A 56,497-nucleotide genomic window follows, 5' to 3' on the forward strand; every position below is an offset into this window, starting at 1 on the left:
GGCTGGGCATTCAAGAAGTTCTACAACTCCGAGTCAGCCCGACTCGCGGCCCTGCCAGCATGGGTCCACGAGTACAACCACCACCGGCCCCACTCAGCAATCGGCAAGGCCGCCCCCATCACCAGACTGAACAACCTGGCTGGGCATCACAGCTAGGAGTCCTCATGCGGGCCTGCTGCGGGCCTGCTGAGGGCCTGGGGAGGTCCTGGTGCGGTCTGGCTGAGGGCCTGGGGAGGTCCTGGTGCGGTCTGGCTGAGGGCCGACGTGCCCCGGGTGGGATTCGAACCCACACTGGCGGTGGTTTGAGCACCGTGTCTCTGCCGTTGGACTACCGGGGCGCGGCCAGGGGAGAGGTTACCGGGGCCACGACACGTGACGTCGCTCGCCCCGGCCGTCGTCCGGGCCGCTCGTGGCCTAACCTTGCGCCGTGAGCAACGCAGCCACGGGCAGCCAGCCCTCCCCCCGGACCGTCGTCATCGCCGAGGACGAGGTCCTCATCCGCATGGACCTCGCCGAGATGCTGGGGGAGGAGGGCTACGAGGTCGTCGGTCAGGCCGGCGACGGCCAGCGCGCCATCGAGCTCGCCACCGAGCTGCGGCCCGACCTGGTGATCGTGGACGTGAAGATGCCCGTGCTCGACGGCATCGCCGCGGCCGAGGAGATCGCCGGCAAGCGGATCGCGCCCGTCATCGTCCTCACCGCCTTCAGCCAGCGCGACCTGGTCGAGCGGGCCCGCGACGCCGGCGCGATGGCCTACCTGGTCAAGCCCTTCTCCCAGACCGACCTCGTGCCCGCCATCGAGATGGCGGTGACGCGGTTCGCCGAGGTCCAGATGCTCGAGAGCGAGGTCGCCGACCTCACCGAGCGCCTGGAGACCCGCAAGGTCGTGGACCGGGCCAAGGGCGCGCTGCAGGCGCAGATGGGTCTCTCCGAGGCCGAGGCGTTCCGGTGGATACAGAAGACCGCCATGGACCTGCGCCTGTCGATGCGTCAGGTCGCCGACGGCGTGCTCACCCACGGCCCGGGCATCGCCGAGAGCTCCTGATCCACCGTCGTCGGCACCGGCCGGACGCACGACGCCTCGAGGGCGGCCCGCACCGAGCGGGCCGCCCTCGGGCCGTTCCGGGCGGCTCGCGCGCCCGCTCGGGTCACGGACCGGTGCTGCTCGGTCTCACCTCGGAAACGGCGGGGTAAAACGGCCGTTTCAGGGTCCCGAGGTCGGGGTTCGGTGTGGTTGGGTTGGCGGGTTCCGGGCCGACCATGCCCTGGCGCACGCGTCCGCGTCTCTCGGACGCGCTCGAAGAAGGAGAACCACCTTGGTGTCCACCACACCGACCTGGGCTCGGCCCCGGGCCAGGGGAGTGACGGGCCTGATGGCCCTGCTGTCCCTCCTGGCCGGGCTGCTGCTCCTCGCGGCCCCCACGGCGTCCGCGAGCACGACGTCCACCCTGTGCATGCCCAGTGACGAGACCGGCTGCATCAGCGGCACGATCGGCAGCCGGGTCGACCCGGTCGCGGGCGTCACCGTCACGCTGCTCGACGAGAACGAGGCCGAGGTCGGCTCGGTCACCACCGGCGACGACGGCAAGTTCAGCTTCTCCGTCGACGCGGCCGGCACCTACTACGTGCTCGCCGACCCGGAGAGCCTGCCGGACGACCGTGAGGTCCTGCCGCCCGCCGACGACGTCGCGGGCCCGGACGACTCCACGACCGTGGACGCCACGCTCGGTGGCACGTCCGCGATCGTGATCAACGTCCGCTCCGTCGACTACCAGGCCGGCGAGGCCAGCCTGGGGACCCAGCTGATCCAGGCGTCCGCCCAGGGTCTGCGTCTGGGCCTGCTGCTGGCGCTTGCCTCCATCGGTCTCTCGCTGATCTACGGCACGACCGGTCTGTCGAACTTCGCGCACGCGGAGCAGGTGACGCTCGGCGGCATGGTCGGCTACGGCCTGTGCAACGTGCTCGGCATGAACCTCTGGCTGGGCATCGTCCTGACGACGCTGATCTGTGCCCTCACCGGCTACGCCCAGGACCGCGTGCTCTGGACCCCGCTGCGCCGCCGCGGGCTCGGCCTCACGCAGATGATGATCGTGACGATCGGCCTCTCCCTGGCCGCCCAGTACGTCTTCCAGTTCATCGTCGGCGGCTCGACCGAGAAGGTCGTGGTGGAGAACTTCTCCAACGTCGAGATCGGCCCCGTCTCGCTGACGTGGCTCTCGCTGGTCGCGATGGGCATCTCGCTCGTCGTCATCGGCCTGGTCGGCTTCGTGCTCCTGCGCACCCGCGTGGGTCAGGCGACGCGTGCGGTCTCCGACAACCCGGCGCTGGCCGCGGCCTCCGGCATCGACGTGGACAAGATCGTCCGCGGCGTATGGACCGCTGCCGCCGGCCTCGCCGGTCTCGGCGGCATCCTCTACGCGCTGACCGTCTCCAACGGCATCCGCTGGGACACGGGCATGCAGATCCTGCTCCTGCTCTTCGCCGCAGTGACGCTCGGCGGTCTCGGCACCGCCTTCGGCGCCTTCGTCGGCTCCATCATCATCGGCCTCGTCGTCGAGCTCGCCGGCCCCCTCGGGGCGCCCGGTGACCTCAAGTACGCGATCGCCCTCGTGATCCTGATCCTCCTGCTCCTCGTGCGGCCCCAGGGCCTGCTCGGGCGTGCGGGTCGGGTCGGCTGAGAAGGAAGCGCACCATGGATCAGTTCCTCTCCATCCTCCAGGCGACGGTCGAGGAGGGCATCGCCCCCACGACCGCGGGTGTCGCCATCGCCGTCATTGGCCTCAACATCCACTTCGGCTTCACCGGTCTGCTCAACATCGGCCAGGCAGGCTTCATGCTGCTGGGCGCGTACGGCATGGCCATCACGCTCACCCAGGGCCTGCCGATGCTGGTCGCCGTCCTCGTCGGTCTCGGCGCCGCCGTCCTGTTCGCGTTCCTCATGGGAGCGCCGACGCTGAAGCTGCGAGGCGACTACCTCGCCATCGTCACGATCTCCGCCGCCGAGATCCTGAGGTACTTCGGACGCCTCGCGGCGCTCGAGCCGTGGACCGGCGGTGCCCAGGGCATCTTCGGCAAGAACTTCCAGCCGGCCTTCATCGAGCTGTCGTTCTTCGGCGGCGGCCGCTTCGACCTGCTGCCCTTCAGCTACCGCGACGCCGGCGGCACGCCGGTCCGGGTCATCAGCCTGCTGCTGCTCGTCGTGGTGATCGCTGCGCTGGTGATGCTCCTGACCGGTGCTCGTACCAGCAAGGGCCCGCTGGCCGGTCTCGCCAGCAACCGCGCCGTCGCCCGGTGGGGCTCCATCGGCCTCGGCGTCCTCACCTTCCTGCTGGTGTTCTTCACCTTCCCGGTGAGCCTGCCGCGCACCGGCACCAACGGCTGGTGGGTCCGCGGCGTCGCGTGGGGTCTCGTGGCCCTGTGCCTGCTGTTCGTCTGGCTGCTCGTCCGCAGCCCCTGGGGCCGTGCGCTCAAGGGTGTCCGCGAGGACGAGGAGGCCATGCGCTCGCTCGGCAAGAACGTCTTCGTCATCAAGATGCAGGCGCTGGTGTTGGGCGGCATGCTCGGTGCGCTGGGCGGCATGGTCTACGTGCTGACCTCCACCGTGCAGGCCGACGCGATGGGCCGCTCGCTCACGTTCTTCGCCTACACCGCACTGCTGCTCGGCGGCGCCGCGACGATCTTCGGCCCCGTCCTCGGCACGGTGCTCTTCTACTCGGCTCGTATCCTCATCCGCAACGCCGCCAACGCCTACGTGCCGGACGGCTGGATGTCGACGCAGCAGACCGACCAGTTCAGCTACATCGTCGTCGGCGTGGGCCTGATGCTCCTGGTGATCTTCCGGCCACAAGGAATCCTCGGCGACAAGAGGGAGCTCCGGTTCAATGTCTGAGACCACCATCGGCAACCTCGCCGACCCCGCCGCGCGCAAGGCGCTCACCGACGGCGTCGAGCGCACGCCCGGGTCGGCCAAGCCCGACCCGATCCTCAAGGTCGACACCATCGTGCGGCAATTCGGTGGAGTCACGGCCGTCAACGTCGACCACCTCGAGGTCCAGAAGGGGCTCATCACGGCCCTCATCGGCCCCAACGGTGCCGGCAAGACGACCTTCTTCAACCTGATCACCGGCTTCGACCGGCCGACCTCGGCCGGCAAGGGCGCCCACTGGGCGTTCGACGGCCGCACGCTGGACAAGACGGGCGCCTCCGCGGTCGCCAAGTCCGGCATGGTGCGGACGTTCCAGCTGACCAAGTCCCTCAACCGCATGACGGTGATGGACAACATGATGCTGGGCGCCCAGGACCAGACCGGCGAGAAGCTGGGCCTGTCCTGGCTGAAGCCGACCTGGGCCAAGCAGGAGAAGGAGATCGCCGAGAAGGCCGAGGGCCTGCTCGAGCGGTTCAAGCTGCTCGCCAAGAAGGACGACTACGCGGGCTCGCTCTCGGGCGGCCAGCGCAAGCTCCTCGAGATGGCGCGCGCGCTGATGACCGACCCGAAGATGATTATGCTCGACGAGCCGATGGCCGGTGTGAACCCGGCGCTGACGCAGTCGCTGCTGGGGCACATCCAGTCGCTGCGCGACGAGGGCATGACCGTCCTCTTCGTCGAGCACGACATGCACGTGGTCCGCCACATCTCCGACTGGGTCGTGGTGATGGCCGAGGGCCAGGTCGTGGCCGAGGGCCCCGCCGACACCGTCATGTCGGACCCGGCCGTGGTCGACGCCTACCTGGGCGCCCACCACGACACCGACCTCGGTGACGACTCGCTCCTCGAGGACGACGACCCGATGGAGAAGCAGATCGAGGCCGAGGTCGAGGCCGAGGAGGGCAAGGCATGAGCGACGGCAAGCCGCTGATCGAGGTCAGCAACGTGACGGCCGGCTACCTGCCCGGCGTGAACATCCTCAACGGGTGCAGCCTCACCGCGCACTCCGGCGAGATCATCGGCATCATCGGCCCGAACGGTGCCGGCAAGTCGACGCTGCTCAAGGCGATGTTCGGCCTCGTGAAGATCCACGACGGCACCGTCACCCTGGGTGGCAAGGACATCACCAACATGCGCACCAACAAGCTGGTGGAGATGGGTGTCGGGTTCGTCCCGCAGACCAACAACGTCTTCCCCTCGCTGTCGGTGGAGGAGAACCTGCGCATGGGGCTCTTCCTGCGGCCCAAGAAGCTGCGCGAGCGGCTTGCGGCGCAGTACGACCTGTTCCCGAACCTCCACGAGCGCAAGGACCGGTCCGCCGGCGCGCTCTCTGGTGGTGAGCGTCAGTCGCTGGCGATGGCCCGCGCGCTGATGATGGAGCCCTCCGTCCTGCTCCTCGACGAGCCCTCCGCGGGCCTGTCGCCGGTGCGCCAGGACGAGACCTTCATCCGCACCCGCAAGATCAACAAGACCGGCGTCTCGGTCGTGATGGTCGAGCAGAACGCACGTCGCTGCCTGCAGATCTGCGACCGCGGCTACGTGCTGGACCAGGGCAAGGACGCCTACACCGGCGCCGGCCGCGAGCTCGCCGACGACCCGCGCGTCATCGAGCTCTACCTGGGCACCCTGGCAGCCGACGTGGACGCCGAGCGCGAGGACCTGCAGCACTGAGCGCCTGATCCACACCTGCACGACCCGCAGGGGCCGCACCGAGACTCGGTGCGGCCCCTGCGGCGTTCCGGAGCGGTGCTGACCCGGGACGTCATGCGTCTGAGGGGGACTGCGTTCGTTCCGCATGACGTCCGGGCCGGCGGGTGGGCGGCTCTGGCTGGCTGGGGCTGCTGGCGGCTGGCCGGTGGGGGCCTGAGCGGCGGTGCGTGGGCAACGCTTCTGGGGTGGCAGATGGTTGCCGGCGTACCGCTGGTGCCGCATGGGACGTCATGCGTCTGTGGGGACTGCGTCCGTTCCGCATGACGTCCGCACACGAGGTGCCGGGTCGTGCCTCCGGAAAGCACAGGACCCCCGGACCGAGCGGTCCGGGGGTCCTGCGGTGGTGCGTCAGCCGGTCGACCGGCCGTCAGGGGGTCGAGGTCACTCGGCCTTGGCGCCCTGGACGGTGGTGGTCAGGCTCGGCACGTTGTCGCCGTCGAAGGCGTAGATGCCCACGTAGGCGGACGACGGGTCGTTCTCGTCGTCGATCGAGCCGATGCCGGACGGGCCGGTGTAGTGGATCTCGTCACCCTCGTCGAGCAGCGCGATGCAGTCGGCGTAGCTGGTGCACTCGGTGCCGTCGGTCGCACCCGAGACGGCGGCGAAGTTCGCCTGGACCGTCGTCGAGGAGGCGTCGCCACCCTTGTAGGCCGCGAGGGCCGCGAGGATGGTGGCGTCGTAGGACTCAGCAGCGTAGGAGAAGTCGGACAGCGACTTGCCGGAGGCGGCCTCGTTCCAACCGCTCAGACGGTCCTTGAAGTCCTGGGAGGCGTCAGCGCCGGGGATCGTGCCCTGAGCACCCTCGAGGGTGCCGGCCGGGAAGTCCTCGGAGTAGTCGGCCGTGTTGCCGTCGGTGAAGTACGTCGCCGACATGTCCCAGCCCTGCGAGACGAGCTCGGGCACGATGGCCTTGGTCTCGTCGAACGCGAGGACGACGATCGCGTCCGGGTTGGAGGCGATGGCCGCGGAGACCTCGGAGGAGAAGGAGGTCTGGTTCGGCGGGAACTCGTCGCCGTCGCCCTTGCAGCCGTAGGTGCACTCGCCGCCGGCGGAGACCACGGTCTCCTCGACGACGTCGCGCAGGCCGGTGCCGTAGGCGTCCGAGAACACGATGAACGCGACGCGCTGGAAGCCGTCGGAGGCGATCAGGGTGCCGAGCGCGTTGCCCTGGATGCCGTCCGGCGGGGCGGTGCGGAAGTAGAAGTCCGAGTAGCCGGACAGCGACACCGCGGTGTTGGCCGGGGAGACCTGGGTGATCTTGGCGTCGGTCAGGGTGTCGACGAAGTTTAGCGACACGCTGGAGGACGCAGCACCGACGACCACGGAGGCACCGTTGCGCACGAAGCTACGCGCGGAGGCGGTGGAGACCGAGAAGTCGGAGGAGTCGCCGGAGTCCTGGATGTCGTGGCAGGCCGGGAGGCCCGCGACGCCACCAGCGGCGTTGATGTCGGACACCGCGAGGCCGACACCGGCGATCTCCGGCGGGCCGAGGAACGCGAGGCTGCCGGTCAGCGGCAGGATGCCGCCGGCGATGAAGGTGTCGTCGACAGAGACGCTGTTGGCGCACTCGTCGTTAGTGTAGCTCTCGGTCGAGGCCGACTCGGATGCGGACTCGCTGGCCGATGCCGAGGTCTCGGCGTCGGAGGCGGTGGTGTCGCTCTCGGAACCGCAGGCGGTCAGGGCCAGGCCCAGGGCTGCGGTGCCGGCCATGACCTTCAGCCAGCTCGAGGTGGTGGTTCGCTTCACGCGGTGAACCTTTCTTGTCCGTGATGTTCGCGGGGAGCCCGTGCGCCGCACGGCCTCACAGCGGGATCACCGTATGACCCTGAGAGGCTCCCAAACCTCCCCGAACCGTGTCGTTGCACAATCGTGACGTCACTGCATCCAGGCCACGACCTGCACCAGGACCGGAGCCACCAGGACGGCGGGCAGAAGGTCCGCGACAGCCAGGTCACGCAGCCTGAGCAGGCGCAGGGCCACCCCGACCAGCAGGACGCCGCCCACCGCCGTGACCGCGGCGAGATGGGCTTCGGGCAGCACGCCGCCAGCGGCGACACCCACGAGCGTGAGGGTCCCCTGGAGCACCACCACGGTCAGCACGCTGGCCGCCACGCCCCACCCGAACGACGCCGCGAACGCGATCGCGGCGAACCCGTCGAGAGCCGCCTTCAGGTACAGCTGGTCCGCGCCGTTGCCCAGCCCGTCGCTGAGCGAGCCGAGGATCGTCAGGGGTCCGGTGCAGAACAAGAGCGAGGAGACCACGAACCCCTCCACGAAGCGCTGGCGCGCCTCGCCCGCCCCGCCGCGGGTCAGCCGGCGCTGCACCCAGCCGCCCACCTGCTCCACCCGCTGCTCCAGCCGCAGCAGGGAGCCGGCGATCCCACCGATGGGCACCGAGCCCAGCACGATCAGCATGGGTGCGGAGGAGCCGACGGCGTCCGACAGTGCGGGGGAGAGGACCTCCATCGCGGAAGTGCCGGCGATCAGCAGCGTGACCAGGCCGAGACCGTCAGTGACCAGGTCGCGGGTCCGCTCCGGCAGCCGGTGGCCGAGTGCGACGCCGAGCCCGGCCCCGAGCAGGACGGTGAGGGCGTTGACCAGCGTGCCGGTGCCGGGGATCACGGATGAGCCTCCTGGTGGTGCGGGCTGAGGTGCGCACCCGGCGGCTCCGGTGCCCTGACGCAGCGGGACGCCACGCAGCGGGGACAGTACGCAACGGGGACAGTATTCTGAGGCAGGTCGCAGGCGCGGCCGCTGGGGGAGCACGCGGGTGCGCGTGCAGGAGGAGGCGGGCCGTGGCCTGGCACGAGGTGACGCTGCGTGACGCAGTCGTCGAGGACGCCCTCTTCCTTGCCGAGGTGTGGACGGGGGCCCTGTCGCGCTCGGACGTCGCCGACCAGGTGGCCCACCTCGAGGTCGTGGTGAAGTCCGCGGCCCAGACTCCCGGGGAGCGGGTCGTCGTCGCCGAGGTCGGCGGGGAGCCGGCCGGTGCCGTGCTCCTGCGCGTGGCTCCCGTGAGCCCGCTCAACCCCGAGCTCGTCGTCCAGGCCTTCGCGCCGCAGGTGCTCGTCCGCTTCCGTCGTCACGGCGTCGGACGCCGCCTGCTCGAGGCGGCCGCAGAGCTCGCCGACGTCCACGGGGTGGCCCACGTGGTGACGGCCGCCGCGTCGTCCTCGCGCGACGCGAACCGCTTCATGGCGCGGCTGGGCCTGGCGCCGGCGGCTGTCGTGCGCGGGGCCACCGTGCACCAGCTGCGGGCGAAGATCGACGCCCAGCTGCCCGAGCGGCGGCGCGCTCGCGTCGACCAGCGTGCGCAGGCCGTCGTGGCCCGCCGCAGCCGGTTGCGCCGGGCCGCGCAGCGCGTGGAGGCCGAGCCGGAGGGCTGAACCCGCTGGGTGGGACTCAGAGGCCGACGCGGCTGCGGGGGAGCACCGAGCAGGTGATCCGCGCCGTGCAAGTGCGGCGTCCGGCCTCGTCGGTGATCGCGACCTCCCACACGCTGCTGCTGCGCCCGACGTGGGCGGGCGTGGCCATACCGGTGACCGTGCCGGAGGTGACCGACCGGTGGTGGGTGGCGTTGATGTCCACGCCGACCGCGACGCCGTCGGGCCAGGCGGCCAGGCCCGCGGCGACCGAGCCCACCGTCTCGGCCAGCACCACCGACGCCCCGCCGTGCAGCAGCCCGAAGGGCTGGGTGTTGCCCTCCACGGGCATGGTCGCGACCACGCGTTCGCGGCTGACCTCGGTGAGGCTGATCCCCATCTTCCGGTTCAGCGCCCCGTCGGCGTCCGGGAGTTCGGCGAGAAACGCGCGAGCCTCGTCGTTGGCGTCGGGTTTCGTTGTTTCCGTCACGGCCACAACGTAGACCGGCCCCCGAGCCGTGGTAGGGCGGCGGTCGGGGCCGGTCGGACGGACGTGCTCAGACGCAGACTGCTGCGTGTGCTGCCTCGGAGAACTTCGACTGAGGCTCGAGATCGCAGCGGGCGCCGCCGCTGCCCTTGGGGCCGAAGGTGCGCCAACGGACGGAGGACCACTTGACGAAGCCCTCACCGCTGCCCTCGATGGCGTCGCACCAGGAGTACTCCCCGGTGCCGCGGGCCACGAGGCGTCCGTTGTACCAGGCGACGGAGGTGGCCTTGGGGATGACGGTCCGCTTCTTGACGGTGATCTTGACTGACTCGGTGCGGTTGTTGGCCACACGCATCTTCCAGTCGACCTGAGTCCCGATGCCGGCAGCTCCCTTGACCAGCTTGCGGAGCACGACGGCTGCCTCCACCTCGGCCTTGTAGCGGGCCTTGATGCCGGCGCTGACTCGCTTGTTGTTCTGGCTGCGATAGGTGGTTCCTCGCTTGACCACCTTGCGGCCGGGGTAGGACTTCTCGCGCAGACGTGTGAGTACAACAGATTCCTTCCCGGTCACGTTGCGAACGCGGTACACGTAGGTGTTGACGTTGCAGGCCTTGCCGCGAGCGGCCGGGTCCGCCCTTGGCTCCGCCTCTGCCGCGCTGGCGGTGGGGCCGGTGAGAACGGCGGTAGCGAGCAGTGCCGCCGTGATGATGCTTCCGAGAGAGCGCACGAGATTCCGTTTCTGATAGGACACCCGCGATTCGGGTGTGCAGGGCATCCGTACCCCGATCATGTCCGGGCAAACCTGTCATTTCTCGATCCTGTGGACAGCGTCGGATGGGGTGCTGTCGGTGACTCTGACTAGAGTCGCGGCGTGCCCGAGACGACGCCTGCCACCGACCGCCCGCGGCTCCTGCTGCTCGACGGCCACTCCCTGGCCTACCGCGCGTTCTTCGCCCTCCCCGCGGAGAACTTCTCCACCAGCACGGGCCAGCACACGAACGCCGTCTACGGGTTCACCTCGATGCTCATCAACGTGCTGCGCGACGAGCAGCCCACGCACGTGGGCGTCGCCTTCGACGTCTCCCGCACGACGTTCCGCACGGCCGAGTACAGCGAGTACAAGGCCACGCGGCAGAAGACGCGCCCGGAGTTCTCCTCCCAGCTGCCGCTGATCGAGGAGGTGCTGGAGGCGCTGCACATCCCGTTCCTGAAGAAGGACGGGTACGAGGCCGACGACATCATCGCCACGCTGACCACGCGCGCGCTGGAGGAGACGGACATGGAGGTCCTGATCCTCACCGGCGACCGCGACTCCCTCCAGCTGGTCACCGAGCGCTCCACGGTGCTCTACCCGATGCGCGGCGTCTCGGACCTGGCGCGGATGACGCCCGCGGCCGTCGAGGAGAAGTACAAGGTCCCGCCGCAGCGCTACCCCGAGCTCGCGGCGATCGTGGGGGAGACCTCCGACAACCTGCCCGGCGTGCCCGGGGTCGGCCAGGGCTTCGCGGCCAAGTGGATCAACACCTACGACGGTCTCGACAACGTCATCGCCAACGCCGACAAGATCGCCGGCAAGAAGGGCGAGGCGTTCCGCGAGCACCTCGGCGACGTCATCCGCAACCGCCGGCTCAACGCGCTCGTGCGCGACCTGCCGCTGGAGAAGGGCCCGGACGACCTGGGCCTGCGCGCCTGGGACCGCCAGGCCGTGCACACGCTCTTCGACGGCCTGGAGTTCCGCGTCCTGCGGGACCGACTGTTCGAGACCCTCTCCAGCGAGGAGGAGGTGGACGGCTCCGGCTTCGAGGTCGAGGGACGACGGCTCGGCGAGGGCGAGGTCGCCGGCTGGCTCGAGGAGCACGCGAGCGACGTGGTCGGGCTGGTCGTGGGCGGCTCCTGGAAGGCCGGCACCGGGGAGGTGCACTCCCTCGCGCTCGCCTCGGCCACCGGCGAGGCCGCCTGGCTCGACGCCGCTGCCGTCACCCCCGAGGACGACGCCGCGGTCGCCGCCTGGCTCGCCGACCCGGCACGCCCCAAGGTACTGCACGACGCGAAGGGGCCGATGCACGCGCTGACGGCCCGCGGCTGGCCGCTGGCCGGCCTGCAGAGCGACACCGCGCTCGCCGCCTACCTGGTGCGCCCCGACCAGCGCTCCTACGACCTGGCCGACCTCGTGCTGCGCTACCTCAAGCGCGAGCTGACCGCCGGCACGGCCGACTCCGGCCAGCTCTCGCTCGACGCGCTGGCCGAGGACGACGCCGACGACGCGGCCGCGACCACCGCGATGCTGCACGCGCGCGCGGTGCTCGACCTGGCCGAGGCCCTGGACGGCGAGGTGGCCTCGCACGGCGGCGAGGAGCTGCTGCGCGACATGGAGCTCCCGCTGGTGCACCTGCTCGGGCGTCTGGAGGAGACGGGCATCAGCGTCGACGTCGAGCACCTCGAGGGGCTGGAGGAGCACTTCGCCACCGAGGTCCGCGCCGCGGCGGACGAGGCCTACGCGGTGATCGGCAAGGAGATCAACCTCGGCTCGCCCAAGCAGCTGCAGGTGGTGCTCTTCGACGAGCTCGACATGCCCAAGACCAAGCGCACCAAGACGGGGTACACCACCGACGCGGACGCCCTGCAGAGCCTCTACGTCAAGACCGAGCACCCGTTCCTGCTGCACCTGCTGCGGCACCGCGACGTGATCCGGCTGCGCCAGACGATCGAGGGCCTGGTCAAGACCGTGCAGCCCGACGGGCGCATCCACACCACGTTCAACCAGACGATCGCCGCGACCGGCCGTCTCTCCAGCACCGAGCCGAACCTGCAGAACATCCCGATCCGCACCGAGGAGGGCCGCCGCATCCGCGAGGCCTTCGTCGTGGGCGAGGGCTACGAGTCGCTGATGACCGCCGACTACAGCCAGATCGAGATGCGGATCATGGCGCACCTGTCCGAGGACGGGCTGCTGACCGAGGCCTTCCGCTCCGGCCAGGACTTCCACTCCATCACTGCCGCGCGGGTGTTCGGCGTCGACGCCGCCGACGTGGGGGTCGAGCAGCGCGCCAAGATCAAGGCGATGAACTACGGGCTCGCCTACGGTCTCTCCGCGTTCGGCCTCTCCCAGCAGCTCGGTATCGAGCCGGTCGAGGCGCGTGGCCTCATGGACGAGTACTTCGAGACCTTCGGCGGGGTGCGCGACTACCTGGCCGGGGTCGTGGACGAGGCCCGGCGCACCGGGTTCACCGAGACCATCCGCGGCCGGCGTCGCTACCTGCCGGACCTCACCAGCGACAACCGCCAGCGCCGCGAGATGGCCGAGCGGATGGCGTTGAACGCCCCGATCCAGGGCTCGGCCGCCGACCTGATCAAGATCGCGATGCTCGACGTCCAGGCCGCGCTGGAGTCCAAGGGGCTGACCTCCCGCCTGCTCCTGCAGGTGCACGACGAGCTCGTGCTCGAGGTGGCGCCCGGCGAGGCCGAGGCGCTGGAGCAGCTCGTCCGCGACCGGATGGGCGGCGCCGCCGACCTCACCGTGCCGCTCGACGTCTCCGTGGGCACGGGCCGGTCCTGGCACGACGCGGCGCACTGAGCCGCGGGCCGCGGCGGGTCAGTCGGTCTCGGTCCCCTGGCCGTGGGGCTGGCCCTGGGTCTGGCCCTGGGTCTGGCTCTGGGTCGGATCCGCCGGCTCGTCCGCGCCGAGGCGGTGCAGGCTGAGACCCAGCAGCACGAGCAGCAGCAGGGCGTCGACCGCGATCACCACGGCGACGAGCCCCGGCAGGCTGGCAGTCGTGGCGCCCAGCCCGACCAGGGCCAGCACGCCGCCCCACACGAGCAGCTGGGAGCGACGCCCGCGCCGGGCCAGCACGGAGTACACGAGCAGCTGGAGCATCGAGAGCAGCGTCCCGAGCACGGCGAAGAGCCACAGCTCGTCCTGCACGTCGGCGTACTCGGCGCCACCGACGAACACCAGCGCCACCGGGGCCAGCAGCCAGGCCGCCAGCGTGCTGACCGCACCGATCCCGAGCACGGCGGCCAGGCTGCGCAGCAGTGCGCGTCGTCGCTCGTGGGCGGTCGACATCGACGGGAACGCCACGACCACGACGAACTGCGGCAGGAACAGCACGGCCTTCGTGAGGATCAGCCCGGCCGCGTACAGGCCCGCCTGGTGGCGGGGGAGCAGGTTGCGCGCCAGGACGATGTCGACGTTGGAGAGCAGGAAGAACGCCAGGAGCGCCAGGGAGGCCGCCAGCGCCTCTCGGGCCACGGGTCGGCGGCCCGGCCGCACGGGCGCAGCGCCGTCCGCGGAGGAGGCGGCGCCACGGGCCGCGGACCCTGCACGCGGGCGCAGCGCGACCCACCCGACGATCGCGGGGGCCAGCATGGCGAGGGCGACGCCCACCATCGCCGAGGTCTCGCTGGGCATGACCAGCAGGGCGAGCACGCCGAGCACCAGGCGGGGCACGCCGATGCCGAGGTAGAGCATCGAGAGGGCGAGCCAGCGCCGCTCGCCCTGGAGCACGCCGGCCTGGCCACCGGAGATCGTCAGCGGCACGGCGGCTGCGGCCACCAGCAGCGCCGGCCAGATGCTGTCCAGGTGCAGCAACCGGTGCACCACCGGCGCGAGCACCAGCATGAGCGCGCCCACGGCCCAGGCGGCCCGGTAGGTCACGCCGAGCACGTCCCGCTCGATCAGGTGGACGGCGGCGGGGTCGGTCGAGACCCGTCGCGCGGCCGTGGCCTGGAGCCCGAGCTGAGCGACGGCGACGACCATGAGCAGCGCCATCAGCGAGGCGACGGCGCCGTACTCCGTGGGGCCGAGGAGCCGTGCCGAGACCATCTGGAAGCCGTAGGTGGCGACGTTCATGACGCCCATGGCGACCGCGATGCCGGCGGAGGTGCCCAGGACGCCGCGCAGCCGGCCGCGCGGCGGCGCGTCCTGCGCAGGGGCGGGTGCGGGTGCGCTGGTCACCGGCGCATCGTAGGCACGCGGGTGTCGCGCGAGCGCGCAGGAGGGTGAACCGCCCGGGACGCCACGATGAAGGTCTTGCGGCGGCACGGGGGTAGGACCCGTACGAACTCGTAAGTAACTTGACGTGACGGCGATCACTTTCTGCTCTATCGTCTCGGCTTGCGCCTGGGTCCGGGGAGGGAACCGGCGCCCGCCGGACCGTCGGTCCGGTGGACGTCCACCCACCTGGAGGGAGCGCTCACCCATGCGCACGTCCATCTCCACGAGCCTGGTGCTGGCGCTCAGCGCCGCCCTGCTCGTCGTCCTCGGCTCGGTCGGCCTCGGCCTCGGCCCGAGCGTCCTGGTCGGTGCCGGTCTCGGCGCCGTCGTCTGGCTGGTGCCGGACCGGTCCCCGCTGGCCCGCGTCGGCGGTCTGGTCGCCGGCGTCCTGGTCGCCTGGCTCGGCTACGTGCTGCGTGCGGCCGTCCTGCCCGACACGCCCGGCGGCCACGCCGTCTCGGTCGCCCTCACCGTCGTCCTGGCCGGTGCGGTGGTCGTCGCCTCCCGCGAGCGGCTGCCCCTGTGGGCCCCGCTGCTGGGCGCGGCAGCCCTGGCCGGGGTCTACGAGACCGCCTACTCCGAGGCCCCGCCGGAGGTGCTCGCGACCTCCTTCGTCGCGGTGACCACCCTGGCCTGCACCCTCGCCGTCGGCCTGGTCCTCACCTCCCTCGTGGCTCCGGGTGGCCAGTCGGCCGCGCCGCAGCACCGGCACGCCCGGCACGAGGGCGACCCCGACGGCCAGGTCGCCGAGACCGTGCCGGCCGCCGAGACCGCCCCCGTCGCCCAGACCGCTCCGTCCGCGGAGGTCGCCCGATGAGGGCCGCGCGCGGTCGCGTGCGCCGCGCCGGCGCGCTCGGTGCCGTCGGCGGCGCCGCCACCGCCCTGCTGCTGGTCGCCGCCGTGGCCTCCCCGGCCCTGGCCGAGGGCGACGCGGACGCCGGCGACGTCGGCGTCGTCAACACCGAGACCGTGCAGGTCTACACGGACGCCTCGGGCACCCCGACGTCCACCCGCCTCTACGAGCAGCTCAGCCTCACCGGCACCGGCGACGTCACCGTGAGCAACCCGGTGGAGACCTCGGGCCTGCGCAACCTCGACGGCTTCAGCGGTCTCGACGTCGAGGACGGCGAGCAGGTCAGCGACCTGCACGTCGACGGCCACGCCGCCGTCCGCTCCGTCAGCGACTACGACGGCACCCTTCCCGTGACCCTCGACGTGGTCCACCTGCTCGACGGCGAGCAGGTCGACGCCGCGGACGTGGTGGGGGCGACCGGGCACCTCGAGGTCCGGTACACCGTCACCAACACCTCCTCGCAACCCACCGAGATCAGCTACGACGACGGGGACGGCGGCACCGTCACCGAGACCGTCGACGTGCCGCTCCCGATGGTGGCGAGCCTGACCACCGTGCTGCCCGCCGGCTTCACCTCCGTGAGCAGCGAGGCCGCCAACATGGCCGGCGACGGCAAGGGCGGGATGATCCTCAGCTTCACCCTCACCCTCATCCCCCCGATCGGCTCCGAGTCCGCCACGGTCGGCTGGAGCGCCGACGTCGTGGACGGCGTCGTGCCGGACGCCTCCCTCACCGCGCTGCCGGTGGACCCGCTGGCCAGCCCCACGTTCGCGACGGCGGCGACCTCCTACCAGGGCGGCGCCGACACCGGCGTCGAGCTGGCGGCCGGCGCGGCCGAGATCGACGCCAACCTGCTGCGCGTGCGCGACGGCGCGGCCGAGCTCCTCGCCGGCCTCGTCCAGCTCCGTGACGGCGCCGAGCAGCTCTCCGCCGGCCTCGTCGGCGAGGCCGCTCCCGGCTCCGCCGAGCTCGCGGACGGGGCGGGCCGGCTGCGCTCCGGCCTGGTCGAGCTCGCCGACGGCGCCGGCCGGCTCTCCGTCGGCACCGACGACCTGCTCGTCGGCGCCGACAAGCTGGACGCCGGGGCCCGGGCCCTGGACGACGGCGCCGGCCGGCTCTCGGCCGGCCTCGACCGGGCGGCCGCGGGCGCCGAGGACCTGGACGCCGGCGCCGGTCGCCTGGCCACCGGCGCGGGTGACCTCGCGGCCGGTGCCACCGCCGCCGCCGAGGGCAGCGCCGACCTCACGGCCGGGCTGGCCCAGATCGAGGCGGGCCTGGACACCCTGGGTGGCGCCAGCGGCCTGGGCGCCGCGCAGCAGGGCGTGACCGCCCTCCAGCTCGGCGTCGCCCAGCTCGCCGCCGGCCTCGGCGACGACAGCGACCCGACCACCCTCGTGGGCGGGCTGGCCGCCCTGTCGGCGGGCCTGGGCCAGGCCGAGACGGGCGCCGGCCAGATCCACGGCGGCCTGGTGGCGCTGCGCAGCGACACGACCGGCCTGGGCGCCGCCAAGGCGGGCGTCGACCAGGTCAAGGCGGGCCTGGACGCCGCCGTCGCGCCGGGCGGCTCCGTCGACCAGCTGCTCGCGGGCATCGCCCAGGCGCGGGCGACGGCCGGCTGCCTGGGCGACCCGGTCTGCACGGGCACGCTCGACGCCGTGGCGGCTGGCGTGGAGTCCGGGCGGACGTCCCAGCAGCAGGCCTCGGCCGGCCTCGGCCAGGTCTCCGGCGGCCTGGCCACCGCCCTCGGTGCCCTGGACACCCAGCTGGTGCCGGGCGCCTCGCAGCTGGCCACCAGCCTCGGCGGTGCCCGCGCCGGTGCCGACCAGCTGCACACGGGTGCGGCCTCGGCCGCCGCCGGTGTGGACCAGGTCGCCACGGGGCTCGACCAGCTCTCCGCGGGGCTGACGGCAGCCGTGCAGGGCGTCCTCCAGCTCGGCACCGGTGCCGAGGCCGCGCACGCGGGCAGCCAGACCCTCGGCGCGGGCCTCGACCGGCTCGACGCCGGCGCGGGTGCCCTCTCCGACGGCGCGCAGGAGCTCGCCGCGGGCACGGGTTCGCTGGCCGACGGCACCGGGGAGCTGGCGGCCGGCGCGGGCGAGCTGTCGGCCGGTACCGGCGAGCTCTCCGCGGGCACCGGCGAGCTGGCGAGCGGTGCCGGCGACCTCGAGGACGGGGCGGGCCGGCTGTCGGCCGGCGCCACCGAGGCCGCGGACGGCTCGACGCAGCTCGTCGACGGCGCGACGCGGCTCTCCTCGGGGCTCACCGACGCCGCGGACGGCTCCCAGCAGCTGGCCGACGGCCTCGTCGAGGCCGCCGACGGTGCCCCGGCGCTCGTGGACGGCGCGACGCAGCTCTCGGAGGAGGGCACCAGCGTCCTGGTGGCCAAGGGCGAGGAGACGGCCCAGTCCTACGGGGCGATGTACGCGACCCTGGCCGCCCAGTCCGAGCGTGCCTCGACCGGCTCCATGGCCGTCGGCGCGCCCGCGGGTGCGACCGGGCTCACCGCGTACTCCTTCGAGGTGCAGGGCGAGTCCGGGGAGACCGGTGAGAACGCCGGGCGCGGGCTGCTCGCGGGCGGGGTGATCCTCGCCGGTGGCGCGGTCGCGCTGGTCCGGCGGCGCTTCCTGGCCTGAGCGGCGGCCACCGCGGCACCGACCGGTGCCCGTGGCGGCCGACCTGCTCAGAGCAGCAGGTCGGCCGCCACGATCGCCGTGCCCGGCGTGAGCCGGCCCCGGGTCGCCGACCAGCCGCCCCAGACCCGGTCGTGCCGCTCGGGCCACTCCGGCTCCACCAGGCGACGGATCGCCAGCCCCCGGCCCGCCAGCAGCGAGACCCAGTCGCCCAGCGTCCGGTGGTGCTCCACGTAGGAGACCTCGCCGCTGGCCTCGTCCACCTCCACGTAGGGGCGCCGGTCCCAGTAGGACTGGGACGCCACCAGCCCCTCCTCGCCGGGGTCGTCGGCGAACATCCACCGCGTGGGGTGGGTGATGGAGAACGCGAACCGGCCGCCGTGGCGCAGGACCCGCACGACCTCGTCGACGCAGCCGTCGATGTCGGCGACGAACTGGAGCGCCCCGAACGAGGAGAAGACGACGTCGAAGCTCGCGTCGGCGAACGGCAGGTCGGTGGCCGTGCCGCGCACGGACGGCACGGCGACGCCGGTGGCCTCGTCCAGGCGGCGGGAGTGCTGGAGCTGGCGGTGGGAGAGGTCCAGCCCGATGCCCCGGCCGCCCCGGGCCCGCACCCAGCGCGAGCACTGCCCGGCGCCGGAGCCGATCTCGAGGACGTCCTTGCCGGCGACCTCGCCGAGCACCCCGGCCCGCTCCTCGGTGAGCCCCTCGGGCCCCCACACGAAGCCGGCGTCGCCGAGGAACTCGCCGTGGGTGGCCTGGTAGTCGTCGGCGTAGCGGTCCCAGTCGGGCCCGTTGGCGGCGCGTGACTCCGCCTCGTCCACCGCCCGCCGCTCCACGCGCACCGGGGGCATGGGCGGGTGGCTGCGGGAGTCCGGCGCCACCGGCGGGAGGTCGATCGGGGTCACGGTCGGGCGCTCGGCGCTCACCCGAGGCCGCCCGGGACGACGGGACCGGAGCCGGGCCGCCGCCGGCCGAAGGGCAGCATCCCGGCGATCTCGCCGATCGGGCCGACGGCCCGCTCGAGGGCGTCGGCGGAGCCGGAGAGCGCCGGGACGAGGCGGGCCAGCTCGGCCAGGCGGGGCTGGAGCGCCTCCAGGGTGTCCCCGAGCGCGATGAGCTGGTCCAGCGTGCCGCCCTCGGCGAGCATCGTCTCCAGGAAGCCGTCGTCGGCGAGCATCCGGTCGGCCAGGCCGCCGGGCCGCAGCACCTGCTCGAGCAGCCCGTCCTCCCGCGTCAGTCGGTCGACGGCGCCGTCCACGGCCAGCAGCCGCTCCAGGACGCCGCCCTCCTCGGTCAGCCGGTCGAGCGCACCGCCCTCACCTGCGAGCCGGTCGATCGCGCCGCCGTCGGTGAGTAGCCGCTCCACGGGTCCGCCGTCCGCCAGCAGGCGGTCGAGCACGCCGTCGCGGGCGAGCATCCGGCCCAGTGGACGGTCAGGGGCGATGAGCTCGGCCACGGTGGTCGCGAGCCGGATCGGTCCGTCGGGATCGTCGAGCAGGGCCATCAGCCGGTCGGCCTGGCCTCCGGGGCCGACGATCTTCTCCAGCTGGTCGCGGTACCCGCCCGGCCGCCGGACCGGCCCGTCCGGGGAGGCGAGCTCGCCCAGCGCGAGCGTGGTGCGGGTCGCGGCGAGGGTGAGGCGCCACGGCAGGAGCGCGACGCCGGCAGCGGTGCCGGCCGCGCGGCCGAGGAAGGTGGGGGCCATGGGCTCACGGTACGACGCCCCGTCCGGAGCGGGCCGGGTCGACGGGGGAGCGCCCTCGCCCTGGCACCGCCCTGGCGCCTCCCTCCCTGGCACCATGGCGCCGTGAGCGAGCACGAGCAGGCGGCGATCGAGGTGCCCGGCCTGGGCGCGCTGCGGCCGCTGCCCGGCGGGTACTCCGGGCGCGCGTTCCTGGCCGAGACCGGGGGAGAACGCAGCGTCGTGCGGCTGTTCGCCCCCGACGACCCGCAGGCGCCCCTGGTCGCGGGCGCGGTGCTGCGCCGTGCGGCCGGGCTGGTGGCGGGCGTGCCCGAGGTCCTCGAGGTCCGGGCCGGGGACGCGGCGTGCGACGTGCCGGGGCTCCTGGTGACGTCCTGGCTGCCCGGCGAGCACGGCGCCGACGTGTGGCCGACGCTGGACGACGTCGAGGCGGCCGACCTCGCCCGCCGGCTGGCCCGCCTCCTGGCTCGCCTGGCCTCGGCGCCGCTGCCGTCAGCAGGACGCTTCGTGGACGCCGACCTGCGGGTCGAGCCGTGGCCGGAGCCGTGGGACGACCTGGGCTACGCCGTCCGGGCCCTGGCCCCGGGCCTGCACGACTGGGACAGGGAGGAGCGGACGGGCCTGGACGCCCTCGTGGAGCAGGCCGAGGACGCGCTCGACGAGCCGCTGGCGGTGCCCACCGGCAGCGTGCTGGTGCACGCCGACCTCAACCCCAAGAACCTCCTGCTGGCGCGGACGCCCGAGGGGGTGCGCGTCACCGGAGTCCTGGACTGGGAGTTCGCCCACGCCGGTCAGCCCGAGTCCGACCTGGGCAACCTGCTGCGTCACGAGGCGCGGCCGGCGTTCGTGGAGCCGCTGCTCGACCTCTACGCCGACCTCCGGGGCGAGCCCGTTGGGCTGCTTCGCGACCGGGCCCGGGCGCTGGACCTGCTGCCCCTGGTGGAGCTCGCCGCCCGCGCCCAGCGGCACGCCCCGGCCGAGCGGGCGGACGCCGTCCTGCGGGCCTGCGCGCGGGCCCGCGACCTGCACGCGGCGCCCGCCCCGGTCCACTAGCCCGATCCACCAGCCCGATCCACCAGGCTGGACGCAGGCCGACCCGCACGGGACTCGGCGTCCCCGGGCGTGTCGTCCCCGGTTGGACGCGCTCGTCACAGGGTCGTAGTCTTGCCTGTGCGCCTGGAGTCTGCCTGCGTCCCGTACGGAGCGGACCTCGGCATTGCCATCCGATGCGTCGTGCCCGGCTGCGCCGGCCCTCCCGAGGGCCTGCTGCCGGTGGTGACGCGGGCGGCGCCCGACCGACGGTGACGTCGGTGCCGGGGTGCCGACGAACCACACGTCCGTGACGGCGAGGGCTCCGCGCGCGCTAGATCTACTTCTGCCCACTTCAAGGACTCACCTACTCCATGACCATCTCCTCCACCCTCCCCGAGCACGACGCGCCGCAGGTTGCGGTCAACGACATCGGCTCGGAGGCGGACTTCCTCGCCGCGATCGACGAGACCATCAAGTACTTCAACGACGGCGACATCGTCGACGGCACCATCGTCAAGGTGGACCGCGACGAGGTCCTGCTCGACATCGGCTACAAGACCGAGGGCGTCATCCCGTCCCGCGAGCTGTCGATCAAGCACGACGTCGACCCGGCCGAGGTCGTCTCCGTCGGCGACCAGGTCGAGGCGCTCGTCCTCCAGAAGGAGGACAAGGAGGGTCGCCTGATCCTGTCCAAGAAGCGCGCCCAGTACGAGCGCGCCTGGGGCACGATCGAGCAGGTCAAGGAGGAGGACGGCGTCGTCGAGGGCACCGTCATCGAGGTCGTCAAGGGCGGCCTCATCCTCGACATCGGCCTCCGCGGCTTCCTGCCGGCCTCGCTCGTCGAGATGCGTCGCGTCCGCGACCTGCAGCCGTACGTGGGTCAGACCCTCGAGGCGAAGATCATCGAGCTGGACAAGAACCGCAACAACGTGGTCCTGTCCCGCCGCGCCTGGCTCGAGCAGACCCAGTCCGAGGTCCGCCACGGCTTCCTCACCCAGCTCCAGAAGGGCCAGATCCGCAAGGGTGTCGTGTCCTCGATCGTCAACTTCGGTGCGTTCGTGGACCTCGGCGGCGTCGACGGTCTCGTCCACGTCTCGGAGCTGTCCTGGAAGCACATCGACCACCCGTCCGAGGTCGTCGCTGTGGGCGACGAGGTCACCGTCGAGGTCCTCGACGTGGACATGGACCGCGAGCGTGTCTCCCTGTCGCTGAAGGCGACGCAGGAGGACCCGTGGCAGCACTTCGCCCGTACCCACCAGATCGGTCAGATCGTGCCGGGCAAGGTCACCAAGCTGGTGCCCTTCGGTTCCTTCGTCCGCGTCGAGGAGGGCATCGAGGGCCTGGTGCACATCTCCGAGCTGGCCGAGCGCCACGTGGAGATCCCCGAGCAGGTCGTCCAGGTCAACGACGGCGTCATGGTCAAGATCATCGACATCGACCTCGAGCGTCGCCGCATCTCGCTGTCGCTGAAGCAGGCCAACGAGACCGCCGTCGCCACCGACGTCGAGGAGTTCGACCCGACGCTGTACGGCATGACCGCCACGTACGACGAGCAGGGCAACTACGTCTACCCCGACGGCTTCGACCCGGAGACCGGCGAGTGGCGCGACGGGTTCGACGAGCAGCGCGCCGCCTGGGAGGCCGAGTACGCCCAGGCCCACGCCCGCTGGGAGCAGCACGTCAAGCAGCAGCAGGAGGCCGCCAAGGCCGAGGTCGAGGCCGGCGAGGCCACCTCGTACTCCTCCTCCAACGAGGCCGAGGAGACCGAGGACTCCGGTTCGCTCGCCTCCGACGAGGCCCTGCAGGCCCTGCGCGAGAAGCTGACCGGCGGCCAGTGAGCCACCGGCGGCGCGCGTCCTGACGGACGCCCCGCACCACGCACGAAGCCCCGCCCGGGTCACCCGGGCGGGGCTTCGTGCTGTCCGGAGGCGATGGTCGCGGGCTCAGTGCCAGGAGGAGCCGCTGCGACTGAAGGTGTCCACCTCGTGGCTGGCCGGCGGGCGGTAGCCGTCGTCGCCGGTGGGGTCGTCGTCGAGCAGGACGCGGAGGCCGACGAGTGCGCCGGTCGTGAGGATCACCAGGAGCCAGAAGATCAGGAGTGCGGTCATGGCAGTAATCCTGCGCTCATTGGTTTCGTGCCACGAGTGGCAGAAGTGCCCCTCGTGATCGATTTCCTGCCAGCGATCTGTCATGCTCGCCGCGTGCTCACCAACGTCGCCGCCCTCGTCTACGACGGCGTGGCCCCCTTCGAGCTCGGTGTCGTCTGCGAGGCCTTCGGTCTCGACCGCGCCGACGACGGGGTCCCCGTGCTCGACTTCGCCGTCTGCGGCGTCGCCCCGGGCCCGGTGGAGACGGACATGGGGTTCGCCCTCGACGTCCGCCACGACCTGGGACGGGTGGCGGAGGCCGACCTCGTCTGCGTCCCGGCGCAGCCGCGAGGCGAGGCGCCCCCGGAGATCATCGAGGCGCTGCAGGCGGCCCACGACCGCGGGGCTCGGCTGCTGTCGGTCTGCTCGGGCGCGTTCACGCTCGGGGCGGCCGGTCTGCTCGACGGCCGCGAGTGCACGACCCACTGGCGCTACACCCAGCGCCTGGCCGACACGTTCCCGCTGGCCACCGTGGTGCCCGAGGTGCTCTACGTCGACGCAGGCCAGGTCGTGACCAGCGCCGGCACGGCAGCGGGGATCGACGCCTCGCTGCACGTGTGGCGCCAGGAGCACGGCGCGGCGGTGGCCAACGTGATCGCCCGGCGCATGGTCGTGCCTCCCCAGCGTGACGGCGGCCAGGCCCAGTTCATCGCCCGGGCGGTGCCCGAGTGCGCCGCCGACACCCTGGCCCCCGTGCTGGCATGGATCGACGAGCACCTGGCCGACGACCTCGGGGTCGACGTCCTGGCACGCAAGGCGCACATGGCGCCGCGGACGTTCGCCCGACGCTTCCGCGAGGAGACGGGCACGACGCCGCACGCCTGGATCACCGCCCAGCGGGTGCGCCTGGCCGAGGAGCTGCTGGAGCGCTCGGACCGCCCCGTGGACTGGATCGCGCGCGAGGTCGGCTTCGGCAACCCCGCCACGCTGCGGCACCACTTCACCCGCGTGCGCGGGCTGAGCCCCCAGGCCTACCGGCGGCAGTTCGCCTGCTGAGCGCGCTGGAGGTCCGCGCCCAGCCAGCGGGCCAGGTCCTCCAGCTCGGCCTCGACGGCTGCTCGCACGTCGGCCGACCACGGCGCGTCCTCGTGCACGGCGTCGACCCGGAGCACGCCCTCGGCCGGCTCGTGCCGAGCGTCCACCTTGCCCACGAGGTCGGCGCCGGCCAGCACGGGCATGGCCCAGTAGCCCCAGCGCCGCTGCGCTGCCGGCTTGTACATCTCCAGCTGGTAGTCGAAGTCCCACAGCTCAGCCATCCGCTTGCGGTCCATCACCAGCCGGTCCAGGGGCGAGAGGACGGCGGTGCGCGGCTCGAACCCCGCGCGGACCGACTCCAGGTGCTCCTCGTCGACCTGCCAGGTGCCGCGGACGCCGTCGACCGCCACCGTGAGCCCGACGGCTCCGACGTCGTGCGGCTCGCCGGGCGTGACGGCGGAGCGGGCCCGGGCCAGGCCGAGCGCGCGCAGGCGGCGACGGCCCTGCTCGCGACGGGCCTCCTCGAGCGGGACGGGCTCGTCGTCGGGGTAGACCCGCTCTGCCAGGTCCCACAGGCGGTGCTGACCCGCACGTCCCACGACCGCCACCTCGCCGCGCGCCGCCATCAGGTCCAGCAGTCGCAGCAGCGAGCGGTCGTCGTTCCAGCCCGAGGAGCGCCAGGCGCGCACGATCGCGCCGCGGGGGAGCGAGGGGGCCGGTAGTGGCCCGTCGCCGCGGAGCGTCTCCAGCACCTCCAGCCGAGCGGCGTCGTTGTCCTCGACCCATCCCTCGACCTCCACCTGCCACTCCTTCAGGCTGCCGTCCCGGCCGGCGGGGACGGGCCAGGCGGCCATCTCGGCGGTGTGCAGCCGGACGTCCTCGGCCGGTCGCGCGAAGCCACCGAGCTCCACCAGCCCGCCCCCGGCCAGCAGGTCGTCCAGTTCCTCGCGGTCGTAGGAGCCGCCGAGCCTCGACCAGAGCACCAGGTGCGCGCTGGGGGCGACGTGCGCGGTCGGGTCGAGCTGGAGCACGCCCAGGTGACGCACCACCGTGAGCACGTCGTCGGGACGGGGGGAGTCGAGCAGCTGCGCGCGCACGCAGACGCGCCGGGCCTCCTGCGGGCTGAGTCGGACGGTGGCTGCGGGCACACCAGGAGCGTAGGCGCGGGCGCCGACGGCGCGCCGCCGACGGGTCGTGGAGACGCCCGATCCAGAATGTCCGGACAAGTGGGGGTCGGCGCCTTGCATGCGCCCCCGTATGTCCGTACATTGAGTGTCGTAACCCCAGAGGGGGTTACGAGGAAGGGAGAGGGCATGACCGAGCAGACGCTCCGCACCCTGGAACGAGGGGCGGGTCAGCCGTTGTGGATGCAGCTCCAGGGCGACCTCAACCGGCGCCTCGAGCGCGGGGAGTTCGTGGACGCGTTCCCGGGCGAGATGCAGCTCGTCTCCGACTACGCCGTCAGCCGGCACACCGTCCGGGCCGCCCTGCGCGCCCTGCGGGAGACCGGCGTGATCGAGTCGGCCCGTGGCCGGCAGCCCCGCGTGGCCGCTCCCCGGATCACCCAGGAGCAGGGGTCGCTCTACAGCCTGTTCAGCAACGTCGAGTCGACCGGCCACAGCCAGCGCTCCGTCGTCCGCCGCCTCGAGGCCCGCGCCGACGGCGTCGTCGCCAGCCGCCTCGGCCTGGAGGAGTCCTCCCCGCTCGTCTACCTCGAGCGGGTCCGGCTCATGGACGACGAGCCGCTCGCGCTCGACCGCGTCTGGCTGCCCGCCGACGTCGCCGCGCCTCTGCTCACCGTCGACCTCTCGGCCACCTCGCTCTACGGGGCCCTCGCGGAGCACTGCGACCTGACCCTGAGCGGTGGCACCGAGCAGGTCCGCGCGATCGTCCCGTCCGCGGCCGAGCGGGAGCTCCTCGGCATCGGCACCGACGTCGCCGCACTGCACCTCGAGCGCCTGGCCTCCAGCCGCGGCCGGCTGGTCGAGTTCCGCCGCACCCTCGTGCGCGGCGACCGCTACGCACTCGTCACCGACCTCGGCAGCCCCGACCTGCGCGTCACCACCGGCGCCTGAGCCCGGGTCTCCGTCGCCCCCTCCCAACCCACCGTCACCGCACGCCCCGCACCACCCAGGAGGAAGCCCATGACCAGCATCCCGGTCCCCACCGTCGACGTGCACGAGGCCCTGCGCCTGCACGGCGAGGGGGCACTCCTGCTCGACGTCCGTGAGCCCGACGAGTGGGCCGAGGTCCACGTCGACGGCGCGACCCACCTGCCGCTCGGGCACCTGGACCCCGCTGACGTCCCCTCCGACCGCCTCGTCGTGGCGTGTGCCGCTCGGGCAACCGCTCCGGCAAGGCCGCGGCCGTCCTCGCCGGGGCCGGCCACCACGTCGTCAACATGGGCGGCGGCATGATCGCCTGGACCCGGGCGGGCCTGCCCGCGGTCGCCGGGGCCTGACCATGGACGTCCTCGTGCTCGTCGTCCTGGGCCTGGCCATCGGCCTGGTCCTGGGCGGCCTCGGTGGCGGAGGCGGTGTGCTCACCGTCCCCGCGCTGGTCCTGGTGGTCGGGCAGTCCGCCGTCCAGGCCACCGCCAGCAGCCTCGTCGTCGTCGGCGTCGCAGCGCTGGCCGGGGCCGTCGGGCACGCCCGCGCGGGTCGGGTCCGCTGGGGCACGGCCCTGCTGCTCGGTGCGGCGGGCATCCCCACCGCCTGGCTGGGCGCCTACCTCAGCCACTCCGTGCCCGAGACGTTCCTGCTCCTCGCCTTCTCCGTCCTCATGGTCGTCGCGGCCGGCGCGATGGTCCGCGGCTGCCCCTCCTGCATCGAGATCGACCCCGAGGACGCACCCCGCCCGAGCCTGCCGCGGTTCCGCCGTGGCGCCCGCGCGACCCGGATCGCCGAGGACGTGATCGACACCCCCGTGCCGCTGCGCGTCGGCGAGGGCGCGGAGGCAGCCGAGGCCGGGCAGGTCGCCACGGTGACCCGCCCGGCCGTCGAGGCCACGCCCTCCCGTGGCCTGCTCGCCGCCCTGCTCGTCGGCCTCGGGGTCGGCCTGCTGACCGGCTTCCTCGGCGTGGGTGGCGGCTTCGTCGTCGTCCCCGCCCTGGTCATCGTCATGCGCCTGCCCATGAGCGTGGCCGTCGGCACCTCGCTCGTGGTCGTCGCCCTGAACTCCGGCACCTCGCTCCTGGCCCGCCTCGGCGGCCTGGACGTCGACTGGGGCGTCGTCGGCCCGTTCGCCGCCACCGCCGTGGTCGGCGTGCTCCTGGGCCGCCGTGTCGCCGACCGCCTCCCCGCCGCCCGGCTGCGCCACGGCTTCGCCGGACTCCTCGTCCTGGTCGCCGGCGCGACCGCCGTCTCCACCCTCGTCTGACTCATCCCCACACCACACCCGCCACCCGCCGCGCGTCGACGGGCGTCCCCGGAAGGGAACAGCACATGTACTTCGCCCAGCACTACCTCGACTGCCTCTCCCAGGCCTCCTACCTCGTCGGTGACGAGACCAGCGGCCAGGCCGTCGTCGTCGACCCGCGCCGCGACGTCTCCGAGTACGTCGAGGACGCCAAGGCCCACGGCCTCACCATCGTCGGCGTCATCAACACCCACTTCCACGCCGACTTCCTCGCCGGCCACCTCGAGATGGCCGAGGCGACGGGCGCCTGGATCGGGTACGGCGACAAGGCCGAGACCGACTACGAGATCCGCGCCTTCGCCGACGGCGAGCGCGTCGCGCTCGGCGGCCCCGACGGCGTGACGCTCCAGATCATGCACACCCCCGGCCACACGCCGGAGTCGATCAGCGTCCTGGTCTACGAGAAGGGCACGGACGCGACCCCCTACGGTGCGCTGACCGGCGACGCCCTGTTCATCGGCGACGTCGGCCGCCCCGACCTGCTCGCCTCCTTCGGCGTCACCGCCCGCGAGCTGGGCGGCATGCTCTACGACTCCGTCCAGCACAAGCTGATGGGCCTGGCCGACGAGGTCCGCGTCTTCCCCGCGCACGGTGCCGGCTCGGCCTGCGGCAAGAACCTCTCCACCGAGACGCAGTCGACCATCGGCGAGCAGCGTCGCTTCAACTACGCCTGCCAGCCCATGGACGAGCAGACCTTCGTCGACATCGTGACCGCCGGGCAGCCCTCCGCGCCGGAGTACTTCGGCTACGACGCCACGCTCAACCGCAAGAACCGGGCCACCTACGACGAGTCCGCCGTCTCCGAGCTGACCTTCGCGCAGGTCACCGAGGCGACCGCCGCGGGTGCCGTGCTGCTCGACACCCGCGAGCAGGCCGAGTTCGCCGCCGGCCACCTGCGGGGCTCCGTCTCGGTGCCCCTGGACGGTCGCTTCGCGGAGACCGCCGGCATGCTCCTCACGCCGCACGACGAGATCGTCGTCGTCGCGCCGGAGGGCCACGAGTCCGAGGCCGTCACCCGTCTGGCCCGCATCGGGTTCGACGGTGTCGTCGGCTACCTCACCGACGTCGAGGACGTCCTCACCGAGGCCGAGGACGTCTGCGTCGGCCACGCGAGCCGTCTCACGCCCGCCCAGCTGGACGAGGCGCTGGCCGACCCGGGCCGCGAGGTCGTCCTGGTCGACGTCCGCAACACCGGCGAGACCGAGGCCGGCGGCGTCGAGGGCGCGGTCAACATCCCGCTGGCCGAGCTGCGCCGCCGGGTCGACGAGGTCCCGCGCGACAAGGCCGTCGTCGTCTACTGCGCCGGCGGCTGGCGCTCCTCGGTGGCCGCCTCCTACCTGCGCAGCGAGGGTTTCGCGGACGTCTCCGACATCCTCGGCGGCTTCAACGCGATCGACACGATGGCCCAGGCCTGAGGACCCGAGCGCGCCCTGCCCCGTCCGGTGCTGTGACCACCGTGACGGGGCCGGGGCGACGACGGATGTAGGCCAGTCGTGGCACCCTGGGGAGGCGGCACCGTGCCTCGCGCCCCCGGTCCCGCCGCAACCTCCCCCCGAGCACGATGACGGAACCGATGACGCCCGAGAACCACCTGCCCGACCAGGCCCGCCGCACCGCCTCGCCGACCTTCCCGCCGGCGCACGACCGGCTGCTGCCGCACGACACCGTCGGCAGGGGAGTCCCCGACCTCGTCCCGCCCGCCTGGGAGCGTGAGCACCTCATGACGCTCGCCCGCACCGTGCCCGCCGGGCGCGTGCGTCGCTCCCGGCTCCCGCGGTTCCTGTGGGTCGTCCCGGCGCTCGCGGTGGCCGCCGCCGTGGGGCTCGTGGCCGTCTCCCTCTCCACGCAGGGCTGACCAGGGCCGGCCAGGGCCGTCAGGACACCGCCCACTCCTCGGCCAGCAGCGCGTAGGCGCAGCCGTCGACCCAGCCCCGGGTGCGGTGCAGGGAGTCCGCGCGCCCGACGCCCTCGCGGCGCATCCCGACCCGTTCCATCAGCCGCCACGAGGCGGTGTTGTCGGCGAAGCAGGACGCCGTGACCCGGCGGGCGCCGAGGTCGGCGAAGGCGACGCCCAGCGCGGCCTGGACGGCCTCGGTGGCCAGGCCCTGCCCCTGCGCGGCCGGGTCGAGCACCCAGCCGAGCTCCACCTCGCAGCCCCGCGCCTGCTGCCGCACCTCGGCCTGGCCCCACCCGTCGCGCACGGCGAGCATGAGGTCGCCCACGACGCGCTCGTCCGCGCGCCGCACCACCACCAGCACCTGCGCCAGCCGCTCGGGCCGCGCGAAGCGCTCGGCGTAGTCGCTGGCCTCGTCCGCGGCCCAGCCGATCCACTCCGTGACCTCCGGCAGGCGACGGAAGGCCCAGGTCGCGGCGGTGTCGGCGGTCGTGGCCGGGCGCAGCAGCAGCCGGTCGGTGAGCAGCGGCCACGAGCGGCACGTGCCGAGGCCGGGGGCACCTGCGGTCATGGCCGCATCCTCCCGGCGCCGTCTCGCGCCTTCAACACGATTCCGGGCCGGGGCCGGTGACGGCCTAGGCTGGGGGATCGTGAAGACGTTCGAGCAGCTCTGGGACGAGCTGACCGAGAAGGCCCAGACCCGCCCCGCGGGTTCCGGCACCGTGGCCGAGCTCGACGCCGGCGTCCACTTCATCGGCAAGAAGCTGGTGGAGGAGGCGGCGGAGTCGTGGATGGCGGCCGAGCACGAGGGCAAGGAGCGTGCCGCCGAGGAGATCAGCCAGCTGCTCTACCACGCGCAGTGCATGATGCTGGCCGCCGGCATCGACCTCGACGACGTCTACGCGCACCTCTGAGCGCGGCACCCGAGAACAGAAGGCCCGACATGTCCCTCCTCCGCGTCGCCGTCCCCAACAAGGGGGCGCTCTCCCAGGCGGCCTCCGAGATCCTCCGCGAGGGCGGCTACCGCCAGCGCGAGGACTCCAAGCAGCTGACGCTCGTGGACGCCGAGAACGGCGTCGAGTTCTTCTACCTGCGCCCCCGCGACATCGCCCTCTACGTCGGCGAGGGCACCCTGGACGTCGGCATCACCGGCCGCGACCTGCTGGCCGACTCCGGCGCCAAGACCGAGGAGGTGCGCGGCCTCGGCTTCGGAGCCAGCACCTTCCGCTTCGCCGGACCCGCGGGCCGCTACTCGGACCTCTCCGAGCTCGCCGGCCTGCGGATCGCGACCTCCTACACCGGCGTGGTGGAAGCCTTCCTCCAGCAGCGCGGCATCGAGGCCACCGTGACCCGCCTCGACGGTGCGGTCGAGACCTCGATCCAGCTGGGCGTCGCCGACGTCATCGCCGACGTCGTGGAGACCGGCTCGACGCTGCGCCGCGCCGGCCTGGAGACCTTCGGGGACGTCATCCTCGAGTCCGAGGCCGTGCTCATCACGCGCACCGGCGACGTGCCCGCCGGCTTCGCCGTCTTCGAGCGGCGCATCGAGGGCGTCCTGCGGGCCCGCAGCTACGTGATGATGGACTACGACATCCCCACCGAGAAGCTGACCGACGCCGTCCGGCTCACGCCCGGCTTCGAGTCGCCCACGGTGGCGCCGCTGCACCGCGACGGCTGGTCGGCCGTCCGCGTCATGGTCCCCCGTGACGGCTCCCAGCGCCTCATGGACGAGCTCTACGAGGTGGGCGCCCGCGGCATCCTCCTCACCGGCATCCATGCCTGCCGCCTCTGACGTCCCGGACGCCGGCAGCGCCGGCGTCCCGGGCGAGGAGCCGATCGACCACGACCGGCTCGGGCCGACGCTCCCGCACACCTGGCGGCCGCTGGGCGTGCGGATCATGGCCGTGGCGCTGAGCATCGCGTTCGGCGTCGTCTTCGTGGTCGCCTGGTTCACGCTCTCGCCCGAGGCCCAGGCGGCGTTCCACTGGCGCCACGCACTCACCCTGTTCCTGATGGCGGTGGCGGGCCTCGTCCTGCTCCACGCGCTGATCCGGTGCCGGGTGACCGCGACCCGCGAGTGCGTCGTGGTCGTCAACGGCTACCGCCGCCACGAGCTGGCCTGGGAGCAGGTCGTCAACGTCTCGATGGCCCCCGGCGCTCCGTGGGTCACCCTCGACCTCTCCGACGGCCGCACGCTGGGTGCGATGGGCATCCAGGGCGTCGACGGGGCGCGGGCCGCCCGGGCGACGCGCGACCTGCGCGCGATCGCGACCGAGCTCACCCGCTGACTGCAGGGCTGACCCAGCGCTGACCCCGGGCTGCCCGTGCGGGGAGCGGGGGAGCGCCGTCAGTCGACCGCGCGGATGCCCCAGCAGCCCGAGTGCTCGTCGCCGGCCTCGCCGGCGGGCTCCAGCACGACCAGGTCGGTGCCGGAGTTGAGGGCGTCCGGCGGCGCCGACATCGGCTCGATCGCGAGCGAGCGGCGGGCGGTGGCCGGCACGTCGTCGGCGGTGTAGAGCAGCAGGCAGGGGTACTTCGCGTCCACCCACAGGCTCACGCCGCGGCCGCTGGCCGGGTCGAGGAGCGTCGCGGTGGCCACGTCCCGCTCGTCGCGGGCCAGGTCGGTGAAGGTGTCGTTGAGGACGGTCCCCCGCAGGGGCCGGGAGACCCGGAAGTCGTACTCGGTGCCGTCCACCGGCTCCGAGCCCTCCGGCAGGAGCCGCTCGGCGTCCACCAGGTAGCGGGTGCTCCCCGGGAAGGTCAGCTCCAGGCCGTCGACCGGGCCGTCCCCGACGCACAGGTACGGGTGGGCGCCGACCGCGTAGGGCGCGCGGGCGCCGGACATGTTGGTCGCCGTCTGGGTCACGGTGAGGCCGTCGGCCGAGAGGTCGTAGACCACGTGCAGGTCCAGCGTCCACGGGTAGCCGGTCTGCGCCATCAGCCGGTACTGCAGCGAGACCGAGTGCGGCGTGTGCTCCTCCACGCTCCAGGCCACCCACCGCGCCAGGCCGTGCGAGGCGTTCGTGCGCTTCGGCTCGGTCAGCGGCAGCTGGTGGTCGCTGCCCTCGAAGGAGTAGCGGCCGTCGCGGGTGCGGTTGGGCCACGGGACGAGCTGCTGGCCGCGTCCGCCGCCGGACATCTCGTCCTCGCCGAACCCGTCGACCAGCGGGCGGCCCTGGTGCTCGAGGAGGCGCAGGGCGCCACCGGACTCGGTGATGACGGCGCGGTAGCCGCCGGCCGCGATCTCGAACTGGTCACCGCTCGGGGGAAGCATGCGGCACAGCGTAGGACCGGGCACCGGCCCGCACGGGTGGAACCCAGCCCTCGGACACGTGTCGTGCTGACCTGTCCGGTCCGGTGCCCCGGGCTCAGCGGACGACGGGGGCGGCCGACCCGGTGCCGTCCACGAGCACGTCGGCCCGCGCGGTCGTGTCCTCGGCAGCCAGGTGCGCCTCCTCCGCGGCGGCCCACGCGTCCCACCAGGGGGCGAAGGCGTCGCCGTCCCGGGCGAGGCCGCGCTCGCGGCGCACCGGTACGGGGGCCTCCAGCCAGACCAGCAGCGTGCGCAGGCCGTCGAGGAGGCGGGTCCCGCTGCCCACGCCCTCCACCACCACTAGGTCGACGGGTGGCACGACCACCTCGCCCTGCCAGGTGCCGGCGTGCCAGTCCCACCGCGGGCAGGTGCCGGTGCGCCCCTCGGCCACCGGGGCGAGCAGGCCGGCCAACCGCGGCGCGGAGCCGGGCAGCCCCTCCCAGCCCTCGTAGAGGTCGTCCATGTGCACCAGCGCCGTGCGCAGGCCCCGGTCGGTGGCCGCGGCGACCACGCGGTCGGCCAGCACGGTCTTGCCCGAGCCGGAGCGACCGTCGAGCGCGAGCACCCGCGGGGCGGGTGCCTCGAGGGGACGAGCGAGCGCCAGGTCGAGCACGAGCGCGGCTACCGCGTCCCCGCTCAGTCGATGCCCCGCTTGCGCAGCAGCGCCTCGATCTCGTCCATCTCGGCGTCACCCGAGCCGCCGGAGCCACCCGCGCTCGAGGACCCGGCGGCCCCCGCCCCCACGGCGCCCGCGGGGGCGTCCCCGCCCCGGCGCGCGGCACGACCTCGCGGCGCCGGCGTCGCGCCGGCCCGGGAGAGCTGCCGGGCCCGCAGCGCCGAGGAGGCCACCAGCAGCACCACGGCCAGCCCGGCGAGCACGATGCCCGCCCACACCGTCGGCACCAGGACGAGGGTGAGGACCCAGTCCGCGACGGCGTCGACGATCCGCGTGAACATCTTCAGCGTGCGCGTCAGGTACGCCGCCGGCACGAGCAGGGTGAGCCCGGCGAGGCGCAGGCCGGCCGCCGCCCCCCTCCGGCGGAACGCGACCCAGGTCGCGATCGCGCCCAGGACGGTGAGGGCGGTGCACAGGGCCAGCCAGGCGACGTCGTCCACCCCTCCAGCCTGCCACAGCCGCCCGGGATGTCCGCGCGCTCCGGCCCGTGCGTCACGATGGGGGAGTGTCCCGCCCGTACGAGCCCACCACCGGCCCCGACGGCAAGCGCCGCTGGTCCTTCGACGTGACCGGCGACGGCCGCTCGCTGGAGGCGCCCGCCTTCCCCGACGACGACGGCACGGCGGACGCCGGGCTGGCCGCCGCGCTCGCGGCACGCACCGCGGCCCGCGGTGACCGGGCGGCGGCGGGCCAGGCCTACCTGGCCTGCCTGGACGCCCTGACCCGGGCGCGCCTGCTCGTCCCCGTGGTCGCGGTGCTCGGCGAGGTCGGGCTCGCCGAGAACGGCCTGGCGGTGGAGAAGGACAGCGACATGGCCGCCGTCCTGCTCACGGGGGCCGACGGCCGCACGGCCCTGCTCTCGTTCTCCGCCACCGCCACGATGGCCGCGTGGGACCCGGAGGCCCGGCCCGTGGCCGTGCCGGCCCGCACCGCGGCGGAGGCGGCGATCGCGGAGGGCGCCTCGGCGCTCGTGCTCGACCTGGCCGGGCCGCACCGTCTCGTGGTCGAGGGCGACGACCTCTCCGCCCTGGCCTCGGGGTGGACGCTGGCACGGGTCGGCGAGGGGCAGGGGGCTACCGTGGGGTGGGTCCGGCCGACCTGAGGCGCCTCGATTCGCGCCCGGGGGAACATCCGCGTACATTCTCCTGTTGACCGATCAGTCCCACCTGCCCTGGAGCACCGCGAGGCGCCGAGGGGGAGCGAGGACCGATCCCACAAGCGGGGACCAAGCACGATCGTCTCCCACCCGCACCGGCCGCCACAGGTCGTCGGGTCCGGTCGCCGGAGCAGCACCCCGTCCGCAGGGCGTGGTGGGGCACCCGGCAGAGGCACTCCTCAGCACTGAGGGGGTGCGTCGTGACTGGCTTCCGCTTGCACTGCAGCGGAAGCCTTCGTCGTTTTCGGGCCCGGAGCCACCGGGCCGCGGGAACGCCGCGGACAGTCCGGCCATCCATCCCAGGAGGACACATCAGCACCGAGCTTCGAATCAACGACCGGATCCGCGTCGCGGAGGTCCGTCTCGTTGGCCCCAACGGCGAGACCGTCGGCATCGTGCCGACGGCTGACGCGCTGCGTCTGGCGCAGGAGGCCGACCTGGACCTCGTCGAGGTCGCCCCCATGGCGCGTCCGCCGGTGTGCAAGCTCATGGACTACGGGAAGTTCAAGTACGAGAACGCCCAGAAGGCCCGTGAGGCGCGTCGGAACCAGACCAACGTCATCATCAAGGAGATGAAGCTCCGGCCCAAGATCGACGCCCACGACTACGAGACCAAGAAGGGTCACGTCGTGCGCTTCCTCAAGGCCGGCGACAAGGTCAAGATCACGATCATGTTCCGTGGTCGTGAGCAGCACCGGCCCGAGCTGGGCTTCCGGCTGCTCCAGCGCCTCGCGGAGGACGTGGACGACCTGGGCTTCGTGGAGTCCTCGCCGAAGCAGGACGGCCGCAACATGGTCATGGTCCTCGGTCCGCACAAGAAGAAGGCCGAGGCCAAGGCCGAGGTCAAGGCGGCCAAGACCGCCCGCGCCGCCGAGCGTGCCGCCGACGAGGCGGAGGAGAAGGCCGAGCGCACCGCCGCGAACGCCACCCGCACGCCCAACGAGGCCAAGAAGCGCGGCCCGTCCGAGAACCTCGACCCCGACGTCGACCTCTGACAAACCCCTGACGCCCTCCCGGCGCCGTGACCACCCCCGGTCGTGACGCCGGCACGAGTGAGAAGAGAGAGCACGATGCCCAAGAACAAGACCCACTCCGGGACCAAGAAGCGGTTCAAGGTCACCGGCAGCGGCAAGGTCCGCCGCCTCCAGGCCCACCGCAAGTCGGGCGCTGCGTTCGCCTCGTCCCCGACCACCGGCAGCCGCAAGAAGCACCGCCGCAACGCCGGCGAGGTCGACGTCGACAAGGCCGACGTCAAGCGCGTCAAGAAGCTGCTCGGCATCTGAGCCTCACTGACCCCCTGACAACCAGCACCAAGGAGTAAGACATGGCACGCGTCAAGCGGGCAGTGAACGCCCAGAAGAAGCGCCGGGTCACCCTCGAGCGCGCCAGCGGCTACCGCGGGCAGCGCTCGCGCCTCTACCGGAAGGCGAAGGAGCAGGTCACCCACTCCCTCGTCTACAGCTACAACGACCGCCGCAAGAACAAGGGCAACTTCCGTCGTCTGTGGATCCAGCGCATCAACGCCGCGGCTCGCGCTGAGGGCATGACCTACAACCGGTTCATCCAGGGCCTCGGCCTGGCCGGTGTCGAGGTCGACCGCAAGATCCTCGCCGAGCTGGCCGTCAACGACCAGGCCGCCTTCAAGGCCCTCGTCGAGACCGCCAAGGCCGCCCTCCCCGAGGACGTCAACGCGCCCAAGGCCTCGGCCTGAGCGACGTGCCTCTCCCGGCACCCCTGAGCGCGGCCAACCGCCGCGTGAAGGACGCACGCAGGCTCAGCCGCCGCTCGGAGCGATCCGAGCGGCGGCTGTTCCTCGCTGACGGCCCGAAGGCCGTCGAGGGAGCCCTCCAGGTCGAGGGCTGCCTGGTCGAGGTGTTCGCGGCCCCCGAGGCCCACCTCGCCCACCCCGGCCTCCTCGCCGCCTGCGAGTCCGTCGGCGTCCCCTGGACGCCGGTCGAGCAGCGTGGGATCGAGGCCCTCTCCGACGCCGTGTCGCCCGCCGGCGTCATCGGCGTCTGCCGCCTCCTCGACGTGCCCGCGCAGGAGGTGCTGCGACCCGGTCGCGACCTCGTCGCCATCTGCGCCGACGTCCGCGACCCCGGCAACGCCGGCACCGTCGTGCGGTGCGCGGACGCCGCCGGGGTGGACGGCGTCGTGCTGGCCGGCTCGTCGGTCGACCTGCACAACCCGAAGACCGTCCGGGCCTCCGTCGGCTCCGTCTTCCACCTGCCCGTCGCCCTCGAGCCCGACCCGCTGGCCGCGGTCCGCGCCGCGCAGGCCGCCGGCCTCACGGTGCTGGCCGCCGACGGCGCCGGCGAGGTCGACCTCTTCGAGGCGGACGAGATCCTCGCCCGGCCCACCGCCTGGCTGTTCGGCAACGAGGCCTGGGGCCTGCCCGAGGAGCTGGCGGCCGCGGCAGACCACCGGGTGGCCATCCCGATCCACGGGCGCGCCGAGTCGCTCAACCTGGCCACCGCCGCGGCGCTCTGCCTCTACGCCAGCGCCCGCGCGCAGCGCACCTGAGCGCTCCGCCGCCCCTAGGGTGTCCGGATGGACGCGAGCGCGCTGGACCTCCTGCCCGACGGCGTCGTCCTGGCGGGCGGGGACGGGCGCGTGCGCGCCGTGTCCGCCGTGGCGGCGCGGCTGCTGCGCGTGGACGCGGACGACGCCGTCGGACAGCCCCTGGGCGAGGTCCTGCGGCTCATCGACCAGCGCGGCAGCGACTGGACCGCAGTCAACACGCCCTACGTCGGCCTCGGCACCCGCACCGGCGTCCCCGAGCAGTCCTGGTTGCTGCCGGACGGCGGGGAGGTGCTCGTGACCGCCGCGCTGCACCGGCCCCGTGTCGGCGCACCCGTCGAGGCCGTGGCGGTGTCGCTGCGCTCGGCGCGCGGCCGCGAGCGGCTCGACCGCGACCGCTCCGACCTGGTCGCGACCGTGGCCCACGAGCTGCGCTCCCCGCTGACGGGCGTGAAGGGCTTCGTCACCGCTCTGCTGAACCGCTGGGACAAGCTCCAGGACGAGCAGAAGAAGCTGATGCTGACCACGGTCGCCAGCGACGCGGACCGGCTCAGCCGGCTCATCGCGGAGCTCCTCGACGTCGCCCGCATCGACACCGGCCGCCTCCAGCTCTCCCCGCGGCCCACCGACGCCGCGGCCATCGCCGAGCGGGTGGTGGCGTCCGTGGCGGCGGGCACGGCGCGCCCCCTCGTCCTGGACCTCGGCGACGACGAGGGTGCCGGCCTGCCGCGGCTGCACGCCGACCCCGACAAGCTGACCCAGGTGCTGACGAACCTCGTGGAGAACGGCGTCCGGCACGGCGAGGGCGAGGTCCGCGTCCGGCTACGCGCTGACGGGACGCACGGCGACGAGGGCGCCCCCGACGGGGTGCGCTTCGAGGTCAGCGACGCCGGCGAGGGCATCGCCGCCGAGATGCGGGCCCGCGTGTTCACCAAGTTCTGGACCTCCGGCACCCGCGGCGGCTCCGGGCTGGGGCTCTACATCGTGCACGGCCTGGTGCGGGCCCACGGCGGGACGGTCACGCTCGGCACCTCGGACGCCGGCGGCGCGCTGGTCTCGCTCACCTGGCCCGCCGAGCAGCAACCCTGACCGACAGCGGGGCCGGTCGTGGGCCCGGTCGTGGGCCCGGTCGTGGGCCCGGTCGTGGGCGCCGCCGACGTCCAGCCCCGACAACCGGTTCGCCCCTGCGCGCGGGACCTTCCTAGACTGACCCCCGCTCAACCATCCCGCGTCGAAAGGCAGCCATGTCGGGCCCGAACACCGATTACGACCCCGTCGAGGTCACCCCGCTGCAGGCGGAGCAGGTCGAGGCGGCGCGTGACGCCGCCCTGGCCGCGATCGCCGCAGCCGCCGACCTCGAGGAGCTCAAGGCGGTGCGGCTCGAGCACGCGGGGGACCGCTCCCCGCTCGCGCTCGCCAACCGCGAGATCGGTGCCCTGCCCCCGCAGGCCCGCAAGGAGGCCGGCCAGCGCGTCGGCCAGGCCCGTGGTGCGGTGAACAAGGCGCTCGCCGCCCGCACCGAGGTGCTCGAGGCCGAGCACGAGGAGCGGATGCTGGTCGAGGAGACGGTCGACGTCACGCTGCCCACCGACAAGGTGCCCGCCGGCGGCCGTCACCCGCTCACCACCGGCGCCGAGCTGATCGCCGACATCTTCCTCGCCATGGGCTGGGAGATCGCCGAGGGCCCGCTCGTCGAGGCCGAGTGGCTGAACTTCGACGCGCTCAACCTGGGCCCGGACCACCCGGCCCGCACCATGCAGGACACGTTCTGGACCGAGCCCGCGGAGAACCACGTCGTCCTCCGCACCCAGACCAGCCCCGTGCAGGCGCGCACGATGCTCACCCGGAAGCCGCCGATCTACATCGCGTGCCCGGGCCGCGTGTTCCGCACCGACGAGTACGACGCCACGCACAGCCCGATGTTCCACCAGGTCGAGGGCCTCGTCGTGGACGAGGGCATCTCGATGGCACACCTCAAGGGCACGCTCGACCACTTCGCCGCGTCCATGTTCGGCGAGGGCATCGACACCCGCTTCCGCCCGTCCTACTTCCCCTTCACCGAGCCCAGCGCCGAAGTCGACCTGCGCTGCTTCGTGTGCCGCGGTGTCGAGGCCGACTCCTGCCGCACCTGCAAGGGCGAGGGCTGGATCGAGTGGGGCGGCTGCGGCGTGGTGAACCCCCGCGTCCTGACCGCCTGCGGCGTCGACCCGGAGACCTACACCGGCTTCGCGTTCGGCATGGGCATCGACCGCTCGCTGATGTTCCGCCACGGCATCACCGACCTGCGCTCCTTCTTCGAGGGCGACGTCCGCTTCACCCCTGCGTTCGGAACGGAGCTCTGAGCACCAGATGAAGGCCCCCGTCAGCTGGATCCGCGAGTACGTGGACCTGCCCGCCGAGGTCACCACCGAGGCCCTCACCGACAAGCTCACGCTGCTCGGTCTCAAGCTCGAGGCGATCGAGAGCCCCGGCGCGGCCATCACCGGCCCGCTCGTCGTCGGCCGCGTCCTCACCCAGGACAAGGAGCCGCAGAAGAACGGCAAGACGATCAACTGGTGCACCGTCGACGTCGGTGACGCCAACGGCACCGGCGAGCCCCAGGGCATCGTCTGCGGCGCGCACAACTTCGGCCCCGGCGACCTGGTCTGCGTCGTGCTCCCCGGCGGCGTGCTGCCCGGCGGCTTCGCCATCTCCGCGCGCAAGACCTACGGCCACGTCTCGGCGGGCATGATCTGCTCGGCCGCCGAGCTGGGCCTGGCCGAGGACGCCTTCGGCGGCGCCGGCGGCATCATCGTGCTGCCCGCCGACACCGAGGCCGCCCCCGGCACCGACGTCCGCCCGCTCCTCGGCCTCGACGAGGAGATCATCGAGTTCGAGGTCAACCCCGACCGCGCCTACGGGCTCTCGCTGCGCGGCATCGCCCGCGACGCCGCCCTCGGCTTCGGCGCCGTCTACCGCGACCCCTGCGACCGCCTGCTGCCGGCCGCGGACGACGCCGGCCACCCCGTCCTCGTCGAGGACGAGGCGGGCTGCCCGCTCTTCGTCGCACGCACCGTCTCGGGCTTCGACGCGAGCGCCACGACCCCGGAGTGGATGGCCTCGCGCCTCGTCGCCGCCGGCATGCGGCCGATCAGCCTGGCCGTCGACGTCACCAACTACGTGATGCTCGAGACCGGTCGCCCGATCCACGGCTACGACGCCGACAAGGTGGCCGGCGCGCTCCACGTGCGGCGCGCCGCGGCGGGGGAGAAGCTCACCACCCTGGACGGCACCGCCCGCGCCCTGTCGACCGAGGACCTCGTCATCGCCGACGACTCCGGCCCCATCGGCCTGGCCGGCGTCATGGGCGGCGAGGCCACCGAGATGTCGGGCTCCACCACCCGCGTGCTCGTCGAGTCCGCGCACTGGGAGCCGGTCTCCATGTTCCGCACCGGCAAGCGGCACAAGATCTCCTCCGAGGCAGGCAAGCGCAACGAGCGCGGTGCCGACCCGGCGTCCTGCGAGGCCGCCGCCGACCGCGTCGTCGAGCTGCTCGTCGAGCTCGGCGGGGCCACCGCCGAGCCCGGCGTCACCGTCGTGGGCACCGTGGCCACCCCGGCCACCATCACCATCGACGCCGACCTGCCCCAGCGCGTGGCCGGCCTGCCGATCGACACCGCCACGGCCGTCGCGGCGCTCGAGGGCGTCGGCTGCGCGGTGACGGTGGAGACCGAGCTCGCCACCACCGGCGCGCCCGTCAACCGGCTCTCCGTCATCCCGCCGAGGTGGCGCCCGGACGTGACCGACCCCTTCGACCTCGTCGAGGAGGTGCTGCGCGTCGTCGGCTACGACCACGTGCCCTCGGTGCTGCCGCGCGAGGCCGCCGGTCGTGGCCTGACCCGCAGCCAGAAGCTGCGCCGTCGTGCGGGTCGCACGCTGGCAGGTGCCGGGCTGGCCGAGGTCGTCTGCTTCCCGTTCGTCGGCAGCGCCTCCTTCGACAAGCTCGGGCTCGAGGCCGACGACCCGCGCCGCGAGACGGTCCGCCTCGCCAACCCCCTCTCCAGCGAGGAGCCGGAGCTCACCACGACGCTCCTGCCGAACCTGCTGACCACGGCGGCCCGCAACGTCGCCCGCGGCGCGGCCGGCGCGGCGATCTTCGAGGCCACCACCGTGGCCTTCCCGAGCACCGGTGGCCCCGCGCCCATCTACCCGACCGACACGCGGCCGACCCCCGAGCAGCTCGAGACGCTGTTCGCGGCGCTGCCGGCACAGCCGCTGCACCTGGGCGTCGTGCTGGCCGGCGAGCGCGAGCGCACGGGCTGGTGGGGCGAGGGACGCGACGCCGACTGGGCCGACGCGATCGCCGTCGCTCGTCGCCTGGCGACCGAGCTGGGCGTCGCCCTGGAGGTCGTCGCCGCCGTGCACCAGCCGTGGCACCCGGGCCGCTGCGCGTCGCTGCGCGTCGCAGGACGCACGATCGGTCACGCGGGCGAGCTGCACCCGCGGGTCGTCAAGGCCTTCGACCTGCCCGCGCGCGCCGCTGCCCTCGAGCTCGACCTCGACGCGCTGATGGCCGCCGCGCCCGAGCGCGCCGTGCCGCCGACGCTGTCGACCTACCCGGTCGCCAAGGAGGACGTCGCGCTCGTCGTCGGCGAGGACGTGCCGGCCGCGCAGGTCGAGGCCGCGCTCGTCGAGGGCGCCGGCGACCTGCTGGAGTCCGTGCGTCTCTTCGACGTCTACCGCAGCGAGCAGCTGGGTGCGGACCGGAAGTCGCTGGCGTTCGCGCTGCGGTTCCGTGCCGCCGACCGCACGCTGACCGACGAGGACGTCAAGGGCGCCCGCGACGCGGCGGTGGCCCTGGCCGGTGCGCGCACCGGCGCCGAGCAGCGAGCCTGAGCGGAGTCGCCACGAAGACCGGCCCGACCGACGGCCCGGACCCCGCCACCGCGGCGGGCTCCGGGCCGTCGCCGCGCCTGCGCCTGCTGACCGAGGCGTCCTGGGACGGGTCGGCCCTGCCCGCCGGTCGCGTGCCCGTGCTGCTGGCGGCGCTCGTGGACGCCCACCCGCACGCCGTGCCGGAGGCTGACTTGCTCGCCTCGGTGTGGCCGGGGGAGGAGCCCGGCCGACGGGCGCTCCAGGTCCTCGTCTCCCGGGCCCGGGGCACGACCAGCACCGACGCAGTGGTGCACGGCGCCGGCGGCTACCGCTGCGGCCTGCCGCCCGACCAGGTGGACGCCCTCGCGCTGGAGCGGCACCTGCGGGCGGCCGAGGCGGCCTGGGCTGCTGGGGACGCGGGCACCGCACTGGCTGCGGCACGGTCCGTCCTGACGCTCGGCGACCTCGCCGGCGACACCGAGCCCGGCCCGCTGGGAGGGCTCCGGAGCAGGGCCACCCAGCGGTGCGAGCGCGCCGCCGACGTCCTGGGGCCCGCGCTCCTGGCGCGAGGAGAGGCGGACGAGGCGCTCCCGCTGCTGCGCGCCCGGGCCGAGACCGGTGGGGCCGCCACGCCGGAGCCGGTGCTCGTCGCCTACGTGCGGGCCACCGCCCAGGTCGAGGGGACGGCGGCGGCGCTGGCGCTCGTCGAGGACCTGCGTGCCCGCCTCGCCGACGACCTCGGCACCGACCTCGGCCCGGGGCTGGCCCAGGCGCACGCCACGCTGCTGGCCGCCGACCGGCCGGTGCGGACCGGGCTGCGGCACGCGGCCACGAGCCTGGTCGGCCGCGCGGACGACCTCGCGCAGGTCCGGGCGCTCCTGGAGGCGCACCGCGTCGTGACCGTCCTCGGGCCCGGCGGGCTGGGCAAGACCCGGCTGGCCCAGGAGGTCGCCGCGGTGCACCCCGCCCCGGTGGTGCGCTTCGTGGAGCTCGTCGGCCTGCCCGCCGGCCAGGACGTGCTGCCCGCGCTGGCCGCCGAGCTCGGCGTGCGCGAGTCGGCGTGGGAGCGTCGGGTGCTCACGCCGCGGCAGCGGGCCGACGTCCGCGCCCTCCTGGCCCAGCACCTCGACGGCCCCGAGACGCTCCTGGTGCTGGACAACTGCGAGCACGTCGTCGACTCCGTGGCCGAGGTGGCCGCCCAGCTCGTCGCGCTCTGCCCGCGGCTACGGGTGCTCACCACCTCGCGCTCGCCGCTGCGCGTCGCGGCCGAGCGGGTGCACGAGCTCGGGGTCCTCTCGGGCGACGACGCGGCCGCGCTGTTCGTCGAGCGGGCGCTGGCCGTGCGTCCCGGCGCCCGGCTCGAGGCGGCGGACGTGCGGGCAGTGGTGAGCCGCCTGGACGGGCTGCCCTTGGCCATCGAGCTGGCCGCGGCCAAGGTCCGCGTCCTGGCCCTGCCGGACCTGGCCCGCCGCCTGGAGGACAGGCTCGCGACCCTGCGCGGCGACGACCGCGGCGCCCCCGACCGGCACCGCACGCTGCTAACGGTGCTCGACTGGTCCTGGGCGCTGCTGGACGAGCCCGCCCGCCGCGCCTGGCGACGGCTCGCCGTCCTGCCGGACGGCTTCGCGCTCCCGGCGGCCGAGGCGCTCGTCGGTGCCGACGCCCTGGAGCGGGTCGACGACCTGCTCGCCCAGTCGCTGCTGGTGCCCACCGAGACCACCGCCGGGCTGCGCTACCGGATGCTCGAGACGGTCCGCGAGCTCGGTCTGCTCCGCGCCCGGGAGGCCGACGACCTCGAGGACGCGCGGGAGGCCATGACCGGCTGGGCGGTGGCACTGGCGGACGAGGTGCGTCCCGGGCTGTTCGCCGCCGGCGAGCTCGACGCCGTCGACGCGCTGGCCGACGAGGAGTCGACGCTGGCCGAGGCGCTGCGCCGCAGCCTGGCCTCCGGGGCGACCGAGCGGGTGCTGCGGCTCCTCTCCGCGCTGGGCGGGTTGTGGACGGTGCGCGGGGAGCACACCCGGGTGATCGCCCTCGTCGACGACGTCGAACGGTTGGCCGCCGACTGGGGTGACCAGCTCCGGGCGGACCAGCGGAGTGCCGGCGCCGTGCACGTCACCGACGACCTCCTCGACGCCGCTCTGCTCGCGGCCACCGTGATGGTGCGCAACGGCCTGGTCGCCGCCGGCCGCGGCCTCGTGGGCTGCCAGGGGCTGCTGCACGCGGCGGCCGCGCGCGTCGAGGACGGCCCGGGACCGGTCAGGAGCTCCTGGGCGCTGGCCAACGCCCGCGTCCTGGACTCCCTCGACATCACCGACCTGCACGGCTCGCTGGACCGGGCCGCGACCCTGCTCGACCACCCGGACGCCCGCACCGCCTCGCTGGCGCTGGAGTGGTCCGGCCACGGTCGCGAGAACTACGGCGACCCCACGGGTGCCCTCGTGCTCGTGCGCCGCGCGCTCGCCCTGTGGGTCCCGGAGCACGGGCCCTGGTCACGGGCCCAGCTCCTGACCCAGCTCGTCCAGCTGCTCGCGCAGACCGGCGACACCGCCGGCGCGGCGGCCGCGGCCACCGAGGCACTGCCCGTGCTGGAACGGCTGGGCGCCGCCGACGACGTCGTCCAGCTGCGCGCGGCCGTGGCCTCGGCCGCGCTGGTGGAGGGTGACCTGGTCGGTGCCCGCCGGATCGCGGACGGGCTGGCGGCGTCGGCCGACGTGGGGATCGGCGCGCGGATGTCGGTGCGGCCGCTGCTCGCCGAGCTCGACCTGGCCGAGGGCAGGGTCGGCGAGGGGCTCGCGCGGTTCCGCGGGGCCCTGGACGACGTCCGTGCGATCTCGTTCCCCGTGGCCGGCGTCGACCCGGGGCGCGAGCCGTGGACGTTGTCGCTGCTGAGCGCGACCACGGCGGCCCACGCCCGGTTCGCGACCGACCCCGAGGACGTGCGCGCCGGGGAGCTCCTGGCGGGGGAGCTGCGGCTCGCCGTCGTCGCCGAGATCGCCGAGGCGCTGGCGACCCACGGCGCGCTCACCGCACGCACCGACATGCCCGTCCTGGCCACCTGCCTGGTCGGCCTCGCCGCCTGGGGCGCGCACCAGGGGCCCGACGAGACGCTGGGCCAGGCCGCGGTGCTCATGGGCGTGGCACGCAGCAGCGCCCACCGCCGTCCGACCCCCTCCCTGGCCTGGGAGCCCGTGGTGGCCGTGCTCGCCGCCCGCGGCGCCCCGGCCCTGGCCGACCCGCCGACCGACGCCCGCGAGCTCCTGGAGCAGGCCGGGGCGGCACTGTCCGAGCCTCAGACCTTGCGCGAGTAGGACCGCACGGCCAGCGGCGCGAACACGGCGACGACGACGGCGCAGCCCAGCAGCGCGATCCCGACCTCGCCGGTGACCTGCCCGGTGTTGAGCAGGTCGCGCACCGCGGAGATGACGTGGCTGACGGGGTTGACCTGGACGAACGCGGCCAGCCACCCCGGCAGGGTGTCGACGGGCACGAACGCGTTGGACAGGAACGTCAGCGGGAACATGATCATCATCGAGATGCCCTGCACGGCCTGCGCCGAGCGGGCCACCGTGCCGAGCCAGGTGAAGATCCACGACAGCGACCACCCGGCGACCACGACGAGCAGCCAGCCGCCGGCGATGCCGAGCACGCCGCCGCCCGGCCGGTAGCCCATGAGCACGCCGGTGAGGATCGTCAGCGTCGCGGCGATCGCGTAGCGCAGCAGGTCGGCCACCGCCGGCCCGGCCAGCGGGGCGATGCGGGCGATGGGCAGCGACCGGAACCGGTCGAAGACGCCCTTGTCCATGTCCTCGCGCAGCTGGGTGCCGGTCGCCATGCACGCCGTCAGCGCGGTCTGCCCGAGGATGCCGGGGATCAGCAGCGGCAGGTAGGAGGAGACGTCGCCGGAGATCGCGCCGCCGAAGATGTAGGCGAACATGGCGGTGAACAGCAGCGGCTGCACCACCACGTCGAACATCGTCTCGGGGTTGCGCCGCATCCGCAGCAGGGCGCGGCCGGCCAGCGACAGCGTCTGCTCCCAGGTCTCGCGCAGCGTCGGCGCGGGAGCGGTGGTGGCGGGGTCCACCCACGAGCGTGCGGGGGCCTGCGCGGGGTCGGTCAGGGTGGTCATCAGGCCACCTCCTCGGTGCTCGTGTCGGTCTCGGTGCGCATGGTCTCGGTGCGCATGGTCTCGGTGCGGGTGGTCCGGTCGCCGGTGAGCGCGAGGAAGACCTCGTCCAGCGACGGCTTGGCCAGGGCGGCCGACGCCAGGGAGAGGCCCTGGTCGCGCAGGAGCAGCAGGACGTCAGCGGCGCCGTCCGGCTCGGTCAGGGGCACCGAGAACGCGCCCGACTCGGGGCTCGCGGACGGCGCCAGACCGGCGCGCTCGCGCAGCAGCCCGACGGCCTCGCTGGTCCGGGCGGCGTCGGCCAGCCGGACCTGCAGGGTCGAGCTGCCCACCGACGACTTCAGCTGCTCCGGGGTGCCCTCGGCGACCTTGCGGCCGTGGTCGATCACGGCCACCCGGTCGGCCAGCTGGTCCGCCTCGTCCAGGTACTGCGTGGTGAGCAGGATCGTGCAGCCCTCGGCCACGAGCCCGCGGACGGTGTCCCACATCTGCCCGCGCGTGCGCGGGTCGAGGCCGGTCGTGGGCTCGTCCAGGAAGATCAGCGGTGGGTGGCTGATGAGGCTGGTGGCCAGGTCGAGGCGGCGCCGCATGCCGCCGGAGAACTGCGAGATCGGCCGGCCCGCCGCGTCGGTGAGGCCGAACTGCTCCAGCAGCTCGTCGGCGCGGGCGCGGGCCTGCGCGCGGGGGAGCCCGAGCAGCCGGCCGAAGAGGCGGAGGTTCTCGGTGGCGGTGAGGTTCTCGTCGACCGAGGCGTACTGGCCGGTGACGCCGAGCAGCCGGCGCACGCGGTGCGGGTCGCGGGCCACGTCGACGCCCAGCACCGAGGCGCGGCCGCCGTCGATCGGCAGCAGGGTGGCGAGCATGGAGAGCATGGTGGTCTTGCCGGCGCCGTTGGGACCGAGGACGCCGAGGACCTCGCCCCGGCGCACCTGCAGGTCGACCCCGAAAACGGCGCGCTGGGCCGCGAACGTCTTCACCAGGCCGCGGGCGTCCACGGCCAGGTCGGTGGGTGGTGTGGATGTCATGGCGCCAGGTTGGGCGACGCCGCTCTCACCGCGCTCTCACGCGGCTCTCACCTGCCCAGCGGGCTCAGGTCAGCGGTGCGTCCACCGCGGCACGGAACGCCGCGTAGGCCTCCTGGGACCCGGTGACGGTGACGCCGGCCTCCTCGGTGCGCCGCCACAACCAGGCGTCGAGGACGGCGGCGGTGCCGGCGACCTCGCAGGCACCACCGGCGGCGTCGTCGGGTCGCAGCACGAGGTGCGGCCCGTCGACCTCCCACCCGTCCGGCGAGGTGCCCACCAGGTGGCCGGTGACCACCCGCAGCGTGTGCCCTGTGTCGGTGAGGCGGAGCGTGGTGGCGTGTCCGTCGGGCGTGAACGTCGCCCAGGAGGGCGGCTCCCCGCCGTACATCACGTCCATGAGCTCGGCCACGCCGTCGGCGGCGAGGTCCGGCGGCAGGGGCGTCACCGTGCCCGCGGCCTGCTCGGCGTCGAGCCGGTGGATCAGCGCCTCGTGGGCCTGGCGCCGGACGGTGAACCCCACCGTCTGCTCCTCCGCCCACGACCAGGCCGCCTCGCCGGGGTCCGCGGCGGCCAGGGCGCTGCTGAGCGCGGACGAGCACGCGTCGAACAGGGAGACCAGGTCGGCGTGGGCCTCCGGCCGGGCCGGCCGGTCGGCGTCGTCCGGGGGGCCGGCAGGCCGCCGGACGATCACCTGCGACCAGAACCACTGCACCTCGGTGAGGTGCCAGAGCAGGTCGTCGGCGTCCCAGTCCGGGCAGGACGGCACCCGGGCCGCGGGGTCGCGGGCGGCGAGCACGTCCCGGAACCTGGACGACTCCGCGACCAGGTGATTCAGGTACGCGGAGGTGGGTAGGGAGGTGGGGGAGCCCGTCATGCCGGTCATCTGCCGACCGTAGCCCGAGCGGTGCCCCGCGAGACACGGTGTTTCCCCCGCGTTTCACATATCCATACGCATGCGTGTATGTTCATGCACATGACGAAGGTCAGAGCAGCCGTCGCAGGTGCCAGTGGCTACGCGGGTGGGGAGGTGCTGCGCCTCCTGCTCGCTCATCCGGACGTGGAGATCGGTGCCCTCACGGGCGGCTCCAACGCGGGCCAGCCGCTCGGGGCGCTCCAGCCGCACCTGACGCCCCTGGCCGGCCGGGTGCTCCAGGAGACGACCATCGAGAACCTCTCCGGTCACGACGTCGTCTTCCTCGCTCTGCCCCACGGTCAGTCCGGTGCCGTCGCCGCGCAGCTCGGCGACGACGTCGTGGTCGTCGACTGCGGCGCTGACTTCCGGCTCGAGGACGCGGGGGAGTGGGAGCACTTCTACGGCTCCGACCACGCGGGCACCTGGCCTTACGGCCTACCCGAGCTGCCCGGGCAGCGGGAGGTCCTGGCCGGCACCAAGCGCGTCGCCGTCCCCGGCTGCTACCCCACCGTCTCCACGCTCACGCTCGCCCCGGCGGTCGCCGCCGGCATCGTCGAGCCGGACGTCGTCGTGGTCGCCGCGTCGGGCACCTCCGGCGCCGGCAAGGCCGCGAAGCCGCACCTGCTGGGCAGCGAGATCATGGGCAACCTCTCCGCCTACGGCGTGGGCGGCACCCACCGGCACACGCCGGAGATCACCCAGAACCTGTCGAAGATGATCGACGGCGAGGTGAAGGTCAGCTTCACCCCCGTGCTCGCGCCGACCCCGCGCGGCATCCTCGCCACCTGCTCGGCCCCGCTGAAGCCCGGCGTGACCGCCGAGGAGGCCCGGGCCGTGTACGAGAAGTACTACGGGGACGAGCCGTTCATCCGGCTCCTGCCGGAGGGCCAGTGGCCCCAGACCAAGTCCGTGATCGGCTCCAACGCCGTGCACGTCCAGGTGACGGTGGACGAGCGAGCCGGGCGCCTGGTGGCCGTCGGCGTGGTGGACAACCTCGCCAAGGGCACCGGTGGCGCCGCCGTCCAGTGCATGAACCTCGCCCTGGGTCTCGAGGAGACCACCGGGCTCACCGCCGTCGGCCTCGCTCCCTGATCCGCGCCGCGGCCCCGCTCCAGCGAGATCCGGGCCGCAGCGAGCTCAGCGTCGTAGCGAGACCAGACCCAGCCAGGACCAGACAGGATCACCCATGAGCATCACCACCCCCGCGGGCTTCCGGGCCGCCGGCGTCGCCGCCGGCCTGAAGTCCACCGGCGCCAAGGACGTCGCGCTCGTCGTCAACGACGGGCCCACGTTCACCTCGGCCTCGGTCTTCACCGCCAACCGCTGCCAGGCCAACCCGGTCCTGTGGAGCAAGGAGGTCGTCAAGGACGGCACGGTCAAGGCCGTCGTCCTCAACTCCGGCGGCGCCAACTGCTACACCGGCGCGGACGGCTTCCAGACCACCCACGCCACGGCCGAGAAGGTCGGCGAGCTGCTCGGCGTCGGCGCGATCGACGTCGTGGTGTGCTCCACCGGCCTGATCGGGATGAAGAACGACCGTGACGACCTCCTGGCCGGCGTCGAGAACGCCGCCGCCGGGCTGTCCGCCGAGGGCGGGGCCGAGGCGGCCGAGGCGATCATGACCACCGACTCGGTCTCCAAGCAGGCCGTCGTCGAGGGCGCCGGGTGGAGCATCGGCGGCATGGCCAAGGGCGCGGGCATGCTCGCCCCGCAGCTGGCCACGATGCTCGTCGTCATCACCACCGACGCGGTCGTCTCCGCCGAGGACCTCGACACCGCGCTGCGCGCCGCTACGCGGGTCTCCTTCGACCGGCTCGACTCCGACGGCTGCATGTCGACCAACGACACGGTCACGCTGATGGCGTCCGGCGCCAGCGGCATCACCCCGCCGCTCGGTGACTTCACCGAGGCGCTCACCCAGGTCTGCACCGACCTGGCGATGCAGCTGCTCAAGGACGCCGAGGGCGCCGACCACGAGATCGCGATCAGCACCATCAACGCCGCGTCCGAGGACGAGGCCGTCGAGGTCTCGCGCAGCGTGGCCCGCTCCAACCTCTTCAAGGCGGCGATCTTCGGCAACGACCCCAACTGGGGCCGCGTCCTGGCCTCGATCGGCACCACGGGTGCGCAGTTCGACCCCGCCGACCTCGACGTCGCCATGAACGGCATCTGGGTGTGCCGCAACAGCACCCCGGACGCCGACCCCGAGACCGTCGACCTCACCGGTCGCGAGGTCTCCGTGACGATCGACCTCAAGTCCGGCGACGCTCGCGCCACCGTCTGGACCAACGACCTGACCCACGCCTACGTCCACGAGAACAGCGCCTACTCCTCATGAGCGAGAACACCGACATCCCCGCCGCCATCGACCCCGCCAACATGCACTTCTCGCAGGTGCCGCCGGCCGACCCGGACAAGGCGTCCGTGCTCGCCGCCGCGCTGCCCTGGATGAAGCGCTACTACGGCAAGATCGTCGTGGTGAAGTACGGCGGCAACGCCATGACCGACGACAACCTCAAGCGCGCCTTCGCCGAGGACATCGCCTTCCTCCGCTTCGCCGGCTTCAAGCCGGTCGTCGTGCACGGCGGCGGCCCGCAGATCTCCACCATGCTCGACCGGCTCAACATCGAGTCCGAGTTCCGCGGCGGCCTGCGCGTCACCACGCCGGAGGCCATGGAGGTCGTGCGGATGGTGCTCGTCGGCCAGGTCCAGCGCGAGCTGGTCGGGCTGATCAACGAGCACGGCCCGCTGGCCGTCGGCATGTCCGGTGAGGACGCCGGGCTCTTCACCGCCGAGCCCGCGAACACCGTGGTGGACGGCGAGGAGGTCGACCTCGGCCTCGTCGGCGAGGTCGCCAAGGTGCGGCCGGAGACGATCATGGACCTCATCGAGGCCGGCCGCGTGCCCGTGGTCTCCTCGGTGGCCCCCGACGTCCACGGCGCCGTGCACAACGTCAACGCCGACACGGCCGCGGCCGCCCTGGCCATCGCCCTGGGCGCCGACAAGCTGCTCGTCCTCACCGACGTCGAGGGCCTCTACCGCGACTGGCCGGACTCCGACGACGTCATCTACGAGATCAGCCCCGAGACCCTCGCGGTGCTCATGCCGACGCTCGCCGCCGGGATGGTGCCGAAGATGGAGGCCTGCCGGAAGGCGGTCGCCTCCGGCGTCCCGCGCGCCACCGTCGTCGACGGCCGCGAGAAGCACGCCGTGCTGCTGGAGCTGTTCACCGACGAGGGCGTCGGCACCCAGGTGCTGCCGGGTGTCGACACCAAGATCCGGAAGGCCCGCCAGAAGGCGGTGGTGAAGTGATGAGCACCCAGACCCAGGACCAGACCCAGGAGCAGGTCGTCGGCCGCTACACCGACGCCCTGATGAACACCTTCGGGCCCCCGAAGCTCGCGCTCGTGCGCGGCGAGGGCTCCACGGTGTGGGACGCCGACGGCAAGGCCTACCTCGACCTGCTGGGCGGCATCGCCGTCAACAGCCTCGGCCACGCCCACCCGGCGATGATGAAGGCCGTCACCGAGCAGCTCGGCACGCTCGGCCACATCTCCAACTTCTTCACCTCGGGCCCGCAGGTCGAGCTCGCCGAGACGCTGCTCGCGCTGCTGGGCGGCGACGCCGGTCCGGCCCAGGGCAAGGTCTTCCTCGCCAACTCCGGCACCGAGGCCAACGAGGGCGCCTTCAAGCTCACCCGCCGCACCGGACGCACGCACGTGGTCGTCGCCGAGGGCGGCTTCCACGGCCGCACCATGGGCGCGCTGGCGCTGACCAGCAAGGCCGCCTACCGCGAGCCGTTCGAGCCGCTGCCCGGTGACGTCACCTTCGTGCCCTACGGCGACGCCGAGGCCCTGGCCGCGGCCGTCACCGACGAGACCGCCGCCATCTGCCTCGAGCCCATCCAGGGCGAGGCCGGCGTCGTGGTGGCCCCCGACGGCTACCTCGCGGCGGCCCGCTCGATCGCGGACGAGCACGGCACCCTGCTGTGGTTCGACGAGGTCCAGTGCGGCGTGGGCCGCACCGGGCTGTGGTTCGAGCACCAGCGCTCCGGCGTCGTCCCCGACGTCGTGACCCTGGCCAAGGGCCTCGGCGGTGGCTACCCGATCGGCGCCGTCGTCGGCCTGGGCAGGGCGGCCGACCTGCTCCAGCCGGGCAACCACGGCACCACCTTCGGCGGCAACCCGGTCGCCTGCGCCGCGGCGCTGGCCGTGCTGACCACCATCGAGTCCGACGGCCTCCTCGAGCACGTCACCGGCCTGGGCGAGCACCTGCGGGCGGGCCTGGCGGCCGAGCCGCGGGTCACCGAGGTGCGCGGCCACGGCCTGCTGATCGGCCTCGACCTGGCCGAGCCCGTCGCCGCCGCGGTCGTCGACGCCGCCCAGGCGGCCGGCTACATCGTCAACATGCCGACCCCGACGCGCATCCGGCTGGCCCCGCCGCTGGTGCTCACCCGCGCCGAGGCCGACGCGTTCCTGGCCGACTGGCCCGGCATCCTCGACGCCGCCTGGGCAGCCGCGAAGGCCGGTGGCTGAGGTGCGCCACTTCCTCCGTGACGACGACCTCTCGCCCGCCGAGCAGGCCGAGGTCCTCGCGCTCGCGGCCGAGATGAAGGCCGACCCGTACGGCGCCAAGCCGCTGGCGGGCCCGCAGTCGGTGGCGATGATCTTCGACAAGCCCACGCTGCGCACCCAGACCTCGTTCGGCGCCGGCATCGCCGAGCTCGGCGGCAACCCGATGCTCGTCGAGGGCAAGCTCGCCGGCATCGGCGTGCGCGAGTCCGTCGAGGACGTCGCCCGCGTGCTGGGCCGCCAGGTCTCGGTCGTCGTGTGGCGCACGTTCCTCCAGTCCCACCTGGAGCGGATGGCCGAGAACGCCGGCATCCCGGTGGTCAACGCGCTCACCGACGACTTCCACCCGTGCCAGCTCATCGCCGACCTGCTCACCGTGCAGGAGCGGCTGGGTCGCCTCGCCGGCGTCACCGTGGCCTTCATCGGCGACGCCGCCTGCAACATGGGCAACTCCTGGCTGCTGGCCGGCGCGACCGCGGGCATGCACGTGCGGATGGGCGGCCCGGAGGGCTACCTGCCCGAGGACGCCATGTTCGCCCGCGCCGCCGAGATCGCCGCCACCACCGGCGGGTCGGTCTCCGGCCACCACGACCCCGTCGAGGCCGTCACCGGCGCCGACGTCGTCGTCACCGACACCTGGGTGTCGATGGGCAAGGAGGACGAGGCCGCAGCCCGTGCCGCGATCTTCGCGCCCTGGTCGCTGACCGAGGACCTGCTGGCCCACGCCGACGACGCCGCGATCGTGCTGCACTGCCTCCCGGCCTACCGGGACAAGGAGATCGCCACCTCGGTCCTCGAGGGCCCGCGCAGCGCCGTGTGGGAAGAGGCGGAGAACCGTCGCCACGCCCAGAAGGCCGTGCTCGCCTGGCTGCTGGCCCACCGCACCGACACCACGCCGTCTTCGGCGCAGGCCGCGGCGGCGGTCCCGGTGGAGGCGTGAGCACCATGACCGAGTCCGCCCTGCGCCCCGGCACGAAGTCCGCCCGGCACCAGCTCATCATCGAGCTGGTGTCGACGCGGGCCGTGCACTCGCAGGTCGAGCTCGCCGCGATGCTGGCCGAGGCCGGCGTCCACGTCACCCAGGCCACGCTCTCGCGGGACCTGGTCGAGCTGCAGGCCATCAAGATCCGCTCCGCGGAGGGCCCGCAGGTCTACGCGGTGCCCGCCGAGGGCGGTGACCGCAGGCCGGTCGTCGGCACCGAGACCGCCGCCGGCCGTGCGAGGCTGGCCAAGCTGTGCGGCGAGCTGCTCGTCAGCGCGGAGTCCAGCGCCAACCTCGTCGTCCTCCGTACTCCGCCGGGCGCGGCGCAGTACCTTGCCTCGGCCTTCGACAAGGCCGACCTCGGCGAGGTCCTCGGCACCATCGCCGGCGACGACACCGTGCTCGTCATCGGCCGGGACCCGCGCGGCGGCGAGGCGCTGGCGCAGCGCTTCCTCGACCTGGCTGCGAGCAACAACCCGGCCTGAGCGCCGGCTGCAGAACCCCGCACGTTCCCCTGAACCAACCAGCACCAACAGGAGCAATCCATGAGCAAGGTCCTGACCACGCTGCCCATCGGCGAGCGCGTGGGCATCGCGTTCTCCGGCGGCCTCGACACCTCGGTGGCCGTCGCGTGGATGCGCGACAAGGGCGCCGTGCCCTGCACCTACACCGCCGACATCGGCCAGTACGACGAGCCCGACATCTCCGGCGTCCCCGGCCGCGCGATGGAGTACGGCGCCGAGCTGGCCCGTGCCGTCGACTGCCGCCGTCAGCTGGTCGAGGAGGGCCTGGCCGCGATCGCCTGCGGCGCCTTCCACATCCGCTCCGGCGGCCGCGCCTACTTCAACACCACCCCCATCGGTCGCGCCGTCACCGGCACCATGCTCGTCCGCGCGATGCGCGAGGACGGGGTGGACATCTGGGGCGACGGCTCCACCTTCAAGGGCAACGACATCGAGCGGTTCTACCGCTACGGCCTCATGGCCAACCCCGACCTGCGGATCTACAAGCCGTGGCTGGACGCCGACTTCGTCTCCGAGCTGGGTGGGCGCACCGAGATGAGCCAGTGGCTCGTCGAGCACGGCCTGCCCTACCGCGACTCCCAGGAGAAGGCTTACTCCACCGACGCCAACATCTGGGGCGCCACCCACGAGGCGAAGACCCTGGAGCACCTGGACGTCTCCCTGGAGACCGTCGAGCCGATCATGGGCGTGAAGTTCTGGGACCCGTCGGTGCAGATCGACACCGAGGACGTCGCGATCCGCTTCGAGGCCGGTCGGCCCGTCGCCATCAACGGCCAGACCTTCGACGACCCGGTCGCCCTGGTCATGGAGGCCAACGCCATCGGCGGCCGCCACGGCCTGGGCATGAGCGACCAGATCGAGAACCGCATCATCGAGGCGAAGTCCCGCGGCATCTACGAGGCGCCGGGCATGGCGCTGCTCTGGATCGCCTACGAGCGCCTGGTCAACGCGATCCACAACGAGGACACGATCGCGCAGTACCACAACGAGGGCCGCAAGCTGGGTCGCCTGCTCTACGAGGGCCGCTGGCTCGACCCGCAGGCGCTGATGATCCGCGAGGGCATCCAGCGCTGGATCGCCTCGCTGGTGCACGGCGAGGTCGTCATCCGCCTGCGCCGCGGCGAGGACTACACCGTCCTCTCCACCGAGGGCCCGGCGTTCAGCTACCACCCCGAGAAGCTCTCCATGGAGCGCACCGAGAACGCCGCGTTCGGTCCGCTGGACCGCATCGGTCAGCTCACCATGCGCAACCTCGACATCGCCGACTCCCGCGACAAGCTGGAGCAGTACGCGCTCCAGCCGCTGGACCAGGGCCAGGTGCTCGTCGAGAACGGCACCCTCTACGGCGAGATCGAGGCCGGCGGCCGCGACCGGATCACCGCCAACGACCAGATCAAGGACGGCAGCCAGGCGCTCGACCACGTCGCGTTCGAGTCCGGCAACGACTGACACGTCCCGTCGTCACGACCCCCGCACCCCGTCGCGGGGCGGGGGTCGTGACGCGACCCGGTCCGCACCGGGGCGGCGGCGGTCGCAGGGCCGAGCCGCTGAGAAGATGACCACCGCGCACCCGCGGTCAGGAGAGGCAGCAGAGAAGTGAGCACCGAGCACGGCACCAACACCGGCAAGCTCTGGGGCGGCCGGTTCGCCGGCGGACCCTCGCCCGAGCTGGACGCGCTCTCGCGCTCCACCCACTTCGACTGGCGGCTGACCCCCTACGACCTGGCCGGCTCCCGGGCGCACGCCAACGCGCTGCACCGAGCCGGGCTCCTCACCGACGCCGACCACGCCGAGCTGCTCCGTGGCCTCACGGTGCTGGGGGAGCGGTTCGCCGCGGGCGAGCTGCACCCCGACGTCTCGGACGAGGACGTGCACGGCGCCCTCGAGCGGCTGCTGCTCGAGGAGGTCGGCCCGGACGTGGGCGGCCGCCTGCGCGCCGGTCGCTCGCGCAACGACCAGATCGCCACCCTGTTCAAGGTGTTCCTGCGCGACCACGCCCGCGTCGTGTCGGCCCTCGTGCTCGACCTGGTGACCGCGATCGCCGACCAGGCCTCCGCCCACCTCGGCGACGAGACCACGGCGCCGACCGTCATGCCCGGCCGCACCCATCTCCAGCACGCGCAGCCCGTGCTGCTATCCCACCACCTGATGGCGCACGCCTGGTCGCTGCTGCGCGACGTCGACCGCCTCGGCGACTGGGACGCCCGCGTCGGTGGCGACTCGCCCTACGGCTCGGGTGCGCTGGCCGGCCAGTCCCTCGGCCTGGACCCGACCGGCGTCGCCGCGGAGCTCGGCTTCACCGGCTCGTCCGCGAACTCCATCGACGGCACGGCCAGCCGCGACTTCGTCGCCGAGTTCGCGTTCGTCTCGGCCCAGATCGGCGTCGACGTCTCGCGGATGGCCGAGGAGATCATCCTCTGGGCGACCAAGGAGTTCGCGTTCGTGACGCTGCACGACTCCTGGTCGACGGGGTCGAGCATCATGCCGCAGAAGAAGAACCCCGACATCTCCGAGCTGGCCCGTGGCAAGGCTGGTCGTCTCATCGGCAACCTCTCCGGGCTCCTGGCCACCCTCAAGGCGCTACCGCTCGCGTACAACCGCGACCTCCAGGAGGACAAGGAGCCGGTCTTCGACTCCGTGGACACCCTCGAGGTCCTGCTGCCGGCCTTCACCGGCCAGGTGGCCACGCTCGTGTTCGACTCCGAGC

General features: G+C 73.4%; 54 protein-coding genes and 1 tRNA gene (1 of these 55 cut by a window edge). 38 read left to right on the forward strand and 17 right to left on the reverse strand.

The genetic code is table 11. From position 1 onward, the window contains the following. A partial coding sequence (locus tag M8330_RS17665; RefSeq protein ID WP_250828437.1) for an integrase core domain-containing protein occupies positions 1 to 156 on the forward strand: 156 nt, incomplete at its 5' end. 109 nt (positions 157 to 265) lie between these two features. Here the strand turns inward: M8330_RS17665 and M8330_RS17670 are convergent. Continuing rightward, positions 266 to 338 (reverse strand) — tRNA-Leu (locus M8330_RS17670). A gap of 89 nt (positions 339 to 427) precedes the next feature. Here M8330_RS17670 and M8330_RS17675 point away from each other — a divergent pair. The 5 genes from M8330_RS17675 (at position 428) to M8330_RS17695 (ending at position 5,596) form a co-directional block, all read left to right on the forward strand. After that, positions 428 to 1,045 (forward strand): ANTAR domain-containing response regulator, encoded by a 618-nt coding sequence (locus tag M8330_RS17675; RefSeq protein ID WP_308196058.1) that lies wholly within the window; start codon positions 428 to 430, stop codon positions 1,043 to 1,045. A 328-nt stretch (positions 1,046 to 1,373) separates the two neighbouring features. After that, positions 1,374 to 2,678 (forward strand): ABC transporter permease subunit, encoded by a 1,305-nt coding sequence (locus tag M8330_RS17680; RefSeq protein WP_250828403.1) that lies wholly within the window; start codon positions 1,374 to 1,376, stop codon positions 2,676 to 2,678. A gap of 14 nt (positions 2,679 to 2,692) precedes the next feature. Beyond that, complete coding sequence (locus M8330_RS17685) at positions 2,693 to 3,889, forward strand: branched-chain amino acid ABC transporter permease (protein ID WP_250828404.1); 1,197 nt, start codon at positions 2,693 to 2,695, stop codon at positions 3,887 to 3,889. After that, positions 3,882 to 4,838 (forward strand): ABC transporter ATP-binding protein, encoded by a 957-nt coding sequence (locus M8330_RS17690; RefSeq protein ID WP_250828405.1) that lies wholly within the window; start codon positions 3,882 to 3,884, stop codon positions 4,836 to 4,838. Before M8330_RS17685 ends, M8330_RS17690 begins: the two co-directional genes overlap by 8 nt. Continuing rightward, a complete protein-coding gene (locus M8330_RS17695; protein ID WP_250828406.1) occupies positions 4,835 to 5,596 on the forward strand; it encodes an ABC transporter ATP-binding protein in 762 nt (253 codons plus the stop codon). Before M8330_RS17690 ends, M8330_RS17695 begins: the two co-directional genes overlap by 4 nt. A 420-nt stretch (positions 5,597 to 6,016) precedes the next feature. Here M8330_RS17695 and M8330_RS17700 read toward each other — a convergent pair whose 3' ends face one another. After that, the gene (locus tag M8330_RS17700; protein WP_250828407.1) at positions 6,017 to 7,381 is read right to left on the reverse strand and encodes an ABC transporter substrate-binding protein; all 1,365 of its coding nucleotides are present in this window, start codon (positions 7,379 to 7,381) and stop codon (positions 6,017 to 6,019) included. Between the two features lie 129 nt (positions 7,382 to 7,510). Further along, a complete protein-coding gene (locus tag M8330_RS17705; RefSeq protein ID WP_250828408.1) occupies positions 7,511 to 8,257 on the reverse strand; it encodes a DUF554 domain-containing protein in 747 nt (248 codons plus the stop codon). 173 nt (positions 8,258 to 8,430) lie between these two features. Between M8330_RS17705 and M8330_RS17710 the strand changes: the two genes are divergently transcribed. Beyond that, positions 8,431 to 9,021, forward strand: a complete 591-nt coding sequence (locus M8330_RS17710; protein ID WP_250828409.1) for a GNAT family N-acetyltransferase — start codon at positions 8,431 to 8,433, stop codon at positions 9,019 to 9,021. Positions 9,022 to 9,037: 16 nt separating this feature from the next. Here M8330_RS17710 and M8330_RS17715 read toward each other — a convergent pair whose 3' ends face one another. Both M8330_RS17715 and M8330_RS17720 read right to left on the reverse strand, forming a co-directional pair. Beyond that, positions 9,038 to 9,487 (reverse strand): hotdog fold thioesterase, encoded by a 450-nt coding sequence (locus tag M8330_RS17715; RefSeq protein ID WP_250828410.1) that lies wholly within the window; start codon positions 9,485 to 9,487, stop codon positions 9,038 to 9,040. Between the two features lie 67 nt (positions 9,488 to 9,554). After that, positions 9,555 to 10,211, reverse strand: a complete 657-nt coding sequence (locus M8330_RS17720) for a hypothetical protein (RefSeq protein WP_250828411.1) — start codon at positions 10,209 to 10,211, stop codon at positions 9,555 to 9,557. Between the two features lie 144 nt (positions 10,212 to 10,355). Between M8330_RS17720 and polA the strand changes: the two genes are divergently transcribed. After that, on the forward strand, positions 10,356 to 13,058 hold the full coding sequence (polA, locus tag M8330_RS17725) for a DNA polymerase I (protein WP_250828412.1): 2,703 nt from the start codon (positions 10,356 to 10,358) through the stop codon (positions 13,056 to 13,058). A gap of 18 nt (positions 13,059 to 13,076) precedes the next feature. On the opposite strand, the gene M8330_RS17730 is transcribed toward polA, so the two are convergent. After that, complete coding sequence (locus tag M8330_RS17730; protein ID WP_250828413.1) at positions 13,077 to 14,438, reverse strand: lipopolysaccharide biosynthesis protein; 1,362 nt, start codon at positions 14,436 to 14,438, stop codon at positions 13,077 to 13,079. Between the two features lie 244 nt (positions 14,439 to 14,682). On the opposite strand from M8330_RS17730, the gene M8330_RS17735 reads away from it, so the two are divergent. Together M8330_RS17735 and M8330_RS17740 are read left to right on the forward strand one after the other, a co-directional pair. After that, entirely contained in the window at positions 14,683 to 15,294 is a 612-nt protein-coding gene (locus tag M8330_RS17735) for a hypothetical protein (protein WP_250828414.1), read from the forward strand. Continuing rightward, complete coding sequence (locus M8330_RS17740) at positions 15,291 to 17,963, forward strand: YhgE/Pip domain-containing protein (RefSeq protein WP_284704891.1); 2,673 nt, start codon at positions 15,291 to 15,293, stop codon at positions 17,961 to 17,963. Before M8330_RS17735 ends, M8330_RS17740 begins: the two co-directional genes overlap by 4 nt. Before the next feature lie 47 nt (positions 17,964 to 18,010). Here M8330_RS17740 and M8330_RS17745 read toward each other — a convergent pair whose 3' ends face one another. Further along, positions 18,011 to 18,889, reverse strand: a complete 879-nt coding sequence (locus M8330_RS17745; protein WP_250057388.1) for a class I SAM-dependent methyltransferase — start codon at positions 18,887 to 18,889, stop codon at positions 18,011 to 18,013. Beyond that, the gene (locus M8330_RS17750) at positions 18,886 to 19,668 is read right to left on the reverse strand and encodes a hypothetical protein (RefSeq protein ID WP_250057386.1); all 783 of its coding nucleotides are present in this window, start codon (positions 19,666 to 19,668) and stop codon (positions 18,886 to 18,888) included. The genes M8330_RS17745 and M8330_RS17750 overlap by 4 nt, the downstream gene beginning before the upstream one ends. Positions 19,669 to 19,770: 102 nt before the next feature. Between M8330_RS17750 and M8330_RS17755 the strand changes: the two genes are divergently transcribed. Together M8330_RS17755 and rpsA are read left to right on the forward strand one after the other, a co-directional pair. Next, entirely contained in the window at positions 19,771 to 20,718 is a 948-nt protein-coding gene (locus tag M8330_RS17755) for a phosphotransferase family protein (protein ID WP_250828415.1), read from the forward strand. A 350-nt stretch (positions 20,719 to 21,068) separates the two neighbouring features. Further along, entirely contained in the window at positions 21,069 to 22,535 is a 1,467-nt protein-coding gene (gene rpsA, locus M8330_RS17760; protein ID WP_250057382.1) for a 30S ribosomal protein S1, read from the forward strand. Positions 22,536 to 22,640: 105 nt separating this feature from the next. On the opposite strand, the gene M8330_RS17765 is transcribed toward rpsA, so the two are convergent. After that, positions 22,641 to 22,805 carry a hypothetical protein gene (locus tag M8330_RS17765; protein ID WP_250057380.1) on the reverse strand — a complete coding sequence of 55 codons (165 nt, stop codon included), beginning with the start codon at positions 22,803 to 22,805 and terminating at the stop codon, positions 22,641 to 22,643. A gap of 93 nt (positions 22,806 to 22,898) precedes the next feature. On the opposite strand from M8330_RS17765, the gene M8330_RS17770 reads away from it, so the two are divergent. Continuing rightward, complete coding sequence (locus tag M8330_RS17770; protein ID WP_250828416.1) at positions 22,899 to 23,840, forward strand: helix-turn-helix domain-containing protein; 942 nt, start codon at positions 22,899 to 22,901, stop codon at positions 23,838 to 23,840. On the opposite strand, the gene M8330_RS17775 is transcribed toward M8330_RS17770, so the two are convergent. After that, positions 23,816 to 24,967, reverse strand: a complete 1,152-nt coding sequence (locus M8330_RS17775) for a DNA glycosylase AlkZ-like family protein (RefSeq protein ID WP_250828417.1) — start codon at positions 24,965 to 24,967, stop codon at positions 23,816 to 23,818. The two genes, M8330_RS17770 and M8330_RS17775, sit on opposite strands and share 25 nt — an antisense overlap. A gap of 165 nt (positions 24,968 to 25,132) precedes the next feature. Between M8330_RS17775 and M8330_RS17780 the strand changes: the two genes are divergently transcribed. The 5 genes from M8330_RS17780 (at position 25,133) to M8330_RS17800 (ending at position 29,091) form a co-directional block, all read left to right on the forward strand. Further along, the gene (locus tag M8330_RS17780) at positions 25,133 to 25,894 is read left to right on the forward strand and encodes a GntR family transcriptional regulator (RefSeq protein WP_250828418.1); all 762 of its coding nucleotides are present in this window, start codon (positions 25,133 to 25,135) and stop codon (positions 25,892 to 25,894) included. Between the two features lie 69 nt (positions 25,895 to 25,963). After that, positions 25,964 to 26,236 (forward strand): rhodanese-like domain-containing protein, encoded by a 273-nt coding sequence (locus tag M8330_RS17785; protein ID WP_250828419.1) that lies wholly within the window; start codon positions 25,964 to 25,966, stop codon positions 26,234 to 26,236. A 46-nt stretch (positions 26,237 to 26,282) separates the two neighbouring features. After that, complete coding sequence (locus M8330_RS17790; RefSeq protein WP_250828420.1) at positions 26,283 to 27,197, forward strand: sulfite exporter TauE/SafE family protein; 915 nt, start codon at positions 26,283 to 26,285, stop codon at positions 27,195 to 27,197. Positions 27,198 to 27,262: 65 nt separating this feature from the next. Further along, positions 27,263 to 28,651, forward strand: coding sequence for an MBL fold metallo-hydrolase (locus tag M8330_RS17795; RefSeq protein WP_250828421.1), 1,389 nt, complete (start codon positions 27,263 to 27,265; stop codon positions 28,649 to 28,651). Positions 28,652 to 28,809: 158 nt separating this feature from the next. Then, complete coding sequence (locus tag M8330_RS17800; RefSeq protein WP_250828422.1) at positions 28,810 to 29,091, forward strand: hypothetical protein; 282 nt, start codon at positions 28,810 to 28,812, stop codon at positions 29,089 to 29,091. Between the two features lie 19 nt (positions 29,092 to 29,110). Here M8330_RS17800 and M8330_RS17805 read toward each other — a convergent pair whose 3' ends face one another. Beyond that, positions 29,111 to 29,701, reverse strand: a complete 591-nt coding sequence (locus tag M8330_RS17805) for a GNAT family N-acetyltransferase (protein WP_250828423.1) — start codon at positions 29,699 to 29,701, stop codon at positions 29,111 to 29,113. A 79-nt stretch (positions 29,702 to 29,780) separates the two neighbouring features. Here M8330_RS17805 and M8330_RS17810 point away from each other — a divergent pair, with 79 nt between their 5' ends. From M8330_RS17810 to M8330_RS17820, 3 genes are read left to right on the forward strand one after another with little or no spacing between them, the layout of a single operon-like run. Continuing rightward, entirely contained in the window at positions 29,781 to 30,044 is a 264-nt protein-coding gene (locus M8330_RS17810; protein ID WP_372490260.1) for a phosphoribosyl-ATP diphosphatase, read from the forward strand. A 29-nt stretch (positions 30,045 to 30,073) separates the two neighbouring features. Then, a complete protein-coding gene (gene hisG, locus M8330_RS17815) occupies positions 30,074 to 30,922 on the forward strand; it encodes an ATP phosphoribosyltransferase (protein ID WP_250057362.1) in 849 nt (282 codons plus the stop codon). Further along, a complete protein-coding gene (locus tag M8330_RS17820; protein WP_250057360.1) occupies positions 30,906 to 31,418 on the forward strand; it encodes a PH domain-containing protein in 513 nt (170 codons plus the stop codon). Before hisG ends, M8330_RS17820 begins: the two co-directional genes overlap by 17 nt. Before the next feature lie 59 nt (positions 31,419 to 31,477). Here the strand turns inward: M8330_RS17820 and M8330_RS17825 are convergent, their stop codons facing one another. From M8330_RS17825 to M8330_RS17835, 3 genes are all read right to left on the reverse strand, one after another. After that, positions 31,478 to 32,404 (reverse strand): aldose 1-epimerase family protein, encoded by a 927-nt coding sequence (locus tag M8330_RS17825; RefSeq protein WP_250057358.1) that lies wholly within the window; start codon positions 32,402 to 32,404, stop codon positions 31,478 to 31,480. A gap of 94 nt (positions 32,405 to 32,498) precedes the next feature. Then, positions 32,499 to 33,056 (reverse strand): uridine kinase family protein, encoded by a 558-nt coding sequence (locus M8330_RS17830; protein ID WP_250828424.1) that lies wholly within the window; start codon positions 33,054 to 33,056, stop codon positions 32,499 to 32,501. Between the two features lie 23 nt (positions 33,057 to 33,079). Further along, complete coding sequence (locus M8330_RS17835; RefSeq protein WP_250828425.1) at positions 33,080 to 33,559, reverse strand: hypothetical protein; 480 nt, start codon at positions 33,557 to 33,559, stop codon at positions 33,080 to 33,082. 65 nt (positions 33,560 to 33,624) lie between these two features. Here M8330_RS17835 and M8330_RS17840 point away from each other — a divergent pair, with 65 nt between their 5' ends. The 9 genes from M8330_RS17840 to M8330_RS17880 all read left to right on the forward strand — a co-directional run bounded on the left by M8330_RS17840 (position 33,625) and on the right by M8330_RS17880 (position 44,960). Beyond that, positions 33,625 to 34,221, forward strand: coding sequence for an SseB family protein (locus tag M8330_RS17840; protein ID WP_250057352.1), 597 nt, complete (start codon positions 33,625 to 33,627; stop codon positions 34,219 to 34,221). A gap of 383 nt (positions 34,222 to 34,604) precedes the next feature. Further along, positions 34,605 to 35,270, forward strand: a complete 666-nt coding sequence (infC, locus tag M8330_RS17845; RefSeq protein ID WP_308196309.1) for a translation initiation factor IF-3 — start codon at positions 34,605 to 34,607, stop codon at positions 35,268 to 35,270. Positions 35,271 to 35,345: 75 nt separating this feature from the next. Next, on the forward strand, positions 35,346 to 35,558 hold the full coding sequence (locus tag M8330_RS17850; RefSeq protein ID WP_136570481.1) for a large ribosomal subunit protein bL35: 213 nt from the start codon (positions 35,346 to 35,348) through the stop codon (positions 35,556 to 35,558). A gap of 41 nt (positions 35,559 to 35,599) precedes the next feature. Further along, a complete protein-coding gene (gene rplT, locus M8330_RS17855) occupies positions 35,600 to 35,986 on the forward strand; it encodes a 50S ribosomal protein L20 (RefSeq protein ID WP_250057349.1) in 387 nt (128 codons plus the stop codon). A gap of 5 nt (positions 35,987 to 35,991) precedes the next feature. Then, a complete protein-coding gene (locus tag M8330_RS17860; protein ID WP_250828426.1) occupies positions 35,992 to 36,798 on the forward strand; it encodes a TrmH family RNA methyltransferase in 807 nt (268 codons plus the stop codon). A gap of 27 nt (positions 36,799 to 36,825) precedes the next feature. Next, positions 36,826 to 37,884: a sensor histidine kinase gene (locus tag M8330_RS17865; RefSeq protein WP_250828427.1), complete on the forward strand. Its 1,059-nt coding sequence runs from the start codon at positions 36,826 to 36,828 to the stop codon at positions 37,882 to 37,884. Between the two features lie 155 nt (positions 37,885 to 38,039). After that, positions 38,040 to 39,137 carry a phenylalanine--tRNA ligase subunit alpha gene (pheS, locus tag M8330_RS17870; RefSeq protein ID WP_250828428.1) on the forward strand — a complete coding sequence of 366 codons (1,098 nt, stop codon included), beginning with the start codon at positions 38,040 to 38,042 and terminating at the stop codon, positions 39,135 to 39,137. 7 nt (positions 39,138 to 39,144) lie between these two features. Continuing rightward, positions 39,145 to 41,670 carry a phenylalanine--tRNA ligase subunit beta gene (gene pheT, locus M8330_RS17875; protein WP_250828429.1) on the forward strand — a complete coding sequence of 842 codons (2,526 nt, stop codon included), beginning with the start codon at positions 39,145 to 39,147 and terminating at the stop codon, positions 41,668 to 41,670. Between the two features lie 131 nt (positions 41,671 to 41,801). Next, positions 41,802 to 44,960, forward strand: a complete 3,159-nt coding sequence (locus M8330_RS17880) for an ATP-binding protein (RefSeq protein WP_250828430.1) — start codon at positions 41,802 to 41,804, stop codon at positions 44,958 to 44,960. Here M8330_RS17880 and M8330_RS17885 read toward each other — a convergent pair. From M8330_RS17885 to M8330_RS17895, 3 genes are all read right to left on the reverse strand, one after another. Continuing rightward, positions 44,942 to 45,778 carry an ABC transporter permease gene (locus M8330_RS17885; RefSeq protein ID WP_250828431.1) on the reverse strand — a complete coding sequence of 279 codons (837 nt, stop codon included), beginning with the start codon at positions 45,776 to 45,778 and terminating at the stop codon, positions 44,942 to 44,944. The two genes, M8330_RS17880 and M8330_RS17885, sit on opposite strands and share 19 nt — an antisense overlap. Next, complete coding sequence (locus tag M8330_RS17890; RefSeq protein WP_250828432.1) at positions 45,778 to 46,800, reverse strand: ATP-binding cassette domain-containing protein; 1,023 nt, start codon at positions 46,798 to 46,800, stop codon at positions 45,778 to 45,780. Before M8330_RS17890 ends, M8330_RS17885 begins: the two co-directional genes overlap by 1 nt. Before the next feature lie 64 nt (positions 46,801 to 46,864). After that, complete coding sequence (locus tag M8330_RS17895; RefSeq protein WP_250828433.1) at positions 46,865 to 47,683, reverse strand: maleylpyruvate isomerase family mycothiol-dependent enzyme; 819 nt, start codon at positions 47,681 to 47,683, stop codon at positions 46,865 to 46,867. A gap of 84 nt (positions 47,684 to 47,767) precedes the next feature. On the opposite strand from M8330_RS17895, the gene argC reads away from it, so the two are divergent. The 8 genes from argC to argH all read left to right on the forward strand — a co-directional run. After that, positions 47,768 to 48,805, forward strand: a complete 1,038-nt coding sequence (gene argC, locus M8330_RS17900) for an N-acetyl-gamma-glutamyl-phosphate reductase (RefSeq protein WP_250828439.1) — start codon at positions 47,768 to 47,770, stop codon at positions 48,803 to 48,805. A 94-nt stretch (positions 48,806 to 48,899) separates the two neighbouring features. Beyond that, positions 48,900 to 50,051 carry a bifunctional glutamate N-acetyltransferase/amino-acid acetyltransferase ArgJ gene (argJ, locus tag M8330_RS17905; RefSeq protein WP_250057324.1) on the forward strand — a complete coding sequence of 384 codons (1,152 nt, stop codon included), beginning with the start codon at positions 48,900 to 48,902 and terminating at the stop codon, positions 50,049 to 50,051. 41 nt (positions 50,052 to 50,092) lie between these two features. Beyond that, entirely contained in the window at positions 50,093 to 51,025 is a 933-nt protein-coding gene (gene argB / locus M8330_RS17910; protein ID WP_250057496.1) for an acetylglutamate kinase, read from the forward strand. Beyond that, positions 51,025 to 52,248: an acetylornithine transaminase gene (locus M8330_RS17915; RefSeq protein ID WP_250828434.1), complete on the forward strand. Its 1,224-nt coding sequence runs from the start codon at positions 51,025 to 51,027 to the stop codon at positions 52,246 to 52,248. Before argB ends, M8330_RS17915 begins: the two co-directional genes overlap by 1 nt. Position 52,249: 1 nt before the next feature. Further along, positions 52,250 to 53,224 (forward strand): ornithine carbamoyltransferase, encoded by a 975-nt coding sequence (argF, locus tag M8330_RS17920; protein ID WP_372490261.1) that lies wholly within the window; start codon positions 52,250 to 52,252, stop codon positions 53,222 to 53,224. Between the two features lie 5 nt (positions 53,225 to 53,229). Further along, the gene (locus M8330_RS17925; RefSeq protein ID WP_250057494.1) at positions 53,230 to 53,751 is read left to right on the forward strand and encodes an arginine repressor; all 522 of its coding nucleotides are present in this window, start codon (positions 53,230 to 53,232) and stop codon (positions 53,749 to 53,751) included. 60 nt (positions 53,752 to 53,811) lie between these two features. Beyond that, positions 53,812 to 55,239, forward strand: coding sequence for an argininosuccinate synthase (gene argG / locus M8330_RS17930; protein WP_250057318.1), 1,428 nt, complete (start codon positions 53,812 to 53,814; stop codon positions 55,237 to 55,239). Between the two features lie 147 nt (positions 55,240 to 55,386). Next, positions 55,387 to 56,497, forward strand: the 5' portion of a protein-coding gene (argH, locus tag M8330_RS17935) for an argininosuccinate lyase (protein WP_250057307.1). Its footprint extends 332 nt past the window's final position; 1,111 of the gene's 1,443 nt are visible here — the first part of the coding sequence; it begins with the start codon at positions 55,387 to 55,389; its stop codon lies off the right edge, out of view.

It is taken from the genome of Nocardioides bruguierae (assembly GCF_023656415.1).
In the GTDB taxonomy this organism is placed as follows: Bacteria; Actinomycetota; Actinomycetes; order Propionibacteriales; family Nocardioidaceae; genus Nocardioides; species Nocardioides bruguierae.

Excerpts from the sequence above, each read along its gene's own strand:
- M8330_RS17680 (WP_250828403.1), top strand. The coding sequence starts at position 1,374 with ATGGCCCTGCTGTCCCTCCTGGCCGGGCTGCTGCTCCTCGCGGCCCCC.
- M8330_RS17685 (WP_250828404.1), top strand. The coding sequence starts at position 2,693 with ATGGATCAGTTCCTCTCCATCCTCCAGGCGACGGTCGAGGAGGGCATC.
- M8330_RS17690 (WP_250828405.1), top strand. The coding sequence starts at position 3,882 with ATGTCTGAGACCACCATCGGCAACCTCGCCGACCCCGCCGCGCGCAAG.
- M8330_RS17695 (WP_250828406.1), top strand. The coding sequence starts at position 4,835 with ATGAGCGACGGCAAGCCGCTGATCGAGGTCAGCAACGTGACGGCCGGC.
- M8330_RS17735 (WP_250828414.1), top strand. The coding sequence starts at position 14,683 with ATGCGCACGTCCATCTCCACGAGCCTGGTGCTGGCGCTCAGCGCCGCC.
- M8330_RS17740 (WP_284704891.1), top strand. The coding sequence starts at position 15,291 with ATGAGGGCCGCGCGCGGTCGCGTGCGCCGCGCCGGCGCGCTCGGTGCC.
- M8330_RS17750 (WP_250057386.1), bottom strand. The coding sequence starts at position 19,668 with ATGGCCCCCACCTTCCTCGGCCGCGCGGCCGGCACCGCTGCCGGCGTC.
- rpsA (WP_250057382.1), top strand. The coding sequence starts at position 21,069 with ATGACCATCTCCTCCACCCTCCCCGAGCACGACGCGCCGCAGGTTGCG.
- M8330_RS17765 (WP_250057380.1), bottom strand. The coding sequence starts at position 22,805 with ATGACCGCACTCCTGATCTTCTGGCTCCTGGTGATCCTCACGACCGGC.
- M8330_RS17780 (WP_250828418.1), top strand. The coding sequence starts at position 25,133 with ATGACCGAGCAGACGCTCCGCACCCTGGAACGAGGGGCGGGTCAGCCG.
- M8330_RS17785 (WP_250828419.1), top strand. The coding sequence starts at position 25,964 with ATGACCAGCATCCCGGTCCCCACCGTCGACGTGCACGAGGCCCTGCGC.
- M8330_RS17790 (WP_250828420.1), top strand. The coding sequence starts at position 26,283 with ATGGACGTCCTCGTGCTCGTCGTCCTGGGCCTGGCCATCGGCCTGGTC.
- M8330_RS17795 (WP_250828421.1), top strand. The coding sequence starts at position 27,263 with ATGTACTTCGCCCAGCACTACCTCGACTGCCTCTCCCAGGCCTCCTAC.
- M8330_RS17800 (WP_250828422.1), top strand. The coding sequence starts at position 28,810 with ATGACGCCCGAGAACCACCTGCCCGACCAGGCCCGCCGCACCGCCTCG.
- M8330_RS17805 (WP_250828423.1), bottom strand. The coding sequence starts at position 29,701 with ATGACCGCAGGTGCCCCCGGCCTCGGCACGTGCCGCTCGTGGCCGCTG.
- hisG (WP_250057362.1), top strand. The coding sequence starts at position 30,074 with ATGTCCCTCCTCCGCGTCGCCGTCCCCAACAAGGGGGCGCTCTCCCAG.
- M8330_RS17820 (WP_250057360.1), top strand. The coding sequence starts at position 30,906 with ATGCCTGCCGCCTCTGACGTCCCGGACGCCGGCAGCGCCGGCGTCCCG.
- M8330_RS17825 (WP_250057358.1), bottom strand. The coding sequence starts at position 32,404 with ATGCTTCCCCCGAGCGGTGACCAGTTCGAGATCGCGGCCGGCGGCTAC.
- M8330_RS17850 (WP_136570481.1), top strand. The coding sequence starts at position 35,346 with ATGCCCAAGAACAAGACCCACTCCGGGACCAAGAAGCGGTTCAAGGTC.
- rplT (WP_250057349.1), top strand. The coding sequence starts at position 35,600 with ATGGCACGCGTCAAGCGGGCAGTGAACGCCCAGAAGAAGCGCCGGGTC.
- M8330_RS17865 (WP_250828427.1), top strand. The coding sequence starts at position 36,826 with ATGGACGCGAGCGCGCTGGACCTCCTGCCCGACGGCGTCGTCCTGGCG.
- pheS (WP_250828428.1), top strand. The coding sequence starts at position 38,040 with ATGTCGGGCCCGAACACCGATTACGACCCCGTCGAGGTCACCCCGCTG.
- pheT (WP_250828429.1), top strand. The coding sequence starts at position 39,145 with ATGAAGGCCCCCGTCAGCTGGATCCGCGAGTACGTGGACCTGCCCGCC.
- M8330_RS17885 (WP_250828431.1), bottom strand. The coding sequence starts at position 45,778 with ATGACCACCCTGACCGACCCCGCGCAGGCCCCCGCACGCTCGTGGGTG.
- M8330_RS17890 (WP_250828432.1), bottom strand. The coding sequence starts at position 46,800 with ATGACATCCACACCACCCACCGACCTGGCCGTGGACGCCCGCGGCCTG.
- M8330_RS17895 (WP_250828433.1), bottom strand. The coding sequence starts at position 47,683 with ATGACCGGCATGACGGGCTCCCCCACCTCCCTACCCACCTCCGCGTAC.
- argC (WP_250828439.1), top strand. The coding sequence starts at position 47,768 with ATGCACATGACGAAGGTCAGAGCAGCCGTCGCAGGTGCCAGTGGCTAC.
- argJ (WP_250057324.1), top strand. The coding sequence starts at position 48,900 with ATGAGCATCACCACCCCCGCGGGCTTCCGGGCCGCCGGCGTCGCCGCC.
- argB (WP_250057496.1), top strand. The coding sequence starts at position 50,093 with ATGCACTTCTCGCAGGTGCCGCCGGCCGACCCGGACAAGGCGTCCGTG.
- M8330_RS17915 (WP_250828434.1), top strand. The coding sequence starts at position 51,025 with ATGAGCACCCAGACCCAGGACCAGACCCAGGAGCAGGTCGTCGGCCGC.
- M8330_RS17925 (WP_250057494.1), top strand. The coding sequence starts at position 53,230 with ATGACCGAGTCCGCCCTGCGCCCCGGCACGAAGTCCGCCCGGCACCAG.
- argG (WP_250057318.1), top strand. The coding sequence starts at position 53,812 with ATGAGCAAGGTCCTGACCACGCTGCCCATCGGCGAGCGCGTGGGCATC.